Here is a 57671-nt window from a genome sequence, read left to right on the forward strand (position 1 = left end):
GATCATCCCGCCACCGAAGCGGAGTACCGCCCAGATCGCGGCACCGAGCGCGACCAGCATCGCGAGAAGCCCGAGCCCCCGGCGGCGGCGCTCGCCGCGGGACTGCACGTAGGGCACGGCGACGACCGGCTGCATGCCGAGCATCCGCTCCATCTGGTCGGCGCTGCGGATCACCGGGTTCAGCATCTCGACGATGAAGGCAAGCGCGAAGCCGGCGATGATGCTCGCCACGCCACCCATGATCGCCAGCTTGCGGCGCGATTGGGAGGCGGGAACCTCGGGAACCAGCGCGGTTTCGAGCACTTCGAAGCGGTCGCTCTGCTGGCGGTCTTCCAGCGCCTGCCCCATCTCGGCCTCTGCCTTGCGACGGGTGATGACGCTGTACTGGTCCTGAAGCTGGGTCAGCTCGCGCTCGAGCCCGGACAGCGCACGTTCGATTTCGGGCGACTGGCGGATGGTTTCCTCGAGGCTGGCGATACGCTCTTCGACCAGCGACTTCTGCTCGGACAGCAGGGCGATCTGGCGTTCGAGAACCCCCTCGCGCTGACGGGCGGAGTTGGTCTGGAGCGCCACGATCTCGCGGTCGAGCTCAAGCACCGTATCCTCGAGCGTGGCCTGCTGGTCGCGCAGGGAGGAGACACCGGCGGGCAGGCCGTCGGCATTGGCGGTCTTGAACTCGGCGATGCGCAGGGCCATCGCCTCGATATCTGCGGCAACGCGGGCCTCTTCCTCTTCGAAGAAACCGAGCGCCTCGCGGGCGCGGTCGGCGCCGCGGGTGCGGGACTGTTCGATGACCGTGTACATCAGCTCGTTCGCGACATCGGCGGCCTTTTGCGGATCGTTCAGCGTGACCGTGATCATCAGGCCCGACGGCGCTTCGGGCGCGGCGCCGAAGTTCTGCGGATTGGCCTTGATCTCCTGAATGCGGGCGGCTTCGCGCATCATGAACACCCGCTGGTTCAGCGTCACGTCCGGCAGATCCATGAAAAGGTTGTGTTTTTCCATGATCTTGGCGAGATTGTCGCGCGACATCATCCGCTGCTCGATCAGCCGAACCCGACGCGAGGCATCCTCGGTCGGGGCGGTGCCACCGGCGGTGCTTTCGCGAACGCGGGCATCCTCGATCTGCACGACGGCGGTCGCTTCGTAGACCTTGACCTGGCGGAGCGCGAAGAACACCGAAACGGCGCACCCTGCCGCGATCACGAACAGGATAAGACCGACCCGGCGACGCAGGGCGGCAAAGATCTCGTCAATCGACTGGAACTGGTTCAACTGTCATGCTCCCGCAAAGTGGCCCCCAATGCGTTCGAAAAGCGGCGCGAGGATCCCGATCGGGTCCGGTTGCGTCGCCTTCATGACACAATTTAGCCAGATTGCCCCATTCTTGCCATTCTTTTCCCGGCGCAAAACGGAAACAGACCGTCCCGATATTCGGGATCGGGAACACATTTTCGACATATTTCCAGATGTTTGACCGAGAGGCGGCAGTCAGGTCGGCAGGGCGCAGAGCGACAGGATGATGCCGTCGACGACCCATTGCGTCAGGGGAAGCCGCGCGCCCCTGCCGAGGCCGATGTCCACGACCATGCGCAGTTCGCCCCCGGCAAGGTCCGCGCGCATGGCATCAAAGCCGAACAGCGTTCGGGTGAGCGGATACTGCGCCTTGTAAGCCGCTTCCTTGGCGCTGAAAATCCGTTTGCCTGCAAGCTCTTGGGGGAGGTCGCAGGTGGCCAGTTCGTCCCGTTCCGCAATTTCGGGGAGAAGGTCGGTCTGAAGCGGCGTGTCGGCTTCGAGATCGATGCCGAGCGCGCGCCACTGCGCCGCGCGTCCCACCACGGCAAGGCACAGGCCCTCGGTATGGGTGATGCTGCCGACCACGCCGTCGGGCCAGCGCGGGGCGCGATCCGGCATCGGCGGAATGGCGGCGGGGGGCAGCCCGATCCGGGCCATGGCCTCGCGCGCCGCAAGCCGTCCGCCGATGAACTCCGCGCGGCGGGCGGGCACGGCACGGGCGACGAGGGCGCGTTCCTCGGGAAACAGGCGCCCCGGCGAGGTGACCGGGCCGGAGACGGCCCAGCCCAGCCCGGCGGGGAGATCCTGCGGCAGAAGGGCCTGCAGTTGCGCCGGGGTCATCCCGTCACGCGCTGCGGCGGGCCCGCATGGCGCGGCGGCGGGACATGGCATCGGTCCGGGCCTGCGCGCGGTCGTTCGCGGCGGGGTCCGGCGCGGTCTCTGCCGGGGCCGCGTTTGCGGCCGGGGCCGGCTCCACCAGCGCAGAGACGCGGGCGGTCAGATCCTCGAGCACCGGGAACCGGAAGATGTCGGTGATGGACAGGCCCTTCGCGCCAAGCTCGTCGCGGATCGAGCGATGCGCCTGCACCGCCAGAAGCGAATGCCCGCCGAGGTCGAAGAAGTTGTCCCGGCCTGAGATATCCGCGACGCCGAGCACGGTCGTCCAGATTCCGGCGATCTGCTTCTGCAGCGCCGCGCCGGCCTGCCCGCTGCGGGCGGGCCCGGCCACGGGGGCCGCGGAGGGCGCAGGCGTCGGAGCGGGTTTCGGCGCCGCGACGCGGCGGGCCGCAGGCGCGGGAAGGGCGTTGCGGTCGACCTTCTTGTTCGGTGTCAGCGGAAAGGCGTCGAGCCGCATCATGTGCGTCGGCACCATGAAGGCGGGCAGATTCGCCCCCATCGCGGCCTTCATCGCCGCCTCGTCCACGGGGGCGTCCGAGGTATAGTAGCCGACAAGCCGGATGTCGCCCGGCTGATCCTCGCGCGCCGAGACGACGGCCTGGGTGATGCCCGGCTGCGCTTCCATCGCGGCCTCGATCTCGCCCAGTTCGATGCGGAAACCGCGCAACTTGACCTGATGGTCGACGCGGCCGATGAAGTCGATCCGGCCGTCGATGCGGCGGCGCACGAGGTCGCCGGTACGGTACATGCGCCCGCCGTGGAACGGGTTCGGCACGAAACGCTCGGCGGTCAGCTCCTCGCGGCCCCAATAGCCGCGGGTCACGCCTTCGCCGCCGATCCAGAGCTCGCCCGGGTCGCCGATGCCGACCGGCTGCTGCGCCTCGTCCAGAACGTAGAGCTGCTGGTTGACCAGCGGCAAGCCGATGTTGACCACGCCGTCGGTCCCCTTGGCCGGTTCGACCGAAGACCAGATCGTCGTTTCGGTGGGCCCGTACATGTTGGTGATCGTGGCGTCGGTGATGCGGCCGAATTCCTGCACCAGCGCGCCGGGCAGCGGTTCGCCCCCGAGGAACAGGTGCCGTACCCGCGACAGGGCAAAGCGCGCCTCGTCGTTCATCGCGATCATGCGGGCCATGGAGGGCGTGCATTGCAGATGCGTCACGTCATGGCGCAGGATCTGCGCGGCGATCGAGAAATCGTCCGCCTCCGGCTCCGGCGCGACATTGCTCCGCCTGACGACCTGCGCCAACGGTTTAAGCCCGTCGAGCACCTGTTCGCGCGGAATGCCGTAGTCGATCAGGCAGGCGATTTCCCCCACGCCGATGCGCTTCAGTTCCTCGGTGCGGGCAAGGGCATCCTCGACGTTGCCGAACAGGCCGCTGTCGTTGAAATACCGCTCGAAGGCGAAATCCAGGATCGCTTCGAGATCCTCCGGCGTGAGGATGTCGAGGTCGAGCTGGAAGGGGTTGTTCACCCCCTGCGGGCGTTTGAACGCGGGGAAGGCCCAGGCGTATTGCTTGATGAGACCGGCGGCCGAGCGCAGGTAATCCTTCATCGGTTCGCGGGCCACTTCGCGGGCGTGATCGCGGGTGTCCGCGAGGAAGGTGTGCAGCATCAGCGTGACGGTGAACGCCTTCGGATCGTGCCCGGCCTCGCGCAGCGCCTCGTGATAGAGGCGGATCTTGTCCGCGACCTCGTCGATGGACTGACCGAGCAGGTGCGTCAGCACGTTGCAGCCGAGCTTGCCCGCTTCCTTCCAGGTCTCCGGGTTGCCGGCGGTCGTGACCCAGACCGGCAGTTCGGTCGACACCGGGCGCGGCTGTGTCACCACCTCGTGCATCGTGCCGTCGGCCTTCGGGAAGGCGACGGGGGTGCCGCGCCACATGTCCCGGATCAGAGAAATATTCTCGATCATTGCCACCTTGTTCTGCGGCGGCGTGTTTTCCGGGCGCAGGACGAAATCGTCGGGCTGCCAGCCGGAGGCTATGGCAAGCCCGGTGCGCCCGTTGGTGAGGTTGTCGATGACGGCCCATTCCTCGGCGATGCGTGCCGGATGGTGCAGCGGCGCCACCACGGACCCGGCGCGCACGGCGATGTTGCGGGTCACCGCCGCGACGGCGGCGCCGGTCACCGAGGGGTTCGGATAGGGGCCGCCGAAGGCGTGGAAGTGCCGCTCCGGCGTCCAGACCGCGACAAAGCCGTTGTCGTCGGCGAACCGCGCACCGTCGAGCAGCAGCCCGTACTTGTCGCGCCCGACACCGTCGTCATTGCCCCAGTAATACAGCGAAAAGTCCATGCCGTGATCCGACAGCGGCATCGCCCCCCCGGAGATCATCCCGCGATCCTCGTCCGAGGTCAGCACCACGGTGAAGCCGCGCGCGGTGGTCCAGAACAGCTCGAGAACCGAAATGTCGAAGCTGAGCGAGGTGACGGCCAGCCAGGTGCCCGCCGGATCGTGCGGCACGTGGCGGTCCATGCCCTCGTAGAAATTCAGCACATTGCGGTGTTCGATCATCACCCCCTTGGGCGTGCCGGTCGAACCGCTGGTGTAGATCAGGTAGGCGAGATCGTCAGGCGCGCTCGTCTCTTGCAGGCGCGTCGCCGGCGCCTGCGAAAGGCGCGGGTCCGCGTCGATCACCAGAAGCTGCGCGGCGTGCGGCGGGAGCGTGTCCTTCAGCCCGGACTGGGTGACGATCACCGGCGCGCCGCTGTCGGCGATGTAGTGTCGCAGACGGTCCGCCGGATAGGCGGGATCGAGCGGCAGATAGGCCCCGCCCGCCTTGAGGATTCCCAGCGCGCCGACCATCAGGTCGACCGACCGCCGCGTGCAGAGACCGACGACCGTGCCGGGTGCCACGCCCATGCCGCGCAGCACCTGCGCGGTCCGGTTGGCGCGCGCATCGAGGTCGGCATAGCTGAGGCTCTGCCCCTCGAACACCAGCGCGACGGCTTCGGGCGTGCGGGCCACCTGCGCCTCGAACGCGGCGTGCATGGTCAGGCTCCGGTCGTGATCCCGGGTGGTGTCGTTCCACTGGTCGAGCACCATCGCGCGCTCGGCCCCGCTGATGCGGGGCAGGGTCGCGACGGCACTGTCCGCCTGCGCCGTCGCCGCCAGCAGTTCCAGCCGCGCGGCGAGCAGTTCGGCCTGCTCCGGCGCGATGCGGCCGCTGTCGTGATAGAGCGTCGCGCCCTGGTCGAGATCGACGGTCAGCACGGTGCCGGGAATGAATCCCGCGCCATGGGACAGGCCGATATGCGGCACCTGCGGCGCCCCTGACAGCGCGGGTTCGCGGGCGGGCAGATCCGTCGCGAAGCCCTTGCGCCTCTGCACCTCCTCCAGCGCCTCGGCGGTGGTCCGCGCGGTCTCGGCCATCGTGGCGCCGGGCGTGACGCGCAGCGGCGCCCAAGGGGCGATCAGCCCGCCCCCGGCACGCGCGGCCATCCCGGCGTCGGCATAGGCGAGATCGGCATGTTCCGGGTCGAGCCGCGCCGCCCAGATCGCGACGAGGGTGGCGGCATCGACGGTATCGCCGAGCGTCAGCGGACGCGCGGCGATCTCGCCCGGTGTCTTGCCGAGGCCCCCGAGCTCGAGCGGGGACAGCCCGGCCAGCCGCTTGCGCCAGAAGTTTTCGTGCGGGGCAACGGCACGGATCGCGCTGTCGATGGCGGCGCGCTCTTCGGCGGTCGGCAGGTCCAGCGACTGCCCCGCCTTGCCGATCAGGGCCACCGGCGCCGGCGCGCCGCAGGGCTGTGCGAAATGGCCCAGCCGCACCGCGCCCGTGCCGCAGGCGACGGTCAGGTGATCGTCTGTCGCGTCGAGGATCTGCCCCGGCGTGCCCTGCCCGTCGACCGCGCGGGCCGAGCCGACCAGCCGGATCCGCCCGTCCGAGCGCACTTTCGCGGCAGAGAGCGGGTTGGCATAGCCGCCGTGATCCAGCGCGCGGCAAAGGCGTTCGACCTCGGACGCGGGCCGGGTGAAATCTAGCAGACCGTGCCCGGAGGGACGATCCGCCAGCGCGTGATAACTGCGCAGGGACAGGTCCTGCGGCACCCGGACGAGCCCGGATTCGAGCTGGCCGAGAAGCTCTCCGAAGCTGTCCATCGCGGCCTCGTAGGCCTTGGTATTGAGGGTCAGCGCAGTATCGGCAGAGGAGACGTCGAACCCGCGCGAGACGAGGATGTCGCCCTCGTCCACGCCGCCTTCGATCATGTGCCAGGTGATGCCGTGGCGGGTTTCCCCCTCGATCAGCGCCCAGACCGGCGCGTTGAGGCCCGCGTGACGCGGCAGCGGGCCGTCATGGAAATTGACCGCGCCCCCGGTGGGCAGGGCCAGCACGTCGGCGGGAATCATGTCGAGATTGGCGATGGACAGCAGCCAGTCGAAGCCGCCGGGCAGACGCGCGGCAAGATCCCGGCCCGGCGCGACGACGCTCAGGCCGCGCCCTTCGGCCCAGCCCGCGATGTCGGGGTTTCGGGTCACGACCGCGCGGATCGCGTGCCCCGCATCCAGCAGCTTTTCGCTGCACTGGACGAGGAGGGATTCGTTGCCGATGACGACGCTGGAAAACCTGGCCATGTGCCTTACTCCGCTTTTGCCCCGATGACGGCGGGCGTCGGACGGGCGCCCCCCGCGTGGCTTTGTCCCGGCACGGGCCGGGTCATCGCCCTGAGGTCATGTGTCAGAAGATCGCGCAGAAAATGTGGCGGATCGGCGGGCGGTTTGCCCTGAAGCAGGCGCCGCACCCTCCAGAGCACACCGCCCGCCCCATGCGCGAGGGTGGCCAGGACCGCATAGCCCCGGCCGTGATTCTTGGTGAAGTAGTGCCACCGGCTGTCGAGCCAGAAACCGGGCACGCGGGCCCAGGTCTTCATCCCCGTCGAGACCGACCCGATGTGGGTCACTTCGCTTTCGCGGATGTAGTGGGTCTGGTGCCCGGCGCGGGCGGCGCGCAGGCAGAGGTCGGTTTCCTCGAAGTAGAGAAAGAAGGTCTCGTCGAAGAGGCCGATTTCGTCCAGGACCGACTGCCGCATCATGATCGAGGCCCCGGCCAGCCAGTCGACCCGTCCCGTGGGCGGCGTGCCGATCGGCACCGCGCGGTGCTTCAGCAGGCGCGATACCGGGCCGAAACGCACGGCGCCTTCGAATTCCGACGCGATGGAGGGAAAGCGGAATGCGGTCACGTGTGGTTCGCCATCCTCGCCGTGGATGTAGCTGCCGGCGAACCCGGCCTCGGGATGGGTGTCGAGATGGCGCTTCAGAAAGCCGATGCTGCCGGGGTCCGGAAAGGCGTCGGAGTTCAGCAGGTAGACGTAGTCCGGCCGCGATCCGTCCGACCATCCGGCGCGGATGCCGACATTGTTCCCCGCACCGAAGCCGCCGTTGCGCCCGGACTGGATCAGCCGGACCGGCGCGCCCCGCGCCCAGTCGGCCGCGGCGAGTTCGGCCTGCATCAGCTCGAACGAACCGTCGCCGCTGTCGTTGTCCACCACCACGATTTCGGCGTTCAGCCCCGCCATCTCCCGGAGCGCCGAGCGGACCGAGCGCAGCGTCATCTCCGGCGTCCGGTAGTTCAGCGAAACGATCAGAAGCCGCGCGTCCATGCCCTACTCCGCCGCCCGCGATCCGGGAAAGGTGACCACTTCGCCGCCGCTGGCGGGCGTGTCGGCGCCGGTGATCGCCTCGCGCATCAGCGCGGCCAGTACCCTGACGTTGGGTTCCAGCACCATGCTGTCATGGTCGCCCGGCACCTCGTGCACCTCCACGTGCGGCACGAAGCGGCGCCAGTCGTTGTCGGGCAGCACGTAGGCGCGTTCCGAGTTCACCATGCGGTCCGGCGCGACCTGCCACTTGCCGACCAGCGGCGGGCGGTAGAGCACCAGCCGGCCCTCCCACGGACGGACCGTGTAGCGGCCCACGGCGGTGAGAAAGGCCGCCTCGATCTCGGCATTGTGGAAGCTGTGCTCGGCCCCGGTCTCGTCCTTCGCGCGGCGTTTGGCGATTTCCCAGCGGATGCGGTTGCGGGCCCAGACGAGGGGGTAGAACAGTCCCTTGGCCCGCGCCTCCTGCCACTGGATCACCGCGCGGTCGCGGCGGGACAGGGGACGGCGCACCGGCAGCGGCGTGTCGAGCAGGACGCAGAGCGCGACCTCCTCGCCCGCCACTTCGAGCTGGCGCGCGATCTCGTAGGCGGTGATGCCGCCGCCGGAGAAGCCGCCGACCATGTAGGGGCCTTCGGGCTGCACCTGCCGCATCTCGGCAATGTAGTCGCGGGCCGCGTCCTCGATGCTGTCGTGGGGCGCTTCGCCGCCGTAGAGGCCGCGCGCCTGGAGGCCGTAGAACGGCCGGTCCGCGCCCAGAAGATGCGCGAGGTGGCGCAGGTTCAGCACGTTCCCGAACATCCCCGCGACAAGGAAGAACGGGCGCCGCGCGCCGCCCTCGCCGTCATGCATCGGCACGAGGTGGGTGAACCGCCGCTCCGGCGCCTTGGGCGCGACGTCGGAGGTGGCGGTGCCGTCCGGGCCGAGGCCGGTCCGCTCCGCGATCATCGCGGCGCATTTGCGGATCGTCGGCGCCTCGAACAGGACGGAGATCGGGAATTCGATGCGCCAGGCCTTCTTGACCATGGCAAAGAGGCGCACCGCGATCAGGCTGTGCCCGCCGAGATCGAAGAAACTGTCCTCGACCCCCACGTTCTGCACGCCCAGCAGATCCTCCCAGAAACCGACGAGCGTGCGCTCGATATCGTTGTCCGGCGCGACGTAATCGCCATCGAGCTGCGGGCGGTCGAATTTCTGGCCGTCGGCCTTCACCTCGGACGAGGCGGCGGTCTGCCGGGTGAGCTGGTCGAGGTCCATGGAGGACACGACCACCTGCGGCAGGCCCAGCGCCAGCGCCCGCGCAAAGGCGGTCACGCCCTCCTGCGGAAGGATGCCCTGCGAGAGATTGTGCGCGAGGCGTTCCTCGGCGGCGGACAGCGGTTGCGAGGCATCGCCTGGCGCCTCGGCCTCCAGTTCCGCGGCGCTGAGCCGGGGCGCGGCATGCAGGACGTCGGCACTGGCAAGCTTGTGGATGGTAAAGCCCGACACCTCGACAAGCACCATGCCGTCGGGGGCACACAACGTAATGTCGAAGCTGGCCGTTTCGGCATCGGCGCGGTTCTCGGCGGCGTTGCGGACCCAACTGACGATGCTCCCGCCCAGCGGGGCATGCACCCGGACGCGGGAATAGGACACCGGCACCCAGAGATGGGTGGGCTGGTAGCCATCGATCAGTTCCATCGCCCAGCCGGTCGCGATGTCCAGCAGCGCCGGATGCAGCACGCAGCCGTCGTTCTGCGCCTGCGGCGGCAGGGACAGGTCGGCGATCCCCTCGGCCCGGCCCAGCGCGCGGCCGTCGAGCACCTTCCAGCGCGGTCCGAAGGCCAGCTGCACCTCCTGCGCGGTGGCAAGCTTGGCGCCCGGCGCGGCGCTCACCGGCTTGCCGCAACGATTGCGGATGGCGGCAAGGTCCAGCGCATCGGGGCGGCGCAGGGGCATCAGGGACAGGGTCGCCTGCGCGGTCAGGGCGTGGCCGCGTCTGCCGCCGAGGGTCGCATCGGCGAGAACCTCGAAGCCGTATCCCTCGTCGCGCCGGCTCAGGCGCACCCGCACGTCGCGGGAGGCCCCGTCGGCCACGCGGAGCGGGCGCAGGAAGGTCAGATCGCGGATCTCGAAGGCGCCGGTTTCGCCCTGCGCCCTCAGCGCATGGGCGGCGAGCGTCAGGTAGCCTGTACCGGGCAGCAGCGCATCCCCGGACTTCGTGCGATGTTCGTCGATGATCCAGTCGGCCGCCGAATAGCTGGCGGTGAACAGGCGGTTGCCCTTGGCATCGAAGGTCTTGCTGTCGAGCAGCGGCACCGCGACCGGTTCGACCGGCGCTTCGGGCGTGTCGCCCCGGCGGGCGGCGACGGCCTCGGCGGCCATGCCGACCTCGTTCCAGATGCCCCAGTTGATCGCGGTGACACGGGTCCGCCCCCCGGCGCGGCTGCGGGCGAAGGCGTTGAGGTACTCGTTGGCGGCAACGTAATCCACCTGCCCGGCCGGGGCGGTCACGGTCGAAGAGGATGCAAAGAGCACGATCCAGTCGCATTCCCCATCCGGGAAAATTTCCCCCAGTACTTCGGTGCCATGCAGCTTGGGCGTGAACACATCCTCGACCGCGGAGGGCGACTTGGTCATCAGCGGACCGTCGTCGATCACCCCCGCGCCGTGGATGACGCCGGTCACGCGGCCGAAGCGGCTCTCGGCCTCTGCCTTGACGGCGCGCATCCGGGTCAGGTTGCAGACGTCGGCGGCGGCGACCATGACCTCCGCCCCGGCCTCTTCGAGCGCCTGCACCGCGCGGATGCGGCGGGCGAGCGGATCGCGGGGCGCGTGCCGGGCTAGGTATTCGGGCCAATCCGCCCGCTTGGGCAGGTCCCGGCGGGCGATCAGCACGAGGTTGGCCCCCCGCGAGGCCAGGTCCCGTGCCAGCGTCAGCCCGATGCCCCCGAACCCGCCGGTGACGAGATAGGTGCCGCCTTCTGCCCGGAGGGGATCGGCCTCCGGCATCGGAACCGGCTTCATGGCGCATTCGAACCGCCGCGCGCCGCGCAGGGCGGCGATGGCGTTGGCAGGCTCGGACAGGAGGTCCTCGAGCAGCGCGTCGGTCAGGGCCTCGAACGCGGCGGTCCGGGCCGCTCCGGCACGGGCGGCTGCGAAAAGGGATTGCTTCCCGATATCGGGAAGGCACAGATCGAGGGTCGATACCGTCACGCCCGGCAACTCGCGCGGAATCACCCGGGCGGGGCCTGCAACGGTGGATTTCGACGGGTAGGGCAGCGCTTCGTCCCGCACCTGCGCGGCACCGTTCGTCACCACGGTCATGTGCAGCGGGCGGGGCAGATTTTCCTCGGCCACGGCCTGCGCGAGAAACAGCAGCGAATAGAAGCCCTGTTCCTGCACCCGGTGGAAGAAGCTGGAGCCGGGGCGGTGGTGTTCCCCCTCGGTCACCATCCAGAAATGCGCGATCCGCGTCGGCACATGGCCGCGCAGGGCAAGATCCCGGATCAGCAGGTCGTAGCCTTCGCGACCGCGCTCCGGCGCGACGATGTAGCGCGTGTCCGAAACCCGGGTGAAGCTGTCGCCGGGGCGCACCTCGACCACGGTATGCCCGGCTGCGGTCAGACGGGCGGCGGCCCGTGCGGCAAGGCCGGCCTCGTCCATGAACATCAGCCAGGTCTGCGGGTCGGCGTCGGAGATGGCATGGGCCACGTCGACCTCGACCTGCGCGGCGCGGGGGCGCCAGACCGGCTTCCAGCCCCATTGCGCCACGTCGTCGGTGCGCATCAGGTATTGCGGCGCCGTGTCTGTCTGCGCCTTGCCGGGCGCGATGAAATAGGGCGCGCGCTGGAAGGCGTAGGTGGGCAGTACCACGCGGTTGCGCCGCGCCTCGCCCCAGATCTGCGACCAGTCCACCGTCGCGCCCAGCGCCCAGAGCCGCCCCAGCACCTCGAACATGTGCTTGTCGTCGGGGATCGCATCCTCGGGATGACGCAGCGAGGACAGCACCTGCTGCCCCGGCACCGTCCCGTGCTGGCGCGCGAGGGCCGACATCGCCCTGCCCGGTCCGACCTCGAGGAAGATGCGGTCGGCACGATCCGACAGCGCGCCGATGCAATCGGCGAAATGGACGGTGCCGCGCAGGTGCTCGACCCAGTAATCGGGCGAGGTTGCCTGTGCGTCGGTCATCAGCTGACCCGTGCGGTTCGAGGTCAGCGGGATCTGCGGCGGGAACAGGTCGATGCTGCGCAGGTAGGCGCGGAAATCGTTCAGGATCGGGTCGAGCATCCGGCTGTGGGCCGCAATGTCGATGGCGATGCGCTGGCAGTCGACGCCATCCGACTTCAGGGTCTTTTCCAGAGCGTCGAGCGCGGCTTTCGGTCCGGAGGCGACGGACAGTTCGGGCGCATTGACGGCGCCGAGGTCCAGGTCCCGACCCAGGTAGGGCTGCAACCTCTCCGCAGGCAGGTTGACGGACAGCATCCCCCCCGCGGGCACGGTATCGAACAACCGCCCGCGCAGGTGAACGAGGCCGATGCAATCCTCGAAGCTCATCACGCCCGCCACGCAGGCGGCGGTGTTCTCGCCCATGGAATGCCCGGCCAGCGCCGCCGGCGTCACGCCCCAGCTCATCCAGAGCTGCGCCAGCGCGTATTCCACGATCATGATGAGCGGCAGTTGCAGCGAGGGCTGTTTCAGCGCCGCGTCCGCCTCGGCGCGCGCGCCGTCTTCGGGCAGCCAGAGGGCGCGGATGTCGTGATCCGACAGATCGGCCAGCACGTCGAGCCCGCGGTCCATCCATTCGGCAAAGACCGGCTCGGTCTCGTAGAGGTCCTGCGCCATACCCGCATATTGCGCGCCGCCGCCGGGGAACATGAAGACCACGTCGGGCCGGTCCAGCGCGGAATGGCCGTGCACGCGGCGGGGGTTGTCCTCCTCCAGAAGGCGGGCGGCCTCCTCGTGGCTCTCGGCCACCACGACGCGGCGCTTTTCAAAGGCGCGGCGGCCCTCCTTGAGGGTGAAGGCCACATCGGCCAGCGGCTGTTCGGGATGCGCGCGCAGATGGGCGGCAAGGCGCCTGGACTGCTCGTCGAGCGCCGCCTTGCTGCGGGCGGACAGGGTGAGGATCTGGAACGGCCAGTCGCTGTCTTCGGAGGCGGCACGCTCGGGCGCTTCCTGCAGCACGGCATGCGCATTGGTGCCGCCGACACCCAGCGAATTGACCCCGGCCCGGCGGGGATGCGCGCCACGCGCCCACGGGGTGAGCGCGGCGTTCACCATGAAGGGCGAGCCATCGAAGTCGATCGACGGATTCGGGGCCTCGTATCCGAGGGAGGCGGGAATTTCCCGGTGATGCAGCGCCAGCGAGGTCTTGATCAGTGCAGCCACGCCCGCCGCCGTGTCGAGGTGCCCGATGTTCGTCTTGACCGAGCCGATGCGGCAATGCTGCACCGCGTCCGAGCTTTCGCGGAAGGCCTGGGTCATGGCGGCCACCTCGATCGGGTCGCCGAGATAGGTGCCGGTGCCGTGGCATTCCACATAATCGATGGTGTCCGAGGTCACGCCCGCGATCGCCTGCGCCTCGGCGATCGCCGCCGCCTGGCCGTCGACGGAGGGCGCGAGATACCCGGCCTTCTGCGCGCCGTCGTTGTTGACGGCGGTGCCCTTGATGACGGCCCAGATGTGATCGCCGTCGGCAACGGCATCCTTCAGGCGGCGCAGCACCACCACGCCGGAGCCGGAACCGAAGACCGTCCCCTGCGCGCGATGGTCGAAGGCGTGGCATTCGCCGTCCGGCGACAGGATCTCGTTTTCCTTGTAGAGATAGCCCCGCCCCTGCGGCAGTTCGATGGTCACGCCGCCCGCAAGCGCCATGTCGCATTCGCCGTTCAGCAGCGCCTGACAGGCGTAATGCGTCGCCACGAGCGAGGTGGAGCAGGCGGTCTGCAGGTTGATGGACGGCCCGTGCAGGTCGAAGACATGGCTCAGCCGGGTGGTCATGAAGTCCTTGTCGTTGCCGGTATGGCGCAACAGGAACATGCCGGTGTTTTCCACCAGATCCGGATTCGAGCAGACGTTGAAATAGAAATAGCTGCCCATGCCGCAGCCCGCAAAGACGCCCACCTGGCCGTCGAAGGTCTCGGGGACATGGCCTGCGGTCTCGAACGCCTCCCAGGCGGTTTCGAGGAACTGGCGGTGCTGGGGGTCCATGATCGCCGCTTCCTTGGGAGAGAACCCGAAGAATTCCGCATCGAAATTCTCGAACCCGTCGAGCGGGGCGGCAAAGGGCACGTAGTCCTTGTGACGCAGCAGGCCGGGCGCTTCTCCCGCCTCCAGCAATGCCTCGTCCGAAAGGCGGCGGATCGAACTGCGGCCGGCGCGCAGGTTGTCCCAATAGCGTGCGATATCCTCCGCACCCGGAAGATGGGCGGCCATCCCGACGATCGCGATGTCGTTGTCGTCCGAATCGTATTGCATATCGACTGCCATGACCCCTTGACCCCGCCACGCTTGACCGCCCCTCTGGTAGACAGGAAATGGGGAGGAATTGCGGCGCTTTTTAGGTATCCACCCCACGAGCGCCGCAATTGCGAAGGGTTTGCCCCGCATTTGTTGCGCCGAGGGCGACAATAACAATTTCAGGAGAAATTGTCGCGTTTTTCGGAATTTACCCGGGTCAGAAAGAGGAATCCGCAAGCGTGGCGATGGCCGGCCAGTTGACCATCGCGGCCACCAGCGCCAGCCCCGCGCCCATCAACGCGAACAGCGCATCGTGCATCGGATCCCAGGCCCCCATGCGCCGGGCCAGCCAGACCACGACCGGATAGGCCAGCAGGAAGGCGACCCCCTGCGCTATCAGCGCGCCGAAAAGCCCCGCCATCTGGACGCCGATCAGCAGGCACCCCACCATCAACACCGCGCGGGTGAGCGCCAGAACGAAGAAACTGCGGCTGTCTCCGGCGGCCAGCGCCGCCTGATCGTAGGTCTGCACGATGATCTGGGGCATCTGCATCACCGCGATGATGACGGTGACGGCCCCGGCCATGAGATAGCGGTCGTCGTACATCAGATCGACCAGCCAGTGGCCGAGCAGGGCGAACACCCCCACCATGAGCATCAGCAGCGCGGTCACCACGCAGCGCATCTTGCGCAGCCTGAGGAAATTCTCGCGGCTCTGCTTCGGAGGGTTCTCGCGGTAGATCGGGATGAGGATCTTGCGCGTCACCATCCCGCCCAGCAGCATCGGGAAGGAGGCGAGGAAGAAGCCGATGTTGTAGACGCCGAACTGGTCGAGCGGGACGAACTTGCCGATCAGCAGCTTGTCGGCCTGGGAAAAGAAGAAACCGCAGACCGTGGAAAGAAAGATCCACTTGCCGAAGGTCACCAGTTCTTCGACGGCGGCGCGTTCCCAGCGGAAGCGGTTCCTGCCGCCTGCGAGAAAGCGGGAGTTCAGGTAGAGTTCGGCGAGGGTGCTGACGATGCCGCTGGCGACCAGCGCCCAGACCGAGCCGGTCGCCCAGGCCAGCGTCACGGCGGCAATCAGCCCGATGGTCTGGGTGCCGAGGTCGATCACCGTCACCCGCCCGAGCATGAGATGCCGGTTCGCCGTATCCATTCGGGTCGGTCTGAAGCCGAGAATGACGAGGGTGAAGCTGGCCACCGGAAGCAGGTGCAGAAGCTGCGGCTCTCCGTAGAATGCGGCGGTGGGCCAGGCCAGCCCGCAGGCCACCAGCCACAGGGAGATGCCGCGCATGACCTGGATGGTCCAGGCGGTGTCGAGGAAATCCTGCTCGTCGCCGCGCTTGCTCTGCAGGATCGCGGGGGTCACGCCGACGTCGGAAAACTGCGTCAGCCCGACCATGAAGACCGTCACGAGGGCCATCATGCCGAAGGCTTCGGGGAAGAGCAGCCGCGTCAGGATGAGGTTCGACGTCAATCGCAGCACCTGGCTGAAGCCGAAGCCCCCCACCATGAGCAGCGACGACCGGATCGCCCGCGCCGCCAGCGAGCTTCCCCGCACCTGATCCATGAAGGCAAAGGTCATCGGCCGCGGCTCCAGTCCGTGGGGGGCGCGGGCCGCATCCGCACGGCAAGCGCGACACCCGTGTAGACCGCGAACCCGACGGGGTCCCCCGCGGCAAGCGCGAGCTTTCCCGACAGCGGCACGGCCGGGGTGTCGTCGTTGGCGGCCAGCTCCGGGAAGCGGTCGGCGATCTCGGTCACGCCGGTGTCCTGCCGGCGCCGCACGCGGATCAGGTTGCACATGCCTTCGGCGATGGGCCAGTCGTAGCTGGCGGGCACGCCGATCCGCTCGTCCGGCGCAAAGCTGAGACGCACGAAGGTGTCGTCCGAGATGATGTCGGGAAAGGCCCCCCACCGCGCCCGGCCCGCCGCGTTCACCGCGAAGACCCCGCAGCCGGGCACGCCCTGTGCCATGAACGGCACCCGTCGCCAGATCCGGGCATAGGCGCGCGAGACCGCCCCGCGCGCGGTGATCCTGACGCGGCCGCTGGCATAGCGCGGCCGGTCGGTGTCGAGCGCATGGTGCAACTGGCCGAGCAGACCGTTGCTGACCGTGACATCGGCATCGAGATAGACCCGGATCGCGCCGCGCGCGGCAGCGTCACCGGCGTTGAGCGCGCCGAGCTTTCCGCCCTCGTCGCGTTCGATCACCACCAGTTCCCACCCCCGCGCGGCAAAGACCGGGGCCATGGCGCGGGCCCGGTCGGCGGTGTCGTCCCGGCAGCCGTTGGCGATCACCAGGACTTCGACAAAAGAGGGATTCGTCCATTTCGATCCGCAGAGCGCACGCAGGCACGGGCCGATCCATTCGGCCTCGTTGCTGGCAGGAAGCACGACCGACAGGGCCGGAACCGCCCGCACGGCCGGGTCATCCGCCATGATTCGTACCAATGCAGCCACACATGTTCAAAATCCAGCCTCACTTGACGATCCGGGTTGCCATCAAACTGTGGCCAAACAATGAAATCGCATAAAACAAATATCGAATGCCGGACCATACCGGCTCGGCGGTAAGACAGCGGGGGATGCGTGTCGCAATCATTGCGGATCGGTTACCTTGTGCCCCAATTCCCGGGGCAGACTCATATATTTTTCTGGCGCGAAGTTCAGGCGCTGGAGGAGATGGGCCACAAGGTGCATCTGCTGTCCACCCGCATGCCGCCTCCGGGGCTGATTTCGCACGACTGGTCGCAGGATGCCATCGCGAAGACGACCTATCTCGGGCAGCTGCGCCCGGTGCCCGCGCTCAAGGCGCTGGCGGACCTGACGCCGCGGGGCCTGCCGGGCTGGTTGCTGCGCGAGGGCAAGGGCTTTGCCCGCGACGTGATCGTGACACTATCGGCCGCGCGGGCGCTGGTCGACCATGCCGCCCGGCACCGGCTCGACCATGTTCATGTGCATTCCTGCGGCCGCGCGGCGCTGATCGCGGCGCTGGCGGCGCAGATGGGGGGGCCGACCTATTCGCTGACCCTGCACGGCCCGCTATCCGATTACGGGCCCGGCCAGAAGTTCAAGTGGCGCGGCGCCAGCTTTGCCACGATCATCACCCGCAAGCTGCTGGCCGAGGCGGTCGAGGCCCTGGGCGACGCGCTTCCCGACCGCGTGGTGGTTCGCCCGATGGGGGTCGATACCGCGCGGCTGCGGCGCCCGGCGCCGTATGTTCCGCCGGAACATGGCCGCCCGATGAAGCTGTTCTCCTGCGGGCGCCTAAACGTGGTGAAGGGACACCAGGACCTGATGTCCGCGGTGCGCCAGCTTCTCGACCAGGGCGTCGACGTGCGGCTCGAGATCGCCGGAGAGGATGACGCGGGCGGCGCCGGCTACCGGACAGAGCTAGAGGCGCATCTGCGCAAGCTTCGGCTTCAGGACCACGTGAAACTGCTCGGCGCGATCGACGCCGACGCGGTGCGCGCCAAGCTGCTGGAGGCGCATGTCTTCGTGCTGGCCTCCTGGCACGAGCCGCTGGGCGTCGCCTACATGGAGGCGATGTCCTGCGGGGTGCCGACCATCGGGACCGACGCGGGCGGCGTGCGCGAACTGATCGAGGACGGTATCTCGGGCAAGCTGGTGCCGCCCAAGGACCCGACCGCCCTGGCCCGCGCGATCCGCGACCTCGCCCAGAACCCCGAAGCGGCGACGCGCCTGAGCGCGGGCGGTCGCGCCAGGGTCGAGAACGACTTCCGCGCCAGCCTCGGGGCGGAAACCCTCGCGGATGAGATCCTGCGCACCAAGGGCATCGACGAAGCGCCCTAGAGGCCCGCCGTCGCCAGCCGTTCGCCGGGCGTTTCGGTGAATTCCAGCCGCTCCACATCGGTGAGCGTCACCCGGCCAGCGGGTCCGGTGGCGATCAGGTGGTTCCCCTCGCGCGCAAAGGCATAGTCCGCCCGGCGCCCGTCGAGGATCGCCAGATCGTCGCCCGGCCCGCCGGAAAGGTAGTCGCCCCCGCCGCCGCCGATCAGCGTATCATCCCCGCCGAGACCGAGGAGGATGTCCTCTTCGGGGGTGCCCGGCAGCCGGTTCGCGGAGGCATCGCCGCGCCGGGTGACGCCGTCGGCAAAAGCGCCGGGGTCACGGTCCTCCCAATCGGTGGGGGCGGTGGCGTTGTAGGCCATCAGCATGTCCCAGCGCGGGTTGGTGTCGTCGAGGTGGCGCAGCGCGCCCCAGCTTCCCCATTTCGACGCCGGGGCGACATCCACGAAGGCGTTGAACAGGGTTCCCCCCGCCGCCGTCCAGCCGGTGAGCAGCTGTTCGTAGAGCTTGGCCATCTCGGGGCTGTAGTTGAAGACCTCGAAGAACGCGGTGAGGCGTTCGTCGTTCACCCGCTCCATCTGCGCCGAGGCATGGGTGCCGCCCTCGTACATCAGCAGGCGCAGGCCCGCGGCTTCGGCGGCCCCGGCATGGTAGGGAAAGATCTCGTCGGTCAGTTCCCTGAGCGAGCCGTCCTGCAGCGCCATCGCCACGGGAAGGATCGCCGCGTCGAACCTGTGTTCGCGCACCTCCTCCCGCAGCGCCACGCGCCGGAGGCCCTTTGCCTCGCCCTCTCGTTCTGCCTGCGCTTCGGAGCGGGCCAGCCAGTCGTCGATCCGGGGCGCCATGTCTTCGCCGCCCAGTTCATAGCCGAAATACCCCGCCACCGCGTAGGCATCGAAACTTTCCGCAGGCGGGTGACCCAGCCGCAGATAGGCCAGCGGCGCCGTCAGGATGCTGTCTTCCAGCCCCGGCCAGCCGGTGTGCGTCGCGACGATGCGGACCAGACGGCTGTCTGCCTCGTCTCCGAAGACCTCGGTCCAGATGTCCATGACCTGCGCCGCGCGCAGCCCGTAGAACTGCATCCAGCCGGTTTCGGAGGGGCCCCAGAGCTCTTCGGAGCGGCTTGCCGCCCAACCCGCCTGCGGAAAGACGAAATTCCAGACCTCGTTGGAATATTCGACATGCGCCTTCAGCCGGGGATCGAGATCCGCCTTCACCGCCTCGGCAAAGCGCCGGACATAATCGTCATCGGCCATGTGCGGCAGGGTGAACCAGGGGTCCGCGCCGACGAGGTTGGCCAGCGCGATCATCGCTTCGAGCGGCACGCCCCAGGCGGACCAGGTGTAATCGGTCAGCCGGGGCCGGTCGGCCCAGCCCTGCACGGGCGAGCCGTTGGTCATCATCCAGTCCATGAACCGGACCTGCCGCAGATCGTGGATGCGGTCGATCCAGTCGGGGTTGAAGATCGCACCCGCCTCGTGAAGCGGCAGAAGATCCTCGCGGATCACCCGGATGTTGCGGATCGGATCGTCGGCATCGGTCGCGCTGATCGAGATACCGACCGACCCCTCGCCCGGTTCGTAGTGGAATTCAGCCCTGTTGCTCTCGCGGTAGACCCGCCGCGCGCGGCCGGTGATGTCGAGATCGCCCTTGCCCTCCCAGAACACCAGGTACTTGCCGCGCAGGAACAGCGCATCCTCGGGCTGATCGGTGAGCATCAGCGCCTCCAGCCGTTCGGTGCGCTCGGGAATGCGGCGCGGCCAGCCGTTGTCGTCGAGAACCCCTTCGGCGCGCAGCTCTTCGGCGGTAACGCCGCCCCACTGGCCGGGCAGGTGGCCGACCCATTCCCGCGCGGTCTTCATCACGTCGATGAAGGGCTGCTGGGTCGACCAGTCGGAAATGCCGTTCAACCCCATCCCCAGGGCGGGAATACTTTCCGGCCTCGCGCCGCGCGGGGGAAGCTCGACCGCCGCCCGACGCGGCAACGGCGCCGGATCGGCGGCGGGACCGCCCGGCGCCCCGGCATCGGCGGCGGCCCGGCGGTAGGGCGCGACCGCCTCGACGATCCGCGCAGCGATCTCGGGGTAGCGGTCGACGATCTCGGGCAGCAGCGTGTCCGGGGGTCGGTAGCCGGCAGGCGGCGGCGCGTCGTAAAGCACCACGTAGGAAATCATCGCCGCAAGGAAATAGAGCGAGGGCGTCCCGTGCGGATCGGCATCGACGAACAGCGCATCCGCAGGCAGGTCGCCGAGGATGCCGTCGCGGGCCAGCAACTGCCCGAGCACGCGCGACACCGGAAGCAGGCGGGCATCGACCTCGGGCCGGGCCTCCTTCACCTGCTCCACGAGGGTGTCGTACCACGCGGCATACTCGCCGCCGAGATGGTCGTAATAGCGCCGCAGCGCCCTGTCCGACGGCGGGAACCCGCGCGAGATCGCGTTCATCTCGGCCCAGCCTTCGTAGATCCAGATCGGGGTCCCCGGCACCCGTCCCTGCAGCCAGTCGACGATGCGCAGCGTGGCCCCCAGCGGGCTTTCCCCGGTGGGATTGTCGCCGTCATAGGGCCGGTCGGGCGCCTGGTATTGCAGGAAATTCGCAGGGGTGATCAGCACGCCGACAAAGCCCGCATCGCCGAAGGCACCGCGCCCAGCATCCCAATGGCCGGTCACGCCCGGAATGGTCCAGTTCGGCCGCGGCGGCATGTCGTCGGCAAAGTTGCGCAGGAACCCCCATTGCCCGTCGAGCGCAAGGTTTCCCCCGTCCGCCCGCGCCAGTTCGGCCAGCCAATGGGGCATGTTGGCGTGCTCCTGCTCGCCCAGATGATGCACGAGGGAATTTCCGAAGACGTAAAACGCGCGGGACTGCGACCGCTCCTGCGCCCCGGCCGCCAGCGGCAACAGCAGCGCCAGCGCCGCGGCGCACACCCATCGAACCATCATCGTCTCACCTGCCATGCTGCACCTGCCGCCGACTATGCCAAGCCGCCGCCCCGTCCGAAACCCCCGCCGGGACACGTGCCGCGGCGCAGCGGAAATTTCCGGGGATCTTCGCACGTTTTGGAGTTTTCATTTGCCGCGTTGGGGTTATAGTCCGCCCCATGTTGACCCTTGGCCATACCGCGATCCAGACCCGTGCCCCCGGCGCGGCTGTTGCGCTGGGCCTGCGTCTTCTCCTAATCCGCCTCTGAGCGCGCATCCCGGCGCGGCTGCTCAGAGGGGACCCGTTTCGCGCCGGCGAAACCCGCAGGACGAAGACCAGACAGAGATCAGGACAATGACAGACCAACCCAAAGACCGCGTGTTCATCTTCGACACGACTCTCCGCGACGGCGAACAATCCCCCGGCGCCACCATGACCCATTCCGAAAAGCTCGAAATCGCGGAGCTGCTCGAAGACATGGGCGTCGACATCATCGAGGCCGGCTTTCCCATCGCCTCCGAAGGGGACTTCAAGGCGGTGTCCGAGATCGCGCAGCGGTCGAAGGAGGCGGTGATCTGCGGCCTCGCCCGCGCCCAGATCCCCGACATCGACCGGTGCTGGGAGGCGGTGAAACATGCCGCGCGCCCGCGCATCCATACCTTCATCGGCACCTCGCCGCTGCACCGCGCCATTCCGAACCTCACCATGGACGAGATGGCCGACCGCATCCACGAGACAGTGACCCATGCCCGCAACCTCTGCGACAACGTGCAGTGGTCGCCGATGGACGCCACCCGGACCGAGTTCGACTATCTCTGCCGCACCATCGAGATCGCGATCAAGGCGGGTGCCACCACGATCAACATCCCCGATACCGTCGGCTATACCGCCCCGCGCGAGAGCGCCGAGCTGATCCGCCGCCTGATCGAGACGATCCCCGGCGCGGACGAGGTGATCTTTGCCACCCATTGCCACAACGACCTCGGCATGGCGACGGCGAACTCGCTCGCTGCGGTCGAGGCGGGCGCGCGGCAGATCGAATGCACGATCAACGGGCTCGGCGAGCGTGCGGGCAACACCGCGCTCGAAGAGGTCGTGATGGCGCTGAAGACGCGCGGCGACATCATGCCCTTCGACACCGGCGTGGACACCCGCAAGATCATGCACATCTCGCGCCGGGTCGCGACGGTCTCGGGCTTTGCGGTGCAGTTCAACAAGGCCATCGTCGGCAAGAACGCCTTTGCGCACGAGAGCGGCATCCATCAGGACGGCATGCTCAAGAACGCCGAGACGTTCGAGATCATGCGCCCCGAGGATGTGGGCCTTTCCGGCACCTCGCTTCCGCTCGGCAAGCATTCGGGCCGCGCGGCATTGCGCGCCAAGCTCAAGGATCTCGGCGTCGACGTCGGGGACAACCAGCTCAAGGACATCTTCGTCCGCTTCAAGGAGCTGGCCGACCGCAAGAAGGAGGTCTTTGACGAAGATATCCTCGCGCTGGTGACGGCGACCATGGCAGGCGATGCCGATCATCTCGAGATCGTATCGCTCAAGGTGGTCTGCGGCACCGGCGGCCCGGCCGAGGCGATCCTCGAAATGGAGGTCGGCGGCCAGGAGACGAGCGCGGACGAATACGGCGACGGCCCGGTGGATGCGACCTTCAAGGCGATCCGCAAGGTCTATCCCAACAAGGCGCGGCTGCAGCTCTACCAGGTGAACGCCGTGACCGAGGGCACGGATGCACAGGCAACCGTGTCCGTGCGTCTGGAGGAGGACGGCAATATCGCGACGGGGCAATCCGCCGATACCGACACCGTCGTCGCCTCGGCCCGCGCCTATGTGAACGCGCTCAACCGGCTTCACGTGCGCCGCAGCAAGACCGGAACGGACCGCAAGGAAATCAGCTACAAGGATGTGAGCTGATCCCGAAACGGGCCCCGGCTCTGCCGGGGTCCGCCGCCGATCTCAGAACAGGAAATCGTCGAACAGCGCGCTGCTGACCGGCATATCCGCGCCCTCCTCACCGCCAAATCCGACCGACGCGATATGATCGAGAAGTCCGACCGCATCGGCAAGTGCCTTTTCCGGGGCGTGATGCGGAATGTCCGCATAGGCCACTTCCGGCGGCGGACCGGGGGCGATGTGCGTCAACTCGCCGTAGGCGACCAGCGACACGGGGTCCGGCAGTTGGTGCGCAATGTCCTGAAACGCGACCAGCGGTCCGGGTCCGGGGGCCGTATGCGCGATGTCGACAAAGGTTTCGCCGGTGCCGGGTTCCGGGGCGTGATGCTCCTGCGTCTTGAACTCGAACGAGTCGGTCATTTCGAAGGGAAGCAAAAGCATAGACATGGCACCAGGTCCGATCGTTCAAAGTCAGAAGATGTCCGGAAAATTCCTTGTTCCGGCCACATTCAACATAGGCATCGGGCCGGGGGAACTCAAAGACTCCCTGAACGACAGGTTAATTTGCCCGGATTTCAGGAACGATCCGCTGCATCGGGCGTGATTGTGGCGGTCGGGGCGGCTCCGGCGCCGGACGGGAGCGTCGAAATGTGGCCGAATCGCGGCAGACCCGCCCCGAAGCCGGGGGCGGGTCTGCCGAGGGCTCAGATCAGGAAATCGTCCGCGGTGAGGTCCATGACCCCGGTCAGTTCGATCTCGAAATCCGCGAGGCCGTCGCCGTCCACGTCGGCCTGCACGATGGTGTTGCCGCCCTCGTGCACATAGGCCAGCTCGCCCGCCGTGCCGGACAGGCCCGCATCCCCGACGAAGTCGAAATACTGCTTGTTGCCCTGCGTGGTGTCGGCGTCGAAGCGGCGGATCTCGATCCGGTCCTCGCCGCTGACGAAATCGGTGATGACATCGCGATTGCCCGCCCCGACACCCGATTCCGCGATGTTGAAGTAGATGTAGCGGTCGCGGCGATCCTCGTCCGGGCCGCCGGTCATCGTGTCCGCCCCGAGCCCGCCGTAGAAGGCATCCGCCCCGGTCTGACCGAAGAGGAAGTCGTTGCCCGCGCGGCCATAAAGGCGGTCCGACAGGCCGCCGGTGTAGAACACGTTGGACCCGGAATCGCCGCGCAGCTGGTCCACCGTGTCGCCGGTCTGGAAGACCTCGACATTGGCAAAGGTGTCGCCAACGGCATCGCCATACATGAACTGGGTGTTCTGGAGATCGACCCGGACCGAGCGCGTGGCGCTGGTGTAACTGACCACGTCCCGGCCCGCTCCGCCGTCGATGAAATCGCCCCCGGCGCCTCCGTCGATCGTGTCGTTGCCGTCGCCGCCCGTCAGGCTGTCATCCCCCGCCCCGCCGAGGATCGAGTCATTGCCCCCGAGCCCGTCGTAGGTGTCGTTCCCGCCCAGCAGGTCGATGCTGTCCGCGCCGGAGGTCCCCGTAAGAGAATCCGCCGCCTCGGTCGGACCGGGTTCGGGCGGGGCTTCGCCGCCCTGGATCCGGACGCCGTGAATGGCCTGCTGGCTGGAGAATTGCACGTTGGTGTCATCGGTGAAGGTCAGAAACACCGTTCCGTCGTCGAGCCGGGTCAGTTCCACCGAATCCTGAGTGTCGGGAAGGTTCTCGTTCGCGATGGCGGCCTGCACGACCGGCGTGCCGTCGGCATCGAAGATCGCGTAATAGACATCGGTGTCGCTCGCGCCCTGCGCCTGCGCGACAAAGGCCAGAACGATCTGCCCGTCGCCGGTGATCTCGACGTCCCAGACCTGGGAATGCGACGATGAGACGTTGAGGTTCTCGCCCGGGTTCACCGGCCCCACGGTATCGAGCACGAAGGACGCGCCGACCGGCTGGCCGTTGTTGTTGACGATCTGGGCATGGAAGACGTTGTTCTGGTCCGGATAGACGACCAGGAACCGCCCGGCGTCGAGCGCGGCGACACGCGGCGGCAGGTAGGGGCTGATCGGCGCGTCGAGCAACACGGGAGCGCCCAGCGCCGGGGTGCCGTCGGCATTGTAGACCATCATCCGCGCGGAATTGACGAAATTCGCCGGGTTGTCGCTGCTCCAGACCACGGCGAGGCGGCCGTTGGACAGCAGCGCCGCGTCGACATCGGATTCCTGCTTGAGACCGTCGTCGAATTCCACCGCGGCACCCAGGGCGACGCCCTGCGCGTTGAAGAACTGCAGCATCCCGTCGTCGTCGAAGGCGTCGTCATCGTTGATGTAGGCCAGCATGAAGCCCGACTGCGTGGCGTGAAGCTGGATGTATTCGGCCTCGCCGTCGAAGACCACCGTGTCGGCGGTGCGGATCGAGCCGTCGGCATTGTAGACCTGTACGTGCACCTGCTCGATGGAGGGCGAATTGCCGGACAACCAGGCCACGGCCCAGCCACCGTCGCCGAGCGCGGCGACCGAGATTTCCTTGGCCCCCGCGATCTGCCCGATGGTCACGACACTGTCGTCGGAGGGGTCGAACACCCGCACGAAGCTGTAGAGATTGGTGTAATCGTAGACCACGACCACCCGGCCATCCGCCAGCGTCGCGGTTTCCGCATCCTCGGCCAGTTCGCCGAGCGTTGCCTGCGACAGGATGATCTCGTTCCCGGTGACGCCGGGGGCATCCGGGTCCGGCAGGGTGTATTCCAGATGCGGGTCCTCCTGGTCGAGATACCAGACCGAGCCGTCGGGAGAGACGTAGATGTATTCGGACCCCGACGACACCGGAGTGCCGTAGTCCCCGATCTCGACGCCGTCCGCATCGTAGAACCGCGTGTTGCGGCTGTCGTTCGGGGTGTAGCCCGTGGTCGTGCCGTAGGTCACCGCAAAGCCGCCGTTCGCCAGCGGCCAGAGGTTGACGCCGCCCTGGTTGCCCGCCGTATCTCCGGTATTCACCAGCTGCTCGGGGACGGAGACGGTGCCGTTGCGGTTGATGACCGTCACGAAGACCGAACTCTGCTGATCGTCCTCGTCGCCGTTCCGCGCGCCGACATAGCTGACGGCGATGCGGCCATCGGCAAGCTCCACCGCCTCGACGTCGAACTGGCCGAAGGCATAGAGAAGGCCCGGCGTGGTGATCGCGAATTCGTCGCCCGACAGCGTGCCGTCCATGTTGTAGTACTGGCCGTTGATGACGATTTCGTCCGAGGTGCCGGGCCGGTCGGAATGGCTGATCCGCAGGATGCGGTTCCCGACGACCAGCAACTCGGATTCGTTGTCGTAGTCGGTTCCGGCGGGTCGGGGAGTCTGGCTTTGATAGATCCCGGCATTGTTCGACAGGTACAGCGTGCCGTAGCTGGCCGTCGCGATCGCGCCGCCGGGAAGCTGGATCGAATTCGCGTAGACCGTGATGAAGGGCACCGTGGCATCGTTGGCGCTGGTGTCGAAGCTGTCCGAGCCGGCGACGCTGCCCGCCGCGTCGATGTGGAAGACATGGCCGGTGGTGGTCGAGTTCGAGCGGGCGACGATCCGGACCCCGCCGCCGCTGTCCGGCAGCACGTTGAATTCGTATGCGCCGGCATAGGGTTCGCCGACCGGGGTGCCCGCGCCGAAGGCGACCGCCTCCGAGGTGATCTCGGCGCCGCCCGGTGCGTAGACCCGCACGGTCCAGACCGGACCCGAGCCGATGTAGAGAGTCGAAATCACGACGATCCTGCCGTCAGGCAGCAGTGTCAAAGGTTCCATCAAATATCCTCCGCGAAAATAGGGCGCCTCCCGAACGCCGTGGCGGCGATGTTAGCTGAAGTCCCCCCCGGATAAAGTCCGAAATTCCACCGCTCTGCGGAAAATCCGGCGCCCCGGAACGACACCGGGGGCCGGAAGGTGCTGCGCCCCCGGCCCCCGGTCGATCCCGCTGCCGCGCGGATCAGATGAGGAAATCGTCCGCCGTCAGGACGACCGTGCCCGTCAGCTCGATTTCGAAATCCGCAACTCCGTCACCGTCGCGATCCGCCTCGACGATGGTGTTGCCACCCTCGAAACGGTAGCCGAGCTGCCCAGCGGTTCCATCCAGACCGTCTTCTCCGACAAAGTCGAAGGCCTGCTTGAAGCCCTGAGTGATGTCGGCGTCGATGCGGCCGAGCTCGATCCGGTCCTCGCCCGCGACGAAGTCGGTGATGATGTCGCGATTGCCCGCGCCCACGCCGGATTCCTCGGCCTGGAAGTAGATGAAGCGGTCGCGCCGTCCGGCATCGTCGCCGCCGGTCATCACGTCGGCCCCGAGGTTGCCGTAGATCGCATCGGCTCCGGCGCCACCGTTCAGGGTGTCGTTGCCGCCCCGTCCGTAGACGCGGTCGGACACGCCGCCGCCGTCGATCTCGTTCGCGCCGGCATCGCCGCGCAGGTTGTCCGCGGCGGCTCCGCCGAGGATGTTCTCGATCCCGAAGTAGATATCGCCCGATGCCGCGCCCTCGGTGAAGAAGCGGGCAAAGGCCGCGCCGCTCACGTCGTTCTGCAGATCGACAAGCACGCGGCCTTCCGACATCTCGTAGGACGCGAGATCGGTGCCGTTGCCGCCGTCGACGGTGTCGGAGCCGGAGCCGTCGGCCATCAGCACGTCGTCGCCGTCATCGCCCTGCAGGCGGTCGTTGCCTTCGCCACCGCGCAGGGTGTCGTCGCCGCCGTTGCCGCGCAGGCGGTTGTCGTTGCCGTCACCGGTCAGCATGTCGTCCCCGTTCCGGGAGCCGCGCACCTCTTCGATGTTGATCAGCGTGTCGGTGAAGAGATTGCCGTTCCAGCGTCCGGTGCCGGTACCCGCTTCGAGGTCGACCACCACGGAATCGATCTGGGAGCGGTCGTAGCGGATCACGTCCCAGCCCCCGGCGCCGTCGACCGTGTCGGCGCCGTTGCGCGTGATGAAGCGTTCGTTGCGGTCGCTGCCGGTGAGGCTGTCATCAAGGAAGGAGCCTTCGATTTCGAGCCAGCCGTTGCCGTTCACGGTGATCGTGTCGGTGCCGCCGAAGCCGTCGTTCGACACGGTGTTGGTGGACAGATCGACCACGACACCCTGGGTCGGATCGAAATCGCCGCCCCAGGAGTAGGAGACGCGCACGATCGAATCCACCGCGACGGTGACGTTGACCGTGTCATTGCCGCCGCCGGGATTGATCTGGATGTAGTCGTCGACATCCGCACGCACGTTGAACGTATCGCCGGAAGCCGTGCCGATCACCATGATCCCGTCGGCCGATGCCGCGGCTGCGAAATCGACGATGGTGTCGGTCCCCGCTCCGGTGATCTGCCCCGTATTGGCAAAGGCGTTGAGGTTGGCGGTAATGCCCTGGCCGATGTTGGAATAGTCGAGGATATTGAAGCTGGCGGAGCTGACATCGCTGTAGATGATGCGGTCATTGCCGCCGCCGGGGCGGATCATGTCCTCGGAGGAGTCGTTGCTGAGCGGATTGATCGTGTCGTCACCGGCCCCGCCGTCGAGCGCGTCTTCGCCCGTCGTCCCGAGGATGGAATCGTTTTCCGACACAGTGGCGCCGGTCAGCGCCGCCACCGCGATCTGCTGGTCCGGAGCGAATGCGCCCCCCGCGGTGCCGATGAAGGTGACCGTGTTCAGCCAGGCGTCGACGGCCGAGGGGGAGGAAAACGCCGGGGGCTCCACGCCCGCGATCCGGAAGATATGTTCGAAATCAGCGGGATCGTCCGAAGCGGAGATCGAAAGGATGTAGGTCGTTCCGCCGGACCAGACCACCTGCCCGAGGTAGAGCTGAAGCTCTGCCAGCATGTCGGAGGTGTAGCGCACACCGTCGAGCACGACATTGGTGATCTGGAGATCGGTGCCGATGTCCGGGAACGCATCGGGTTCGGAATCGTCGATGACGTTGTAGGAAAAGGACGTCGAGCCGTCCAGAATCACGAACTCCAGCGTCTCCGGCGATACGGATATGGTCGGGCCGTCATCCTCCGGAAATTGAATTCCGTAGCCCTCGAAAGAATATGTCGTCATGGTAACGAACCCTCAGCCTGCTTGAATTTACTGCCGGGCCGTTTTTCCAAGGTTCTACAAAATGGCGCCGGGCCCGGAATATACCGGGCCCGGACGACACTAACCTTTGTCAGCAATCCTGCAAGTCTTGCGGACACCCGATCGTATCAAACCTTACAGAAGGAAGTCGCTGGCGGAGAGGTCCATGATCCCGATCAGCTCGATCTCGAAATCCGCCACGCGGTCGCCGTCCACATCCCCCATGATGATCGTGGAGGTGCTGGAATGGCCGTAGCGAAGCTCTCCCGCATTGCCCGAGAAGAAGGTGTCGCCGACGAAGGTGAAGCTCTGCTTGAAGCCCTGGGTCAGGTCGGCATCGAAGCGCGAGATCTCGATGCGGTCCTCGCCCGGGGTGAAATCGGTGATGACGTCGCGCTGACCGGCCCCGACGCCGGTTTCGGCCATGTTGAAAAAGATGAACCGGTCCCGTCGCGCGCCGTCTCCGCCGGTCATGGTATCCGCACCCATGCCGCCGTAGAACGCATCGGCGCCGCCCTCGCCGTACAGGAAATCATCCCCGGCGCGGCCATAGAGCCGGTCCGAACTGCCGCCGGTGTAAAAGACGTTGCTGCCGCTGTCGCCGCGCAACTGGTCCGACGCATTGCCGGTCCGGAAGACCTCGACACTGGTGAAGGTGTCGCCGACCGCGTCGTTGTACATGTAGGCGGCGTTCTGAAGATCGACCCGGACAGACCGCGTCGCGCTTTCGTAGCTGACCGTATCGCGCCCCGGACCGCCGTCGATATGATCGCCGCCCCCGCCGCCGTCCAGCGTGTCGTTGCCGGCGCCGCCGCGCAGCGTGTCGTTGCCGCCGAGGCCCCGGATCATGTCGTCGCCACCATATCCGGAAATGTCGTCCGAACGCCCGGTGCCGGTGATGTCGTCCGGACCGTTGCCGGGCCCGGTGGTCGCCGCGTCGGCTTCGGCATCGACCTTGACGTTGGAACTGCCCATGGTCACGGTTTCCACCACGTTGCCATCCAGACCGCCGCCCGAGAAGGTCACGGTATAGCGCCCCGCCGGCAGCACCATCTGGTAGCCGCCCGAGGCCCAGGTCGTCGTGGTGTAGGTCCCGGCGTTGCTGACCGCCGTCACCGTGACGCCGCCCATCCCCTCTCCGACGTCATAGAAATCGTCATCGTCGAGATCGTCGATCACCACCCCGAGCAGTTGCGCCTGCGCGCCCCAGGTCGTGCCGAAATGCTGCGTGACGACCAGCGGCCCGACGGCGGTACGGGAGTTGTTCTCGTGGATGATGGAGATTCCGACCTCGGTATAGGTCGGGTTCAGGATGGTGATGCGGTGCCCGGCAGGGTCCTGGATGCCGCCGGTCGCGGCAGAGCCGCCCCAGTCGATGTAGAACCCCGCGTGGGCGTAAAGCACGTTGTAGGCATAGGAAAAGACGTTTTCGGCCACCTGGCGGATCGGCTGGTATCCGGCATTGCTGATCCGGGTCAGAAGGTCGGGCTCGCCGCTGACGTTGTGGGATTGGGTGTCGTGGTCGATCATCAGCTGACCGTGCGTGTCGGCGGATTCCGCCAGTTGCACGTGCCATGCCACCGGCGCGACCGCCGCGAGGCCCTGCAACTGGCTGTAGAGCAGATCCATGTCGGTGTTGAAGAAATTCAGGGCCGAGGTGATCTCCGGATTGGCCCCCGTGGCCCGTGCGGCATTGACAATCAGCTCGTCGAATTCCCCTGAGGGATTGGCTCGGGCACGGTTGACCAGTTCGAGGAGCAACTGCTCCTCTGCGGTGGGTTCCTGATACATAACAAACGACTCCTGCTCGCGGTCTGCTGTCCGCACACGTTCTCCGGTAAGGTGCCGCCCCTGGCAGAGGCCGGCACCAAGCTGTTGGTTGCAAAGGATTTGGATGTCTCGCGACAGAGTCAGGTCGTCGACGGACTCCCCGACGGGGTTATCCCCCGCTCGACAAGTCCGGTCCGGTTCTGAATGTCACCCCCACGGCGTTCAGGTTTCCCCTTCCAGAGCATGGACAGGAGTACCGTTCGAAGGTGTTCAAATTCGGGCTGGATGCGGACCAAATCGGTCCAATGGCGCGGCAATTCGCAAGATTTGACGCCATTTCGGCAACAAATCCGCCGGGCGGAGATGTTGCCGAAGTGCGCGGCCGGAGCAGTCTCCGGCCGTGGCGATCAGATGAGGAAGTCGTTTTCCGTCAGGGTCATGATGCCCGTCAACTGGATTTCGAAATCGGCCACGCCATCGCCGTCGACATCCGCCTGGACGATCGTGTTGCCTCCCAGGTGACGGTACCCGAGCTCGCCGGCGGTGCCGCTGAGCCCGGTCGACCCGACGAAGGTGAAGGCCTGCTTGAAGCCCTGCGTGGTGTCGGCGTCGAACCGCGAAATCTCGATCCGGTCCTCTCCCGCGACGAAATCGGTGATGATGTCCCGGTTGCCCGCCCCGACACCGCTTTCCGCGATGTTGAAGTAGATGTAGCGGTCACGCCGCCCGGCACCGGAACCGCCGGTCATCGTGTCGGCGCCGAGCCCGCCGTAAAAGGCATCCGCCCCGCCTTCGCCGAACAGGGTGTCGTTGCCCGCGCGACCATAGAGGCGATCGCTCAGACCGCCGGTGTAGAACACGTTGGACCCGGCATCGCCGCGCAGCTGGTCTACCGTGTCGCCGGTCCGGAAGACCTCGATGCTGATGAAGGTGTCGCCCACCGCGTCGCCGTACATGAACTGCGTGTTCTGCAGGTCGACCCGGACCGAGCGCGTCGCGCTTTCATAGCTGACGGTATCGCGCCCGGCACCGCCGTCGATCACGTCGCCACCGCCGCCGCCGTCCAGCACGTCGTCCCCGCCGCCGCCACGCAGGGAATCGTTGCCGCCACCTCCGCGCAGCGTGTCGTTCGCCCCGCCGCCCGAGAGGGAATCGTTGCCGAGCCCGCCGAGCAGCGTGTTGCGCGCGTCGTTGCCGGTGATCGTATCGTCGCCGGACCCGCCGAAGGCGTTCTCGATCTCGACCCCGTTGGCGATGGTGAAGCCGCCGACCACGGACCCGGTATAGGAGACATAGCCCCCCGCGTGGGCCCCGGTCAGCTCTGCCGGACGCAGGTCGATGGTGTAGTCGAGATCGCTGCCCGTCGCGGTGATCGTGTCGTCGCCGCCGGTGTCCCAGATGCAGGCCCAGAGCGTGCCCGACCCGTTGGCCGAGGGCAGCGCATAGCTGTCGTTGCCGTTTGCGTAGGTGGTGTTGGCGCCGTAGAGCGCCTGGATCGCGGCGATGTCCAGCGCCATCGGCGTGGCGGAATAGCCGTAGGTTTCATCCCCGAGCAACGGCGAGTGGTTCGGAAATTCCGTCAGCCAGCCGTCGTTGTAGGTCATGACGGTGAAGACACCCTGATTCAGGTCGTAATCTCCGAAATCGTCATAGGCCGAGGTCACGCCGGGAAAGATGCCGCTGGTGCCGCCGTTGTCCTGCGGATGCGCCAGGCCGAGGCCGTGCCCGACCTCGTGCAGGATGGTCAGAAAGGCGTAGCCGCCGGGAAGGAGGCCCGCCGGATACCAGCCCTGCCCCTGTTCGCTGAACACCCCGTAGAGCGGTTCGATGGCCGAGGTGTCCGGCACTTCGTGCCAGCCCAGTGCGCCGACCTCGGCATCGGAGCCGAGCCAGTACCAGATGTCGGCAAGATCCGCGATCGTGGTCTGGCGGAAGTCGATGTTGGCGACCGCCTCCCAGGCGTCCGTCACCGCGTCGAGCGCGGCGCGTTCCGCCGCGGTCCAGGGAGAGGCGGAGGCAATGCCGTTGAAGCCGTAGGGATCTGCGCCGCTCTGGTAGAAATAATCGATGCGCACCGGGAAGGAGGAGGTGTTGGAGGTCCACCGGCCTCCCCAGATCAGGGCGTCGATCCAGGGGTTGTCGCCGCGATAGACAAAATTGCCGGTGGTGGTCAGCGTACTCATTCCGATGCTCCTCGATCAACGGCGTGGTCAGGCGCCATCTCCTGCGCGCCGTCATAGCCGTCCTCAAGGCATTTTGCACCTGTCCGTATCTGGTCTCAGAGCAGAAAATCGCTGGCGTGAAGGGTGTGCCGCCCGGTCAGTTCGATCTCGAAATCGGCCACGCCGTCGCCGTCCAGATCCGCCTGCACCAGGGTGATGCCCTGCCCCGCCACGATGCCCGCGCGCAGCTCTCCCGCGTGGCCCGAAAAGGCATTGCTGCCGATGAAGGTGAAAGCCTGCTTGCCGCCGAGCGACAGGTCGGCGTCGAGGCGACCGAGTTCGATCCGGTCCTCGCCCGGGACGAAATCCGTGATGACATCGCGATGGCCCGCGCCGACCCCGGATTCCGCCGCGTTGAAATAGATGAAGCGGTCGCGCCGCCCGGCATCGTCGCCGCCGGTCATCACGTCGGCCCCGAGGTTGCCGTACAGCGCATCGGCCCCTGTGCCGCCGTTCAGCGTGTCGTTCCCGCCGCGACCGTACAGCCGGTCCGAAACGCCGCCGCCGTGCAGGACGTCTCCGCCATGTCCGCCGCGCAGGTTGTCGGCGAACCCCCCGCCGAAGAAGCGTTCCACGTTGGTGTAGCTGTCGCCCAGCGCGCTGCCGTACCCGAAAAACCGCGCGAAGCCCGACGATTGCACATCGTTGAGAAGATCCACCAGCACCCGCCCGTCGACCCCCCGGAAATCCAGCGTGTCGATCCCGTCGCCGCCGTCCACGGTATCCGCGCCCGGTCCCGCGAGAATGCGGTCGTTGCCGCCGAGGCCGCGGATCTCGTCTCCGCGGGAACTGCCGTCCAGAACGTCGTTGCCCCCGGTCCCCGTCACGAAATCCCCCGTCGTGCTCTCCCGCATCGCGACGGTGCCGGTCTGAAGATGCGCCACCCCGAACGTGATGCGAAGCTGGTCTGCATCCAGCGGCCGACCGTCTGCGGAACGGATCTCGATCTCCAGGTCGCGGAACATCACGAGCGCCCCGTTCGCGGTGGCGGAAATCGTCAGCTGGTCGATCGAGTAGAGCATCGGGATCAGCGACAGGTCGAGCGTGTCGGCCGCCGGGTCGTAATCGGTGACGATGTCGCGCCCCGTGCTGTTGTCGAAGACGAAGATGTCCGCGCCTCCTCCGCCGATCAGCCAGTCCTGCCCGGCGCCGCCGATCAGGATGTCGTCCTGCGCGTTGCCCCGGAGCGTGTCGTCGCCGGAGGTCCCCTGAAGGATATCGCCGAAGCCGCGCAGATCGACGTCGAACTGGCCGATGCCGGTTTCGCCCTCGCCCGAAACGTAGATGTGCAGACCGTCTGCCGTCGGGGTCGCGGTCAGCGCGCTGACGTTCCGAAGCGGGGTACCCGCGGTATCGGCAACGGAATCGAGGTAGAGCAGCCTGCCGCCTTCGAGAACGAGAAACAGGCTCATCCCGTCATCGCCCCCCGCGGCCACGACAAAGCTGTTGCCCTCCCACTCGGCCGAGGCCAGTTCGGACGCACCGCCGAAACGGCTGTCGAGATCGTCGATCACGTGGTCCGTCGCGTGCAGCGCGCCGTCCCCGCCGATCCGAAGCACGCTGAGCGAGGAACTGTCCGACCCCGCCACCACGACATAGGGCACGCCGTTCACCGTGACCGAGGTCAACGCGCTCGGCGAGTCGATCCCCAGCCCGTCCTCCATCCCGATGCGCCCGATTTCGATGAGGGAGCCGTCGGCCAGGATACTCCAGGACACGACGGCATCGCCGGTCGCGGAGGCGCCGACAAGGTAGTCCTCCTCGAACTCCTCGATGATTTCGAGCGCCACGAAGTAGCCGAGATTCACCGCGGCGTTGCGAAGATTGCGGACGCTGCCGTCGCGCTCCATCTTGAAGACAGAAATGCCGGTCTCGCGCTTGCCGACGATCAGCAGACTGCCGAAGGTCGCCACCGACAGCGCATCGACGACGGACGCGCCCGTCACGCCGGCCCATTGCGCGGCCCCGTCGAAGGTGCCGTTGCCGTTGATGTCCACCGACTCAAGCCCGCCGTCCCCGTGCAGGACGGTCATCACCCGCTGTTGCCCCGCCGTGCTCGTCACCACGATATCCGCCGTGCCGAAGGCCATGGTTCCGGAGGCGTGCGTCGACTGGCCGACCAGCGTGGTCTGCCCGTTCGCCGCGACGGCATAGGAACTCAGCCCGCCGGTATAGCCGGACGCGGCGAAAAGATACGTCGTACCGCCCACCTCGGCGATTTCGAGATCCGTGATTCCGGCCCCGAACCCGGCGCGACCCGTTGCCAGGGAGCGCGCATAGGTCATTTCCACCATGGTCCTGTTCCGATCATGAGCGCACCCACCGGGGGTTACCCTCGCCCGGGGGCATGGCCCGCGCCGGATACAATGGCGGCGAAACCGGGGCGATTAATTCATGTTTTTCGCGAAATACTCGGGCATGGCGACTCAGCGGCAGAATTTGCCTTTCCGAACCGTTTCTGACAAAGACGCTTGAGGCCAAGGAGAAGTGCATGACGCAGGGTCGGGTATTGGTAACGGGTGGCGCGGGATTTATCGGCTCGCGCCTGGCGGTCAGGCTGGCATCCCAGGGTCACAGGGTCACCGTCTTCGACAATTTCCTGGCCCAGGTGCATGACGGAAATCCGGAAAATCGCGAACGGCTGAAGGCCACCGGGATCACCGTGATCGAGGCGGACATCCGCGACCGCGCCGCGCTGGTCGAGGCGGTGCGCGTCTCCGATCCGGAGATCATCTACCATTTCGCCGCCGAAACCGGCACCGGCCAGAGCTTCGATCTGCCGACCCGCTACTCCGAGGTGAACGTGCTCGGCACCGCGCACCTGATCGAGGCGGTGCGCGCGCATGGCGGTTCCGTGCGCCGGATCGTGCTGTCGGCAACCCGCGCGGTCTACGGAGAGGGCGCCTATGTCGATGCGGAGGGCCGCGTCGCCACCGCCTCGGCGCGGGATGACGATGCCATGGCCGCCGGGGATTTCGCCGTGCGCGATGCCGCGGGCCGTCCGCTGACTCCGGTCGCCACCTCTGCCGCCTGCCCCGTGGCGCCCGCGTCGATCTATGCGTCGACCAAGCTCATGCAGGAATACCTGCTGCAACAGGCGTTCTGGGGCAGCGACGTGGCAGTCGGCATCCTGCGCCTTCAGAACGTCTACGGGCCCGGCCAGTCGCAGAACAATCCCTATACCGGGGTGCTGTCGATCTTCTGCCGGCAGATCCAGGAGGGCGGCGCCCTTGCCATCTACGAGGACGGCGAGATCACGCGGGATTTCGTACTGGTGGACGATGTGGTCAACGCCTTCGCGCTCATGGGCTCCGTCACCGACATGCCGACCGACATCCTCGACATCGGCTCCGGCGAAACGGTCACCATCCTGGAGATCGCGCGCCGGTTGCTGGACCGCTTCGGCATGCCCCGCGACCACCTCACGGTGACCGGCGCCTTCCGGCCCGGCGACATCCGGCACGCGCTGGCCGATATCACGCTGGCGCGGGAAAAGCTGGGCTGGATGCCGCGCTTTTCGCTCGACGAGGGGCTCGACCGGCTGGTCGACTGGTCTCGGGACGACATGACGGCGAATGTCACCCGGATCCGCGCGGTCGGCACCTGACATCCCCGACAACAGGAAATTCTTGCCGAAACGCCTCCGGAAGAGGATGATCGGCAGATGCGCGACACGGCGCAGGAACGAGGGACCGACATGACCGCGGCCGGGGAAACGCCTTTGGTCACCATTTTGATGGGCACCCGCAACGGTGCGCCTCATCTGCGCGAGCAGCTGGATTCGCTGGCGCGCCAGACGCAATCGCGCTGGCGGCTCTGGGTGGGGGATGATGGCTCGACCGACACCACGCGCCAGATCCTGACCGATTTCGCCGCCTCCGTTCCGCAGGAGGTGCGCCTGCTCGACGGACCGGGCAAAGGCGTCGCGGGAAATTTTCTCGCGCTTCTCTGCCACCCGGACCTGCCTCCCGGTCCGGTCGCCTTCAGCGATCAGGACGACATCTGGTATCCCCATCGCCTTGCCCGTGCGCTGGATCGTCTGTCGGAGGCGGGGGAGGGCGTTGCGCTCTATTGCTCGCGGACCGAACTCGGGACCGATCCCGACCGGCCGCGTGCGACCTCGCCACTGTGGCAGCGCCCGCCGTCCTTTCGCAACGCGCTGATCCAGACCGTTGCCGGGGGAAACACGATGGTGCTGTCCGAAGGCGGTGTCACGCTGGCGCGCTCTGCCGGGCTCGACCCCCTGCCCGCCTTTCACGACTGGTGGTTCTACCAGTTGGTCAGCGGCTCCGGGGGCAAGATCCTCTACGATGCGCAGCCGACGCTGTTCTACCGCCAGCACCATCACAACCAGCTCGGGCGGAATCGCGGTTTCGCGGCGCGCTATGCCCGGTTCGGAACGATCTGGCAGGGCCGCTACCACCACTGGATCACCCGCAACGTACGGGCATTGCAGCGCAATTCCCATCTTCTGACCGCAGAGAACCAGGCGATCCTTGCCGAATTCGCCGCCCTTCGCCGATGCAAGGGTCCGCAGGTCATCGCGGGTTGGCAGCGGCTCGGCCTGCACCGGCAGGGACGGCTGGAAACCGCGCTGATGGCCGGGGCCGCGATGCTGGGACGGATCTGACCGCTCAGTTCCCTCGGGTCAGCAGGTAGACGGCGGCATTCTTGAACGGCCGCAGGAAGGCGCGCGAGGCGGGGAACCGCTGCAACGTGCGTCCATAGGCATCGCGCAAGGTCCGGAAGATGGTCCGGCGGATCACCATGCCGCGGCTTTCCAGTTCGAGCTGCTGGTCGATCACGTTGTTCGAGGCGCAATAGGCCGAGAACATCTGCGCCTTGTACTCAAGCTTGGCATAGTTGCGCCCGGCCATACGGGGCGACATCACCTGCACGATGCGATAGCCGCGATCCTGCACCGCGTAGCCGATCAGCCGCTCCTGCACATGCGCGACGCCACCGTCCACGTGATGCGGTTCCGCGTTGTAATCGCTCCACTTCCAGCGCCAGTCGAACATCTTCTGAAGCGCATCCGTGCGGAACCAGTACATCGTCCCGTAGGGCGCGACCGGGGTGAAATCGTCCAGTGGCACGTCGATGTACATTTCCCGCGTCAGGTCGGCGAGCGTGCGCTTGTTGCTGAACCACGAATGTCCGAGCGTCCCGAAACCTATGTGCACCACCGGCGGAACGATCATCCCGATATCCGGCTGCGCCTCGAAGAGGTCGAGCACGTTGCGCACGTAACCCTCGGTATGCACGAGGTTTTCGAAGAGGTGATCCTTGAACCCCTCGCCCACCTGCCGCGACACCTGCGGCGTGCGCTTGGAGTGCAGGCGCAGCGCGACCTCGTATTCGCCGGAGAGGGCCACGTCGCGCCAGGTGATGAACAGCGAGGACATGTCGCGGCCGCGGTTCTCTTCGACGACGCGGACGTCGTGGCCGTCGCCGGGCCAGCCCTTGTCGTCCAGAAAGGCCCGGATGCTGGCTGCGTCGGCTTCGCTCGCCGTGGTGATGAAGAGATGGGAATCCTGCGGCAGGCGTTGGATCAGGGCCCAGAATTCCGGCATCATCTCGGCATAGTAGGCGTGGATGAAGACGGCGATGGTGCCGAAGGCCCAGCGCTGTTTGGTCGGGTTGACCGCGTGAGGCGACAGCACCTCGTATTGATCCGCGATGGTGCAGAAATTGCGCAGCTTCACATGGCGCGTGGCGAACCGGATGAGCGCGCGATAGACGGCCGGGTCTTCGGCGCGCAGCCAGTCGATGGCACCGCGCAGGTCGATGGCGCTGACATCATGGATCAGCGGATCGAGCAGCAGGACCGACACGGGGATGCAGGGGGCGCCGGCCCTGACCAGCCGGTCGATCTCGAAATAGCGCGGTTCGGCAGAGCCGGCGACGCCCGCCTCCATCGGATAGGCGACGGTATGCCCGTCATCCTCCAGCAGACGGCCAAGCCCCACGACGCCGTCGAGCAGATCGCGCCACGGGTCATTGAGCGGCACCAGATCCCGCCAGAAGGCCTGGAACCGGGTATCCTGCACCAGATCCGCCGAGAACAGGGTGAAATCGAGCTGCGGCACCCGCGCCGGCGGCTTGAACGGGTCGAGCCGCAGGTCCAGCGCGCAATCGTGCCAGTAGGGCGCCAGCACCTGCGCGCCCGGAGGCAGCGCGAAACCGCCGGGCCCGAGCACGCCGATCGGGCCGAAGACGTGGCTGCCGGTGATCAGTACCGGGCCGTCGGTCCGCCCCTCGTCGAACAGTGCCAGAAGACCCTGCCGCGCCCCCGCGAGGGGCGTGAAGACCTTGCCGTCGAAGGGGGTGATCCGGATATTGGGCAGACCGCCCAGCAGGGTTTCGAAGCGCTCGCGGAAATCGCCTTCGATCACCACGTCCACGCGGTCGAAGGCTTCGGACAGGCGGGCGACACCCAGCCGGATGACGCCGTCCTCGTTCAGTCCCTTGCCGACCACGTAGATGGCAACCTGTCCAGCCGTCACACCCGGTCCCTCTCAAGTCGCATGCCCGGCACGATGCTCACGCCATCTCGTAACCAAGCAGCGACATGTCTTCGCCCCAGCGGGACACGAAGCGGTCGACCTGATCGTCTGTCAGGTAGTTTCGGAAATTCTCGCGCTGGCGCTTCCAGAAGAACTTGCCGTTCTGCTGCGTCCGCTTGTCCGCCGCCTTGTAGACATTCGCCAGATCGACGTTTTCGAGCCCGAGGAAACCGCACATCGCGGCGATCTGACCTTCGAAATCGTCGAACAGGTCCTCGTAGCGCAGGATATGCACCTGGCCCCAGGTTTCCTTGAGCTTGCGGAAGTTCGCCACGTGTTCGAAGACGCCGCCGAAGGCCTTGTTGCGCGGCATCAGCGTGCCGTGTTCGAGGAAGATGGAAAACAGGTGCTCCATCTGTTCTGGGGTCAGATCCTCGACCGTGTCGAAGCTGATGTTGAGCTGCTTGCCGGCCTGCGGAGAGACGTTGTTCGACACGAAATTCAGGTAGGACACGAAGACATCCAGCGGATGCCGGTAGATGTAGAGCACCTTGTCCGTGTGAAGCGGATCGCCTTCGTCATCTTCCAGCAGATGCTTGCGATGGGACTTGTAGAAGAACCAGTCCGTCCCCTGGAAGGACCAGGGGTTCTGCATGATCCGCCCGTAGTGCGTATCGGTCACGTATTTCTGGAGCGCCCCGGCGGACATCGGCATGGACGTCGCGCCCGCGATGATCGCCCTGAGCCAGGTGTTTCCGCTTTTGGGGAACGAGTAGAGCCCCACCACCTTCTTCGGCAATTCCTGGTCGTTCATCGAACCGCTTTTTCTATCATCTCTTCGTCACAGATCAGATCCAGGGCGGCGCCAATCTGGTCCTCGAACCTGCTCTCGTTGCCGGTCTCGGGCACGGCCTGAACCGTCCCGTCCGTATAGTGGCGCATGAATAACCGCATTACATGGTCTACACCAGCCTGTTCCACGTCCCTCAGGTCCTGCGCGAAATAGGCACCCTGCGCGTGGTTGCCCGTGATGACTTCGTACGACGGAAAGTAGAAGCAATCGTCAAGAAGACCACTCAATTGTTCGACGGCGACGCGCAGCACGGCCTTGGAATAGGCGGTGGCCGCGATCACGCTCTGATCCTGCCGCGCGGTGGCGATCAGCGGCACGGGAGAGACGGTCATCAGCACCTTCACACCGGGGTTGACCGCGCGCATCTGCTGCACGAAATCGGCGAAATCGGCGACGATCTCGTCCACGGTGAAATTGTGGAAGGTGTGGCGTTCCGGATCGAAGGCGCCGCCCGCGACACCGGGCGCGAGGGGAAAGACCACGCCGTCCTCCCTGGACACCCAAGCCTCGGTCAGACCGAAGGTGAAGACGAAGACATCCGCCGTCTCGATCATCTCGCGCACCGCGGCGAAGTGGCGGTCGCGCATGACCGCCAGTTCCTCGGCGTCGCAGAACGGACGCGGCTGCACGTTGGGGCGGAAGGGATCGACGCAGCCGCCCTCGACCTCCCAGAGATCCTCGACCGGGGTGAATGCGCCATAGGCGCGCCGCGCAAGCTGGTTGAGCTGACGCGCAGTGTAGATGTTGCCGTAACGGGCTGTGAAGACACCGTAATTGTAGCTTTGCGCCACCGTGTCCGAGATCACCGGATGCGCCTTTTCGGTCACGAGGTAATTGTACCCCTCGGCCTTCAGGTGGCGGGCGATGTGCTGGGCAAAGCAACTGCCCGCCGTGGCGATCTTCATCTCGGGCGTCAGGGTGAATCCGCCCTTCACCACGGGGTCGATCTCGGCCGCGGTCAGGCCGCGATGGCTGCGCGACCAGAAGCAATGGTCGGGAAGGTCGGAATAGGGGTTGTTCGGACGGTTCATGCCTCAGACCTCCGCCGGTTGTTCGAAGGCCAGGTCGAGCACGTGATCCAGTACGACCAGCCCGTAATCCAGGTTGCCGTGCGTCGGGTCCTTCTGCCAGAACTGGCGCGACAGGCAGCCGTCGGTAAAGACCACGGGCGGCAGATCGACAAAGGTCGTGCCGGTGCCCGCGATGCCGTCGCGAAGCACCTCGCAATAGAGCAGCCACAGCTTGCGGCGCAGCGAGACCGGCGAGATGCCGTATTCCCCGGCGCGGTCGGCAAAGGCCCCGGGAAAGGACAGGATGTGCTCTTCGCTCGCGATCGGAGGCGGCGGCGGCACCATGTAGATCGGCACGTCCCCGGCGACGTCGTTGAAGAAGCGCCAGAACAGCAGGGCGTTGTTGTCGACGGTTTCGCGCAGGTGGTCCTTCATCATGCCGTGCGGAATGACCTCGGCGCCCTCGATCAACGGCAGGTCGCTGCCGGGAAGGGTGAAATCGAAGGGGCGCGGATGACGCAGCATCCCGAGGCTGTTGTATTCATTGCCCATGCAGATCAGCAGGATCGCGTCCGGCTTCTGCTCGGCCAGCGACCCGCGCAGGAAGGTTTCCAGCTTTTCCGACAGGGCGCGGACCTTTTCGCCCTTTGACACCGCTTCGGCTCCGGGACCGCGCAGGCGGTCGGCCATCGACCGGTAGATCTCTTCGCCCTCCTTGCGGGCCGATTTGAGCTTGCCGAAACCGATCAGCTCGAAATTCGGCTGCAGGGGCTTGCGCCCGAGCCATTCGAACTGCGCCTCGATGGTCGGATCGGGTTCTTCGGCCTCGCGCTCCTTGTAGGCGCGCATCATCGCGGCAAGGTGCGAATGCCCGTATGCCACCAGTTTTCTAGGCGCCATGGCCCGGTCCTTCCGTTCTTGCCGGCGCGGGACTTCCTGACGTGGTCACAGAAGTCCCTTGAGGTAGGCGCCATATTTGTTCTTGCGATATCGCTCGGCCTGCTCCGCAAGTTCATCGCGTCCGATCCAACCCTGCTGGAAGGCGATCTCTTCCGGACAGCCGGTCTGCAGCCCCTGACGGTTTTCGAGGGTGCGGACGAAATTCCCGGCATCGAGAAGGCTTCCGTGCGTCCCGGTGTCGAGCCAGGCATAGCCCCGCCCCATGCGCTGTACGTGCAGGGTGCCGTCGGCAAGGTAGCTTTCGAGCAGGGTGGTGATCTCGAGCTCTCCGCGATGGGACGGCTTCACGTCCCTGGCACGCCGGGGCGCGGTGCCGTCGACGAAGTAAAGCCCCGTGACCGCGTGGTTCGAGGGCGGCACGTCGGGCTTTTCGATGATCGCCTTGACCGTACCGTCGGCATTGTAGGCCACGACACCGTAGCGTTCCGGGTCCGCGACCTGGTAACCAAAGACCGTGGCCCCGCTTTTCTGTGTATCCGCCGCCTTGAGAAGCTCGGGCAGGCCGTGGCCGAAGAAGATGTTGTCGCCGAGAACCAGGCTCGACGGCGCGCCGTCGAGAAAGTCTTCGGCCAGGATGAAGGCCTGGGCAAGGCCGTCCGGCGACGGCTGCTCGATATAGGTAAAGCTGAGGCCCCATTGCGATCCGTCGCCCAGAAGGCGGATGAACTGGTCCTTGTCCTCGGGCGTGGTGATGACCGCGATCTCTCGCATTCCGCCCAACATCAGCACCGAAATCGGGTAGTAGATCATCGGCTTGTCGTAGATCGGAAGAAGCTGCTTCGATACGCCCATGGTGATCGGGTAAAGCCGAGTGCCGGATCCGCCGGCGAGAATGATGCCCTTGCGTTCGGTCATGCTCTTGCTGCCTTCAGTTCGCTCAGAATGTCCCGCAGTCCGACGCGCCAGTCCGGCCGGTCCGTGCCGAAGGCCGCCTTGGTCGCGCTGTTGTCCATCCGCGAATTCTGCGGGCGGCGGGCCGGGGTGGGGTAGTCGGAGGACGGGATATCCGCGACCTCGCATGTGATTCCGGACTGCGAGAAAATTTCCCGCGCGAAATCCGCCCAGCTGACGTCGGGCCCGCCGGAAATGTGGTAGGTGCCGGACTTCGCCGGATCATCGGCAAGCGCCCGCGCCGCGACGAGGCAGAGATCGGCGATATCGGCGGCCGGAGTCGGGCCGCCGATCTGATCCGCGACGATGGTCAGGCGGTCGCGCTCGGCCCCGAGGCGCAGCATGGTCTTGACGAAATTGTTGCCATGGGCCGACACCACCCAACTGGTGCGGAAGATGGCATGGGTGCCCCCAGCCGCGCGCACGGCCTCTTCGCCGGCCAGCTTGGTCCGCCCGTAGGCGCCGAGCGGGGCGGTGGGGTGATCGGCGGCAAAGGGTTGGTCGCCGCTGCCGTCGAACACGTAGTCGGTCGAGATATGGACGAAGGGAATGCCGAGCCGGGCGCAAGCCGCGGCCATCTCGCCCGGCGCGGTTCCGTTCACGGCCAGCGCGGTTTCCTCGTCGCTCTCGGCCTTGTCCACGGCGGTATAGGCGGCGGCATTGATGACGGCACCCGGAGCGTGATCGACGATCGCCCGCGCACAGGCGGCCGCGTCGGTCAGATCGGCCTCGTCCCTGCCGAGAGCGATGACATCGGCCTTTCGACGCAGCTCGGTCGCAACCTGGCCGGATTTCCCGAATACGAGAATCTTCATGCCTTGACCCCCAGCCGTTCGCCGACTCCGGCGCGGTCCTGCAGGGCGCGCCACCAGTCTTCGTTGTCCAGATACCATTGCACGGTCTTTTCGAGACCTTCCTCGACCGTGACCGAGGGGCGCCAGCCCAGTTCGTCCCGGATGCGCGACGGGTCGATGGCATACCGCAGGTCGTGGCCGGGTCGGTCGGTCACGTAGGAAATCTGTTCGGCATAGGCCTGATTGCCGGGGCGCTTTTCGTCGAGAATGGTGCAGATTGTCTGCACGATGTCGATGTTGCGCATCTCGTTCTCGCCGCCGATGTTGTAGCTGCGGCCGAGCTTGCCCTTTTCCACCACCAGCAGCAGCGCGTCGGCGTGATCCTCGACATAGAGCCAGTCGCGTACGTTCAGCCCCTGCCCGTAGACCGGGATCGGCGCCCCGGCGAGCGCCTTGAGAATGACCACGGGGATCAGCTTTTCCGGGAAGTGGAAGGGCCCGTAATTGTTGGAACAATTGGTCATCACGACCGGCAGGCCGTAGGTCTCGTGCCAGGCGCGGACGAGGTGGTCCGAGGCAGCTTTGGACGCGGAATAGGGCGAATTGGGGGCATAGGGCGTGTCTTCGGTGAACTGCCCGGTGTCGCCGAGGGTGCCGAACACCTCGTCGGTCGAGATATGATGGAAACGGAAGCCCGCAGGCTTGCCCTCGGCCACCCAATAGGCGCGGGCCGCCTCCAGCATGTTGTAGGTGCCGTTGATGTTGGTTTCGATGAAATCGCCGGGTCCGTCGATGGAGCGGTCCACGTGGCTTTCGGCGGCGAGGTGCATCACCACGTCGGGCCGGTGCGCGGCAAAGACCCTGTCGAGCACGGCCCGGTCGCGGATGTCGGCCTGTTCGAAGGCATAGAGCGGGCTGTCCGCGACGCTCGCCACGTTGTCGAGGCAGGCCGCGTAGGTCAGCGCGTCGACGTTCACCACCGCGTGGCCGCGCGTGACGGCAAGCCGCACCACGGCCGAACCGATGAACCCCGCACCGCCGGTCACCAGGATCTTCATGGGCTTATCCTTCGAAAACGAACGGGCTGTCGAACCCGGCCAGCACCGGCGCCTTGGCGTCCTTTTCGGACAGCACGGGTTCGACCCCGTCCAGCGCCCATTCGATGCCGATGTCGGGGCAGTCGAACCGCACCGCACCGTCGCATTCGGGGGCATAGTAGTCCGAGCACTTGTAGATGATCTCGGTATCCGGTTCGCGCGTCACGAAGCCGTGCAGGAACCCGGCGGGGATCAGAAGCTGGCGGCCGTTCTCGAAGCTCAGCTCTTCACCGATCCACTGACCGAAGGTGGGCGAACCCTTGCGGATGTCCACGGCGACATCGAAAAGACGTCCCTTGCCGCAGCGCACCAGCTTGTCCTGCGCATGGGGCGGCGCCTGGAAATGCAGGCCGCGCACCGTGCCGACCCGGGCGCTCAGCGAATGGTTGTCCTGAACCCAGTCGAACTGCAGCCCGGCCGCCTCCATCGCCTTCCGGCTCCAGCTTTCCGAGAAAAACCCGCGGTCGTCGCCAAATCGTTTGGGGGTGATGATCTTCACCCCGGCGAGCTTGGTATCTTCAATCAGCAAATCTTCGGTTCCTCGCATACGGCTCGCGCCTGCTTAGCAACAGCGGGACCGGGTGTCATCCGGCCCCGGCAGGAAAAGCGGACAATCGCGCCCGCCGCGTCACAGCATCGAGGGAACGACCTGGTCCGGCGGGCGGTGCCCGTCCGCGAAGGTCTTGACGTTGATGATGACCTTTTCGCCCATCTCGACCCGCCCCTCCATGGTGGCGGATCCCATGTGCGGCAGCATCACGACGTTCGCCATGTTCACGAGCTCCGGGTTGCCCTTGATGCCGTGCTGGTAGACGTCCAGCCCGGCGCCCGCGATCTCGCCCGCCTTGAGCATCCGGGTGAGGGCATTCTCGTCGATGACCTCGCCGCGGGAGGTGTTGATCAGCACCGCGCTCGGCTTCAGCAGCTTGAGACGGCGGGCGTTCAGCAGGTGGAAGGTCGACGGCGTATGCGGGCAATTGACCGAGATCACGTCCATCCGCGCGACCATCTGATCGAGGCTTTCCCACCAGGTCGATTCCAGCGCGCCCTCGACCTCGGGACGCAGGCGGCGGCGATTGTGGTAGTGGATCTGCATGCCGAAGGCGCGGGCCCTCCGCGCGACGGCCTGTCCGATCCGCCCCATACCGAGAATGCCGAGCCGCTTCCCGCCGAGTCGGGAACCGAGGAACGCGGTGGGCGCCCAGCCCTGCCATTCGCCGGACTGCATCACCGACAGGCCTTCCTGCATCCGGCGGGTGACCGCCAGCATCAGCCCCATGACCATGTCGGCGGTGTCGTCGGTCATCGCGCCGGGCGTGTTGGACACCAGAATGCCCCGCCTGCGCGCGGTTTCCACGTCGATGTGATCGACGCCAGCGCCGAAATTGGCGATCAGCTTCAGACGATTGCCGGCCTGCCCGATCAGCCCGGCGTCGATCTGGTCGGTGATGGTGGGCACGAGGACATCGGCATCCGCCATCGCCGCGGCAAGCTCCGGTCGCGACATCGGCGTGTCGTCGTCGCGCAGCCTGACATCGAACAATTCCGTCAGACGGGTTTCGACCACGTCCGGCAGGCGTCGCGTAACGACAACACTCAGGCGATTATTCGGCATCGCGACCTCCCCTCGCTTCCTTTCGGCTCTCGGCCCGGGCACAGTGGATCATGTGCGGACGGGGCACAAGAACCCCGCCGGAAAATCACGGGCAGGATGCGGGCAATGATCTGGAAAGCACTGTGTGCGGGGCTGATGGTGATCCTCACGACGGGATCCGTGGCATCGGCATCCGACGAGGAACGAGGCGCGGTCACGAACCTGCCGCTGCCGCGGTTCGTTTCGATGAAGGCCAACGAAGGCAACGTGCGGCGCGGACCGTCGCTGACCCACAGGATCGACTGGATCTATACCCGGCGCGACATGCCGCTGGAGATCACGGCAGAGCACGGCCACTGGCGCCGGGTGCGCGACCGCGACGGTGCCGGCGGCTGGGTGCATTATTCGCTGTTGTCCGGTGTGCGGACGGTTCTGGTGGAACGGGACATGCTGGAACTGCACGACAGGTCCGATGCCAACTCCCCGGTGTCCGCCAAGCTGGCGCTCGGGGTGATCGCCCGGCTCGGGGATTGCACGAAGGACTGGTGCGAATTGTCGGCGGGCGGCTACGAGGGCTGGGCGCCCAAGACAACCGTCTGGGGCGTCGAGCCGGACGAACTTCGCGACTGAGGGTAATCGGGTTCGGGAAGCGGCCGGTCAGGCCGCTTCGTGGCGCAGGATGGCCGCCTCGGAGGACGACAGGTTGCGTCGCGCGTGGCCGCCGTAGCTGTCCGGATTGACCCCGACCTGCGGCAGCAGCGCGAACAGCCGATCGCGGTCGGTTTCCCCGATGGTGCTGAGTTCGGTGTTCTTCGGGTGAAAGCTTTCGGTTCCGATCCCGTTCGCGAACAGCACCTCGTGGCGCGGAAGCAGCAGGTGGACATAGGTCACTTCGCGCACCGAGACATCCCGCGTGACGGTGGTGCCGTTCACCAGATCCTTGGCCGCGACCAGCACCTCTCCGGTATTGAACAGGGCGCGCGCCACCGGTCCGGTGATCAGCATCCGGTGCTCCGGAGACACGAGGAATTCCTCGTCCGGGCGCTTCAGCCCGAAGGCGTCCGAGCATATGCGGATCGGGCGCAGCTTCGGCATCGCGAAAAGCCGCGCTCCCGTCATGCGGCGGCTGCCGATCCAGCGGATTTCCTGGGCGCCGTTGTCCTTGGTCTGGACCATGTCGCCTTCGCGCAGATCCTGCACGCGGACCTGCGTGCCGTCCGGCGTCAGGATGCGCGTGCCCGGCGTGAAGCAGATCACGCCGCCGGCCTGTTCGGCGGTGACACGGTCGATCTCGGGCTTGATGGAGTGATGCACGACCCAGAGATCGACATTCCGCGGAGGCATCTCGTTCAGGAACATCAACAGGGGATGCGCCCCGCCCTGCACCTCGATGAGGGTCACGGTGTAGCTGACCCGGCCGTCGGTGACGACAAAGTTCTCGTCCGTCATCGGATGCGCGACCTCGACCTCGTCAAGCCGGGTCGTATTGCGGATTGCCGCTCCTGCCAACCGGCGGACCATCTTTGCCGCGCGGCGTCGAATGTTCGCGTCGCCATCAGCCTGGTGCAGTTCAAGAAGCCCGCCGGGCCCGTCCACCCTGACCGTCTCGCCGCACCATGACCATGCGGTCCCCACCTGCAGGGACGAAGGCGGTGCTGCCTCGAGACCGTCGATGCTTGTCTGCGACCAGGATATGACGAACGTGCCCCGAAAGCCCGTTCCCATCTGCCTGTCTGCCTGCTCGTTAGAAATCTTTTTATTAGGAACTGGTTAACAAAACTCACGTTAAGTTCATAGGTTTACTTTGAGGAAAACCTTGCGCCGGCAGATGTAGCGCCAAGACCCGTGGCACAATGGCAACATCTGTGGTCCCTCGGCGCATCTGGCGGTCATACACGCTAGACATACAATATAATAACAAGTTTCGCGTCATGCGTGTGTCCGGCAACAACGGCGCTCATCGATTCGAGTCGGCCGAAGACCCACCGCCACACGAACCCCCGGGATCAGGCGAGTGAAAGCCAGCAGGCCAGCGCGGCAGCGCCCAGCACCGCTCCGGCGCCGGCCCAGGCTGCGCGGGACAGCCATGTCGGCCCCGGACGCGGCGCGGGATCTCTCGATTGGTCGATCAGCGCGGCTTCGACGAGGCCGGGAAGGCGGGGGCCGAAGCGGCCGAGGATCATCGCGGTCTTGGAAAGGTCGCGCAGCATGGCGCGGGGCCCGATGGAGGTCTTGATGTAATCCTCCACGACGGGATGCGCGACGTGCCAGATGTTCATGTGGGGATTGAGCGACCGCGCCACGCCTTCGACCACGACCATGGTCCGTTGCAGCAGGATCAGCTCTGTCCGCGTTCTCATGCCGAACCGCTCGGTGACTTCGAACAGGTAGGACAGGAGACGGGCCATCGAGATGCGGGTCGCATCCATGCCGAAGATCGGCTCGCCCACGGCCCGCAGCGCGCGCGCGAATTCGGCGACGTCGCGGTCGGCTGGCACGTATCCCGCTTCGAAATGCACCTCGGCGACGCGGCGGTAATCCCGGCGGATGAACCCGTAGAGGATCTCGGCGTAGACGCGGCGCGTGTATTCGTCGATCTGCCCCATGATCCCGAAATCATAGGCGATGATGTCGCCGTTGGCAGCGACCTTGAGGTTGCCCTGATGCATGTCGGCATGGAAGAAACCGTCGCGCAAGGCGTGGTTCAGGAACAGCTGCAGGACACGTTCGCTCAGCGCGACGCGGTCGTGACCGGCGGCATCCAGCGCCTCGTTGTCCCCAAGCGGAAGACCCTCCGCCCAGCTCATCGTCATCACCCGCCGACCGGAGAGGCCCCAGACGACCTCCGGCAGTTGAAAGCCGGAATCGCCGACCGTGTTCGCGGAAAATTCGCTGGCCGAGGCGCTTTCGAGGCGCAGGTCCAATTCGCCCATCACCACGCCTTCGAAATGCGCGATGACGTCGCGCGGGCGCAGGCGCCGCGAGGCGGGAGAGAGAATTTCGATCACCCCGGCAGAGAAGTAGAAGGCGTCGATATCCTTGCGGAAGGCGCGTTCGATCCCGGGCCTCAGCACCTTGACCGCGACGATCCTGTCGGTGTCGCGCAGCACCGCCTTGTGGACCTGCGCGATGGACGCGGCCGCGACGGGTTCGCTGAACTCGGAAAACAGCGCATCGACCGGCATGCCGAGCTCGGATTCCACCTGTTCCTTGGCGGCTTCGACCGAGAACGGCGGAAGCCGATCCTGAAGAACGCGCAGTTGCTGGGCCAGTTCGTCACCCACCACGTCAGGACGTGTCGAGAGCACCTGTCCGAACTTGATGTAGGCCGGACCGAGGGCCGTCAGCGCACGGGTGGCGGGCGGCATGGTCGGATCGCCCTCGTATCCCAACCACTTGAACGGCCAGGCCAGGGTGCGGGCGGCGATCCGCAGGGAACGGGGCGCATCGAAAGCGTCGAGAACGACCCCCATCGCGCCGGTCCGTTCCAGCGTCGCGCCGGTCCGGATCAGGCGCCAGATATTGTGCGGACCCTTCATGTCAGAGCTTCCAGCCGGAGTGCAGGCAGGCAATCCCCATGCTCAGGTTCCGGTACTTGGCATTGCCGAACCCCGCCGCGCGGACCATCCCGAGAAAGGTTTCCTGATCCGGGAATTTGCGGATCGATTCCACAAGGTACTGGTAGCTGTCGCGGTCCTGCGCGATCACCTGCCCCATGCGCGGAATGATATTGAAGGAATAAAGATCGTAGACCTTCTGCATGAGCTCGTTCGGGATCTGGCTGAACTCCAGAACCATCAGGCGACCGCCGGGGCGCAGCACGCGGAAGGCTTCGTTCAGCGCCTCCTGCGGGCGGGTCACGTTCCTGATGCCGAAGGAGATCGTGTAGACGTCGAAACTGTTGTCGGGAAAGGGCAGTGCCATCGCGTCGCCCACCACCCAGTCGAGGCTGTCCGCCATGGCGTCCGCCTCGGCGCGCTTGCGGCCTTCGATGAGCATGGGTTCGGTCAGGTCGAGGACGGTCGCATGGCCCGCGCCCGCGCGCTTCAGGAAGCGGAACGAGATGTCGCCGGTGCCGCCCGCAACGTCGAGCAGCCGCTGGCCGCGGCGCGGGGCGAGCCAGTCCATCATCGCATCCTTCCAGATGCGGTGGATCCCGAAGGACATGGCGTCGTTCATCACATCGTATTTCGACGCCACGGACCCGAAGACGCCGCGCACGCGCCCGGCCTTTTCGCTCTCCGGGATGTCGGTGAAGCCGAAATGCGTGGTCTTGTCCGTATGGTCCGCCATTGAGCCTTTGCCCCTGTCGTGGTCGATGCACCTTATAGAGCGTCAGGCCCGGGCTGCAATGTGGCGCGATGCGCCAGGCGGCGGCAAGGCCCGAAGGCCGGGACTGTTTACCCCGGCCCCGGAATGACTACATAACCCTGCCGTCCGCCGGAGAGCCGCCATGCCAGAATTGCCCGAAGTCGAAACCGTCCTTGCGGGCCTGCACCCGGTGATGGAGGGCGTCCGCATCGCGCGCGCCGCGATCAACCGCCCCGATCTGCGCTGGCCCTTCCCCGAACGGATGGCGGAACGCCTGACGGGAAAGACGGTTCTGCGGTTGCGGCGGCGCTCCAAGTACATCCTGGCGGATCTCGACAGCGCCGAGACCCTGCTGATCCATCTGGGCATGTCGGGGCGGATGCTGGTCTCCGGCGATGCGCTGGGACGGTTCGTGCATGACCACCCCGCGCCGGAGAAACACGACCACGTCGTGTTCGACATGGAGGGCGGGGCACGCATCACCTTCAACGACCCGCGCCGGTTCGGGGCGATGGACCTGATGGCGACGGATGCGGCAGGGACGCACCCGCTTCTTGCCGCGCTCGGACCCGAACCCCTCGGGAACGATTTTCACGAAGCGCACCTGGTCGACGCCCTGCGCGGGCGGTCGATGCCGGTGAAATCGGCGCTTCTCGATCAGAAAATCGTCGCGGGGCTGGGCAATATCTACGTCTGCGAGGCGCTGTTCCGTTGCGGCATTCACCCGGGACGCCGCGTCAACCGGATCTCGGAAGCGCGCATCGCGGCGCTGGTTCCGGTGATCCGCGAGGTCCTGCGGGAGGCCATCGCAGCGGGTGGATCGTCGCTGCGGGATTTCCGGCAAGCCGATGGCGAGCTTGGATATTTCCAGCACAGTTTCGACGTATACGGGCGTGAAGGCCAGCCCTGCCGCACCCCGGATTGCACGAACACCGTGCACCGGATCGTCCAGTCCGGGCGCTCTTCGTTCTACTGTCCGGGCTGTCAAAGATAACTTGATCGCCGTGCCCAAGCTGGTATGGCTGCACGTTGACGCAAACGACTGGAGCCAGAAGTCATGGCCTTTGAGACGATCATCGTCGAAGTAGAGGACCACGTCGCCACCATCACCCTGAACCGCCCGGATGCGCTCAATGCGCTCAACAGCCGCCTGCTGAGCGAGCTGGCGCAGGCGTTCGGCGAGGTTGATGCGAACGACAAGGTGCGCTGCATCATCCTGACCGGATCGGCCAAGGCCTTTGCCGCCGGGGCCGACATCAAGGAGATGTCGGAAAAGAGCTTCGTGGACATGTTCCTCGGAGATTTCTTCGAACCCGCGACAGAGGCGGTGTCGAAGGTGCGCAAGCCCGTCATCGCGGCCGTGTCCGGCTACGCGCTGGGCGGCGGTTGCGAGCTTGCGATGATGTGCGATTTCATCATCTGCGCCGACAATGCCAAATTCGGTCAGCCCGAAATCAATCTCGGCGTGATCGCCGGGATCGGCGGAACACAGCGCCTGACCCGTTTCGTGGGCAAGTCCAAGTCGATGGACATGCACCTGACCGGGCGCTTCATGGATGCCGAAGAAGCCGAGCGCGCCGGGCTTGTCAGCCGCGTCGTGCCGGCCAAGCAGCTCATGGAAGAGGCGCAGCAGGCCGCCGCCAAGATCGCGGAGAAATCCCTGCTCGCGTCGATTGCCGCGAAACAGGCCGTCAACCGCGCCTACGAGACGACCCTCACCGAGGGTATCCTGTTCGAACGTCGCCTGTTCCATTCGCTGTTCGCGACCGAGGACCAGAAGGAAGGCATGGCAGCCTTCCAGGAAAAGCGCACCGCGCAATTCCGCGACCGCTGACACCTCTCCGGCGGGCCGAAGATCCCTTCTGGTCCGCCGGTGGCACGTCAAGGCTTTTCAAACCTTGCAAAGGCCTGTATAGGCCGCCGCTACATGCGCGTGAAGCCCGCTCAGGCAAGAATCGGTTCCGACCAATGGGTCCGGACTCTGAGTGCCATTGCGCGCCGAGTTTTGAACACAGACCCAAGGACCGATCATCATGGCAAATTCGCCCCAGTCCAAGAAACGCGCTCGTCAGAACGAGAAGCGCTTCGCCCTCAACAAGGCCCGCCGTTCGCGGATCCGCACCTTCCTCCGCAAGGTCGAAGAAGCGATCGCATCCGGCGACAAGGACGCAGCGGCAACCGCTCTGCGCGTCGCACAGCCCGAGCTGATGCGCGGCGTGACCAAGGGCGTCGTCCACAAGAACACCGCCGCTCGCAAGATGTCGCGCCTGTCGTCGCGCGTTAAGGCGCTTGGCTGAAAAGCCACAGTGGCATAGTTGTTAATCGGAAGGCGCCACCATATGTGGCGCCTTTTTCTATTTCTCCAACCATATATTCCCGTCCGAGATTCTTTTCGCGTTTTCCCGGAGTCAAGAATGAAGTTCGGTTGCCGGGGTTCGCGGAAGGTTGGTAATTTCACCGAGCGAGTCACATCGCTTGGGGGGACAGGCAAACGGATCGGCACCACGCATTTTGTGGGCGTCTCTCCGAGGCTTTGACGGTCTGCTGCGGATCGCCGAGTTGGGGTGAAAACCCTGCCAGTCCAAAGACATGTTGCGCTACCGCGCCAGGCATTTTTGATCCTTTCCGGCATCGGAAGGGCACGTATGCCTGTGCGGATAGCCTACTGGAACGGGAAACCGGTCCGGCCCGTGCCGCTGCGGTACGGGAAAGCATGCTCTGTCTCCGGGCACGGGACCCGTCGGGCGCCTCAGGCGGGTGCCTGCTTAAACGGTGATGGTGTGCACTGGTCATAACGGAGCGGGGACAGAATGACACAGGAACAATGGGGCGCGTTGCAGGACAGGCTGAGTGATACGATCGGGGAAAACAACTACAAGGCCTGGATCAAACCACTCGAATACAACGGCGTGGAAGATGATGGCGTTGCCGTCTTTCTCGTGCCGACCAACTTCATCGGCACTTACGTGTCGCAGAATTTCGGCGACCTTCTGCTGTCGCATCTGACGAGCGTGGACGGACAGGTCCGCCGGCTTCAGTTTCGGGTCGCGAACAACCAGCGCCCGGCCACGGCACGGCCGAAACCCGCGCCGCAGCCGCCCGCCGCACAGGGAGACCTGCTGCCGGGCGCGCCGCTGGACGGGCGATTCACCTTCGACAGCTTCGTTGTCGGCAAGCCGAACGAGCTGGCCCATGCCGCCGCGCGTCGTGTCGGCGAGGGCGGCACCGTCACCTTCAACCCGCTGTTCCTCTATGGTGGTGTCGGCCTCGGCAAGACCCACCTCATGCACGCCATCGCCTGGGAACTGCGCACCCGCCGCCCCGATCTGAACGTTCTCTATCTCTCGGCCGAACAGTTCATGTACCGCTTCGTGCAGGCGCTGCGCGAGCGCAAGATGATGGACTTCAAGGAGCTGTTCCGCTCGGTCGACGTGCTGATGGTCGATGACGTCCAGTTCATCGCCGGCAAGGATTCCACCCAGGAGGAGTTCTTTCACACCTTCAACGCGCTGGTGGATCAGAACAAGCAGATCATCATCTCCGCCGACCGCGCGCCGGACGAGATCAAGGATCTCGAAAACCGCATCCGGTCACGGCTGCAATCCGGCCTCGTGGTCGATCTGCACCCGACCGATTACGAACTGCGCCTGGGCATCCTTCAGAGCAAGGTGCAGAACTACCGCACGCAGTACCCGTCGCTGCAGCTCGAGGACAATATCCTCGAATTCCTGGCGCATCGCATCTCTACCAACGTCCGCGTGCTCGAAGGCGCGCTGACCCGCCTCTTTGCCTTCGCCTCGCTGGTCGGCCAGCCGATCACCATGGAGCTGACGCAGGATTGCCTCGCCGATGTGCTGCGCGCCTCGGACCGCAAGATCTCGATCGAGGAGATCCAGCGCAAGGTGGCCGAGCACTACAACATCCGCCTCTCCGACCTGATCGGTCCGAAGCGGGTGCGCAATTTCGCCCGGCCCCGCCAGGTTGCCATGTATTTGTGCAAGCAACTCACGTCGCGCTCCCTGCCCGAGATCGGTCGCCGGTTCGGCGGGCGCGACCACACCACGGTGATGCACGGGGTCAAGCGGATCGAGGAGCTGCGCGGGCAGGACAGCCAGATTGCCGACGACGTGGAATTGCTGCGCCGGGCGCTCGAAGCCTGAGTCCTCGGGACAACAAATGCCGTCGGGGCCGCATTGCGCGGCCCCCTGCCCTTGACGATGCGGGAAAAGTCCCGGATCAATCGCGGAAACAGGGTTGGAGAGGTCGCGGCATGACGCTAGTCTGCGCCTCCGGCCAGCGGAGGGTGTGGGGATGAAATTCAGTATTGAACGCGCGGCATTGCTCAAGGCCGTCAGCCAGGCGCAATCGGTGGTCGAGCGCCGGAACACGATACCGATCCTCGCCAATGTCCTGATCGAGGCCGAAGGCGAGACCGCCAGTTTCCGCGCAACGGATCTGGATATCGAGGTGCTCGACAAGACGCTTGCCCAGGTCGAACGCGCAGGCGCCACGACGGTATCGGCGGTGACGCTGCACGAAATCGTCCGAAAGCTGCCGGACGGCGCCTTGGTCCAGTTGTCGGAAGACGGCGCGTCCGGGCGGCTGACCGTCGCCGCGGGCCGGTCGACCTTCAGCCTGGCCACGCTGCCCAAGGAAGACTTTCCGGTCATGGCGAGTTCGGAATATTCCGCGAACTTCACCGCCAAGGCCGAAGTGCTGCGCCGCCTGTTCGACAAGTCCAAGTTCGCGATCTCGACCGAAGAGACGCGCTATTACCTGAACGGCGTCTACATGCACGTGTCCGACAGCGAAGACGGCCGGGTCCTGCGCTGCGTGGCGACCGACGGTCACCGTCTGGCCCGGATCGACGCGCCGCTTCCGCCGAGCGCCGAGGCGATGCCCGGCGTGATCGTGCCGCGCAAGACCGTGGGCGAACTGCGCAAGCTTCTGGACGAGGACGAGATGGATATCGCGGTGTCGGTGTCCGAAACCAAGGTGCGCTTTGCGACGCCGGACATCACCCTCACGTCCAAGGTGATCGACGGCACTTTCCCGGATTATTCCCGCGTCATTCCCACCGGGAACACCCGTCGGCTCGAGGTGGACGCCAGCGAATTCGCCAAGGCGGTGGATCGCGTGGCGACGGTGTCCTCGGAACGCTCGCGCGCGGTCAAGCTGCAACTGGACGAGGATCGGCTGATCCTGTCGGTGAACGCGCCCGACAGCGGTGCCGCCGAGGAAGAACTGGCCGTCGCCTATGCGGACGAGCCGCTGGAGATCGGGTTCAACGCGAAGTACCTGCTGGAAATCGCCAGCCAGGTCGATCGCGAGAACGCGGTGTTCATGTTCAATTCCTCCGGCGATCCGACCCTGATGCGCGAAGGCACCGACACCAGCGCGGTCTACGTCGTGATGCCGATGCGCGTGTGACCCGCGGGGCCGCGATTTTTCGTCGAAAAATCGGAGCCCTCCGGTGACGTCGCTCTACCTGTCCTCGCTGACCCTGTCGCACTTCCGCTCGCACAAGCGCGCGGTGGTGGAGCTTGACGCGCGCCCGGTCGCGATTCACGGCCCCAATGGCGCGGGCAAGACCAATCTCATCGAAGCGGTTTCGCTGTTCTCCCCCGGTCGCGGCATGCGCCGCGCCTCGGCGCGCGAGATGACGCGCCGGCCCGAAGCGTTGGGCTGGAAGGTGTCCGGCCTTCTCCTGGGGCCCGACGGGCCGCACGACATCGACTTCCGCTCCGACGAGGGCGCGGCGCGCGACGTTCGGATCGACGGCAAGCCCGCGCCCCAGACGGCGCTGGGCCGCGCAGCGCGGGTGCTGTGGCTCGTCCCGTCGATGGACCGTCTCTGGATCGAGGCGCCGGAGGGGCGGCGGCGCTTTCTCGACCGCATGGCGCTCAGTTTCTTTCCGGATCATGCCGAGGCCACGCTCGGTTACGAAAAGGCGATGCGAGAGCGCAACCGGCTGCTGAAGGACCAGATCCGCGACGCACACTGGTATGCGGCGCTGGAGGGCCAGATGGCGCAGGCCGGCGCCGCGCTCCAGCAGAACCGCAAGGACACGCTTGCGCGCCTGTCACAAGCGCAGGAGGGGGCGGAAACCGCCTTTCCGGTGGCGGATCTCGAACTGATCTCGACCGAGGCTGACATCCCCGCCTCCGCCGCCGATCTCGCCGAGGCACTGGCCGAGAGCCGGTTCCGCGACATGGCCGCCGGGCGCACGCTTGTCGGCCCCCACCGCGCCGATCTGTTCGGAACCTTCGCAGCCAAGGGCGTGCCCGCCTCCGACTGCTCGACCGGCGAGCAAAAGGCCCTGCTGATCTCGCTCATCCTGGCCAATGCCCGCGCGCTGGCGGAGGACGTCGGCGCACCGCCCATCCTGCTGCTCGACGAAATCGCCGCGCACCTCGATTCCGCCCGCCGCGCGGCGCTCTATGACGAGATCTGCGCGCTGCGGGCACAGGCCTGGATGACCGGCACCGGAGCCGAGTTGTTCGCCGATCTCGGCACGCGCGCGCAGTACCTCGAGGTCACCGAACGGGACGGCCAATCATTCGTTGAAAAGACCTCCTGAAGACACCAAATCTTGTGTCACCGGCGTGACAATCCCCGCGTTTGCCCGTATAAAAACCACAAAAATCAAGAAGGATTTCGGAATGGCCGAAGCTACAGGCGCACCTGAAGAATACGGCGCTGATTCCATCAAGGTTCTCAAAGGCTTGGAGGCGGTTCGCAAGCGCCCCGGCATGTATATCGGCGACACCGATGAC

General features: G+C 66.3%; 38 protein-coding genes (2 of these 38 running past the window's edge). 12 read left to right on the top strand and 26 right to left on the bottom strand.

The genetic code is table 11. The annotated features are described in order from the left end of the window. The 7 genes from ACN0RJ_RS00775 to ACN0RJ_RS00805 form a co-directional block, all read right to left on the bottom strand. A protein-coding gene (locus ACN0RJ_RS00775) for a GumC family protein (protein WP_417723105.1) crosses the window boundary here: on the bottom strand, positions 1 to 1275 show its 5' portion. Its footprint begins 51 nt before the window's first position; only the first 1275 of its 1326 coding nucleotides appear in the window; its start codon is at positions 1273 to 1275; its stop codon lies off the left edge, out of view. Between the two features lie 216 nt (positions 1276 to 1491). Continuing rightward, entirely contained in the window at positions 1492 to 2136 is a 645-nt protein-coding gene (locus ACN0RJ_RS00780) for a 4'-phosphopantetheinyl transferase family protein (protein WP_417723106.1), read from the bottom strand. 4 nt (positions 2137 to 2140) lie between these two features. Beyond that, positions 2141 to 6769 carry a MupA/Atu3671 family FMN-dependent luciferase-like monooxygenase gene (locus ACN0RJ_RS00785; RefSeq protein WP_417723107.1) on the bottom strand — a complete coding sequence of 1543 codons (4629 nt, stop codon included), beginning with the start codon at positions 6767 to 6769 and terminating at the stop codon, positions 2141 to 2143. Between the two features lie 5 nt (positions 6770 to 6774). Beyond that, the gene (locus tag ACN0RJ_RS00790; RefSeq protein WP_417723108.1) at positions 6775 to 7794 is read right to left on the bottom strand and encodes a glycosyltransferase family 2 protein; all 1020 of its coding nucleotides are present in this window, start codon (positions 7792 to 7794) and stop codon (positions 6775 to 6777) included. Between the two features lie 3 nt (positions 7795 to 7797). Further along, positions 7798 to 14262, bottom strand: coding sequence for a type I polyketide synthase (locus ACN0RJ_RS00795; RefSeq protein ID WP_417723109.1), 6465 nt, complete (start codon positions 14260 to 14262; stop codon positions 7798 to 7800). Positions 14263 to 14449: 187 nt separating this feature from the next. Beyond that, positions 14450 to 15817 carry an oligosaccharide flippase family protein gene (locus ACN0RJ_RS00800; RefSeq protein ID WP_417723110.1) on the bottom strand — a complete coding sequence of 456 codons (1368 nt, stop codon included), beginning with the start codon at positions 15815 to 15817 and terminating at the stop codon, positions 14450 to 14452. Further along, positions 15814 to 16674: a glycosyltransferase family 2 protein gene (locus ACN0RJ_RS00805; RefSeq protein ID WP_417723111.1), complete on the bottom strand. Its 861-nt coding sequence runs from the start codon at positions 16672 to 16674 to the stop codon at positions 15814 to 15816. Before ACN0RJ_RS00805 ends, ACN0RJ_RS00800 begins: the two co-directional genes overlap by 4 nt. A gap of 162 nt (positions 16675 to 16836) precedes the next feature. Here ACN0RJ_RS00805 and epsE point away from each other — a divergent pair, with 162 nt between their 5' ends. Next, complete coding sequence (gene epsE, locus ACN0RJ_RS00810; RefSeq protein ID WP_417723401.1) at positions 16837 to 18048, top strand: exopolysaccharide biosynthesis GT4 family glycosyltransferase EpsE; 1212 nt, start codon at positions 16837 to 16839, stop codon at positions 18046 to 18048. Here epsE and ACN0RJ_RS00815 read toward each other — a convergent pair. Further along, positions 18045 to 20981, bottom strand: a complete 2937-nt coding sequence (locus ACN0RJ_RS00815; protein WP_417723112.1) for a calcium-binding protein — start codon at positions 20979 to 20981, stop codon at positions 18045 to 18047. The two genes, epsE and ACN0RJ_RS00815, sit on opposite strands and share 4 nt — an antisense overlap. A gap of 337 nt (positions 20982 to 21318) precedes the next feature. Here ACN0RJ_RS00815 and ACN0RJ_RS00820 point away from each other — a divergent pair, with 337 nt between their 5' ends. Further along, complete coding sequence (locus ACN0RJ_RS00820) at positions 21319 to 22884, top strand: 2-isopropylmalate synthase (protein WP_417723113.1); 1566 nt, start codon at positions 21319 to 21321, stop codon at positions 22882 to 22884. Positions 22885 to 22926: 42 nt separating this feature from the next. On the opposite strand, the gene ACN0RJ_RS00825 is transcribed toward ACN0RJ_RS00820, so the two are convergent. From ACN0RJ_RS00825 to ACN0RJ_RS00850, 6 genes are all read right to left on the bottom strand, one after another. Then, positions 22927 to 23310: a hypothetical protein gene (locus tag ACN0RJ_RS00825; protein WP_417723114.1), complete on the bottom strand. Its 384-nt coding sequence runs from the start codon at positions 23308 to 23310 to the stop codon at positions 22927 to 22929. A 257-nt stretch (positions 23311 to 23567) separates the two neighbouring features. Further along, positions 23568 to 26600 carry a calcium-binding protein gene (locus tag ACN0RJ_RS00830; RefSeq protein WP_417723115.1) on the bottom strand — a complete coding sequence of 1011 codons (3033 nt, stop codon included), beginning with the start codon at positions 26598 to 26600 and terminating at the stop codon, positions 23568 to 23570. Between the two features lie 181 nt (positions 26601 to 26781). Then, the gene (locus tag ACN0RJ_RS00835) at positions 26782 to 28869 is read right to left on the bottom strand and encodes a calcium-binding protein (RefSeq protein WP_417723116.1); all 2088 of its coding nucleotides are present in this window, start codon (positions 28867 to 28869) and stop codon (positions 26782 to 26784) included. 153 nt (positions 28870 to 29022) lie between these two features. Continuing rightward, entirely contained in the window at positions 29023 to 30678 is a 1656-nt protein-coding gene (locus ACN0RJ_RS00840) for a M10 family metallopeptidase C-terminal domain-containing protein (protein WP_417723117.1), read from the bottom strand. Positions 30679 to 31064: 386 nt separating this feature from the next. Then, positions 31065 to 32840 (bottom strand): M10 family metallopeptidase, encoded by a 1776-nt coding sequence (locus tag ACN0RJ_RS00845; RefSeq protein ID WP_417723118.1) that lies wholly within the window; start codon positions 32838 to 32840, stop codon positions 31065 to 31067. Positions 32841 to 32935: 95 nt separating this feature from the next. Then, positions 32936 to 35173, bottom strand: coding sequence for a calcium-binding protein (locus tag ACN0RJ_RS00850; RefSeq protein ID WP_417723119.1), 2238 nt, complete (start codon positions 35171 to 35173; stop codon positions 32936 to 32938). Between the two features lie 197 nt (positions 35174 to 35370). On the opposite strand from ACN0RJ_RS00850, the gene ACN0RJ_RS00855 reads away from it, so the two are divergent. Next, positions 35371 to 36486: an NAD-dependent epimerase/dehydratase family protein gene (locus ACN0RJ_RS00855; protein WP_417723120.1), complete on the top strand. Its 1116-nt coding sequence runs from the start codon at positions 35371 to 35373 to the stop codon at positions 36484 to 36486. A 57-nt stretch (positions 36487 to 36543) separates the two neighbouring features. Next, positions 36544 to 37509, top strand: coding sequence for a glycosyltransferase (locus ACN0RJ_RS00860; RefSeq protein ID WP_417723121.1), 966 nt, complete (start codon positions 36544 to 36546; stop codon positions 37507 to 37509). 4 nt (positions 37510 to 37513) lie between these two features. On the opposite strand, the gene ACN0RJ_RS00865 is transcribed toward ACN0RJ_RS00860, so the two are convergent. From ACN0RJ_RS00865 to ACN0RJ_RS00905, 9 genes are all read right to left on the bottom strand, one after another. After that, positions 37514 to 39385 carry a rhamnan synthesis F family protein gene (locus ACN0RJ_RS00865; RefSeq protein ID WP_417723122.1) on the bottom strand — a complete coding sequence of 624 codons (1872 nt, stop codon included), beginning with the start codon at positions 39383 to 39385 and terminating at the stop codon, positions 37514 to 37516. Between the two features lie 37 nt (positions 39386 to 39422). Next, on the bottom strand, positions 39423 to 40199 hold the full coding sequence (locus ACN0RJ_RS00870) for a sulfotransferase domain-containing protein (RefSeq protein ID WP_417723123.1): 777 nt from the start codon (positions 40197 to 40199) through the stop codon (positions 39423 to 39425). Next, a complete protein-coding gene (locus tag ACN0RJ_RS00875; RefSeq protein WP_417723124.1) occupies positions 40196 to 41269 on the bottom strand; it encodes a GSCFA domain-containing protein in 1074 nt (357 codons plus the stop codon). Before ACN0RJ_RS00875 ends, ACN0RJ_RS00870 begins: the two co-directional genes overlap by 4 nt. A gap of 3 nt (positions 41270 to 41272) precedes the next feature. Next, positions 41273 to 42148, bottom strand: a complete 876-nt coding sequence (locus tag ACN0RJ_RS00880; protein ID WP_417723125.1) for a hypothetical protein — start codon at positions 42146 to 42148, stop codon at positions 41273 to 41275. A 45-nt stretch (positions 42149 to 42193) separates the two neighbouring features. Further along, positions 42194 to 43063, bottom strand: a complete 870-nt coding sequence (gene rfbA / locus ACN0RJ_RS00885; RefSeq protein WP_417723126.1) for a glucose-1-phosphate thymidylyltransferase RfbA — start codon at positions 43061 to 43063, stop codon at positions 42194 to 42196. Next, positions 43060 to 43914 carry a dTDP-4-dehydrorhamnose reductase gene (rfbD, locus tag ACN0RJ_RS00890; protein WP_417723127.1) on the bottom strand — a complete coding sequence of 285 codons (855 nt, stop codon included), beginning with the start codon at positions 43912 to 43914 and terminating at the stop codon, positions 43060 to 43062. Before rfbD ends, rfbA begins: the two co-directional genes overlap by 4 nt. After that, positions 43911 to 44951, bottom strand: a complete 1041-nt coding sequence (rfbB, locus tag ACN0RJ_RS00895; protein ID WP_417723128.1) for a dTDP-glucose 4,6-dehydratase — start codon at positions 44949 to 44951, stop codon at positions 43911 to 43913. The genes rfbD and rfbB overlap by 4 nt, the downstream gene beginning before the upstream one ends. Before the next feature lie 4 nt (positions 44952 to 44955). Further along, positions 44956 to 45519, bottom strand: coding sequence for a dTDP-4-dehydrorhamnose 3,5-epimerase (rfbC, locus tag ACN0RJ_RS00900; protein WP_417723129.1), 564 nt, complete (start codon positions 45517 to 45519; stop codon positions 44956 to 44958). A 99-nt stretch (positions 45520 to 45618) separates the two neighbouring features. Beyond that, positions 45619 to 46605 carry a 2-hydroxyacid dehydrogenase gene (locus ACN0RJ_RS00905; protein WP_417723130.1) on the bottom strand — a complete coding sequence of 329 codons (987 nt, stop codon included), beginning with the start codon at positions 46603 to 46605 and terminating at the stop codon, positions 45619 to 45621. A gap of 105 nt (positions 46606 to 46710) precedes the next feature. On the opposite strand from ACN0RJ_RS00905, the gene ACN0RJ_RS00910 reads away from it, so the two are divergent. After that, positions 46711 to 47214 (top strand): SH3 domain-containing protein, encoded by a 504-nt coding sequence (locus ACN0RJ_RS00910; RefSeq protein WP_417723131.1) that lies wholly within the window; start codon positions 46711 to 46713, stop codon positions 47212 to 47214. A gap of 27 nt (positions 47215 to 47241) precedes the next feature. Here the strand turns inward: ACN0RJ_RS00910 and ACN0RJ_RS00915 are convergent, their stop codons facing one another. The 3 genes from ACN0RJ_RS00915 to ubiE all read right to left on the bottom strand — a co-directional run bounded on the left by ACN0RJ_RS00915 (position 47242) and on the right by ubiE (position 50877). Beyond that, positions 47242 to 48309, bottom strand: coding sequence for a Hint domain-containing protein (locus ACN0RJ_RS00915; RefSeq protein WP_417723132.1), 1068 nt, complete (start codon positions 48307 to 48309; stop codon positions 47242 to 47244). Positions 48310 to 48590: 281 nt separating this feature from the next. Continuing rightward, positions 48591 to 50123, bottom strand: a complete 1533-nt coding sequence (ubiB, locus tag ACN0RJ_RS00920; protein WP_417723133.1) for a 2-polyprenylphenol 6-hydroxylase — start codon at positions 50121 to 50123, stop codon at positions 48591 to 48593. A gap of 1 nt (position 50124) precedes the next feature. Beyond that, complete coding sequence (gene ubiE, locus ACN0RJ_RS00925) at positions 50125 to 50877, bottom strand: bifunctional demethylmenaquinone methyltransferase/2-methoxy-6-polyprenyl-1,4-benzoquinol methylase UbiE (RefSeq protein WP_417723134.1); 753 nt, start codon at positions 50875 to 50877, stop codon at positions 50125 to 50127. Positions 50878 to 51037: 160 nt separating this feature from the next. Between ubiE and mutM the strand changes: the two genes are divergently transcribed. The 7 genes from mutM to gyrB form a co-directional block, all read left to right on the top strand. Continuing rightward, on the top strand, positions 51038 to 51889 hold the full coding sequence (gene mutM / locus ACN0RJ_RS00930) for a bifunctional DNA-formamidopyrimidine glycosylase/DNA-(apurinic or apyrimidinic site) lyase (RefSeq protein WP_417723135.1): 852 nt from the start codon (positions 51038 to 51040) through the stop codon (positions 51887 to 51889). 63 nt (positions 51890 to 51952) lie between these two features. After that, positions 51953 to 52729, top strand: a complete 777-nt coding sequence (locus tag ACN0RJ_RS00935; protein ID WP_417723136.1) for an enoyl-CoA hydratase — start codon at positions 51953 to 51955, stop codon at positions 52727 to 52729. A gap of 199 nt (positions 52730 to 52928) precedes the next feature. Beyond that, positions 52929 to 53192: a 30S ribosomal protein S20 gene (gene rpsT / locus ACN0RJ_RS00940; RefSeq protein ID WP_417723137.1), complete on the top strand. Its 264-nt coding sequence runs from the start codon at positions 52929 to 52931 to the stop codon at positions 53190 to 53192. A 513-nt stretch (positions 53193 to 53705) separates the two neighbouring features. Next, on the top strand, positions 53706 to 55055 hold the full coding sequence (dnaA, locus tag ACN0RJ_RS00945) for a chromosomal replication initiator protein DnaA (RefSeq protein WP_417723138.1): 1350 nt from the start codon (positions 53706 to 53708) through the stop codon (positions 55053 to 55055). 151 nt (positions 55056 to 55206) lie between these two features. Beyond that, positions 55207 to 56325 carry a DNA polymerase III subunit beta gene (dnaN, locus tag ACN0RJ_RS00950; protein WP_417723139.1) on the top strand — a complete coding sequence of 373 codons (1119 nt, stop codon included), beginning with the start codon at positions 55207 to 55209 and terminating at the stop codon, positions 56323 to 56325. Positions 56326 to 56368: 43 nt separating this feature from the next. Further along, entirely contained in the window at positions 56369 to 57475 is a 1107-nt protein-coding gene (gene recF / locus ACN0RJ_RS00955) for a DNA replication/repair protein RecF (protein WP_417723140.1), read from the top strand. Positions 57476 to 57557: 82 nt separating this feature from the next. Next, positions 57558 to 57671 carry the 5' portion of a DNA topoisomerase (ATP-hydrolyzing) subunit B gene (gyrB, locus tag ACN0RJ_RS00960; protein ID WP_417723141.1) on the top strand. It continues 2304 nt past the right edge of the window, so the window shows 114 of its 2418 coding nt (coding positions 1-114); it begins with the start codon at positions 57558 to 57560; the stop codon falls past the right edge of the window.

It is taken from the genome of Salipiger sp. (assembly GCF_048261495.1).
Taxonomy (GTDB): Bacteria; Pseudomonadota; Alphaproteobacteria; order Rhodobacterales; family Rhodobacteraceae; genus Salipiger.

Coding starts and splice junctions, on each gene's coding strand:
- rfbD (WP_417723127.1), bottom strand. CDS start 43,914: ATGAAGATTCTCGTATTCGGGAAATCCGGCCAGGTTGCGACCGAGCTG.
- ACN0RJ_RS00785 (WP_417723107.1), bottom strand. CDS start 6,769: ATGGCCAGGTTTTCCAGCGTCGTCATCGGCAACGAATCCCTCCTCGTC.
- ACN0RJ_RS00805 (WP_417723111.1), bottom strand. CDS start 16,674: ATGGCGGATGACCCGGCCGTGCGGGCGGTTCCGGCCCTGTCGGTCGTG.
- ACN0RJ_RS00905 (WP_417723130.1), bottom strand. CDS start 46,605: ATGCCGAATAATCGCCTGAGTGTTGTCGTTACGCGACGCCTGCCGGAC.
- ACN0RJ_RS00880 (WP_417723125.1), bottom strand. CDS start 42,148: ATGGCGCCTAGAAAACTGGTGGCATACGGGCATTCGCACCTTGCCGCG.
- ACN0RJ_RS00815 (WP_417723112.1), bottom strand. CDS start 20,981: ATGGTTCGATGGGTGTGCGCCGCGGCGCTGGCGCTGCTGTTGCCGCTG.
- ACN0RJ_RS00855 (WP_417723120.1), top strand. CDS start 35,371: ATGACGCAGGGTCGGGTATTGGTAACGGGTGGCGCGGGATTTATCGGC.
- ubiE (WP_417723134.1), bottom strand. CDS start 50,877: ATGGCGGACCATACGGACAAGACCACGCATTTCGGCTTCACCGACATC.
- ACN0RJ_RS00780 (WP_417723106.1), bottom strand. CDS start 2,136: ATGACCCCGGCGCAACTGCAGGCCCTTCTGCCGCAGGATCTCCCCGCC.
- ACN0RJ_RS00860 (WP_417723121.1), top strand. CDS start 36,544: ATGCGCGACACGGCGCAGGAACGAGGGACCGACATGACCGCGGCCGGG.
- ubiB (WP_417723133.1), bottom strand. CDS start 50,123: ATGAAGGGTCCGCACAATATCTGGCGCCTGATCCGGACCGGCGCGACG.
- ACN0RJ_RS00835 (WP_417723116.1), bottom strand. CDS start 28,869: ATGACGACATATTCTTTCGAGGGCTACGGAATTCAATTTCCGGAGGAT.
- ACN0RJ_RS00820 (WP_417723113.1), top strand. CDS start 21,319: ATGACAGACCAACCCAAAGACCGCGTGTTCATCTTCGACACGACTCTC.
- ACN0RJ_RS00845 (WP_417723118.1), bottom strand. CDS start 32,840: ATGAGTACGCTGACCACCACCGGCAATTTTGTCTATCGCGGCGACAAC.
- dnaA (WP_417723138.1), top strand. CDS start 53,706: ATGACACAGGAACAATGGGGCGCGTTGCAGGACAGGCTGAGTGATACG.
- ACN0RJ_RS00870 (WP_417723123.1), bottom strand. CDS start 40,199: ATGAACGACCAGGAATTGCCGAAGAAGGTGGTGGGGCTCTACTCGTTC.
- ACN0RJ_RS00790 (WP_417723108.1), bottom strand. CDS start 7,794: ATGGACGCGCGGCTTCTGATCGTTTCGCTGAACTACCGGACGCCGGAG.
- ACN0RJ_RS00840 (WP_417723117.1), bottom strand. CDS start 30,678: ATGTATCAGGAACCCACCGCAGAGGAGCAGTTGCTCCTCGAACTGGTC.
- dnaN (WP_417723139.1), top strand. CDS start 55,207: ATGAAATTCAGTATTGAACGCGCGGCATTGCTCAAGGCCGTCAGCCAG.
- ACN0RJ_RS00910 (WP_417723131.1), top strand. CDS start 46,711: ATGATCTGGAAAGCACTGTGTGCGGGGCTGATGGTGATCCTCACGACG.
- ACN0RJ_RS00915 (WP_417723132.1), bottom strand. CDS start 48,309: ATGGGAACGGGCTTTCGGGGCACGTTCGTCATATCCTGGTCGCAGACA.
- rpsT (WP_417723137.1), top strand. CDS start 52,929: ATGGCAAATTCGCCCCAGTCCAAGAAACGCGCTCGTCAGAACGAGAAG.
- ACN0RJ_RS00795 (WP_417723109.1), bottom strand. CDS start 14,262: ATGGCAGTCGATATGCAATACGATTCGGACGACAACGACATCGCGATC.
- rfbA (WP_417723126.1), bottom strand. CDS start 43,063: ATGACCGAACGCAAGGGCATCATTCTCGCCGGCGGATCCGGCACTCGG.
- rfbB (WP_417723128.1), bottom strand. CDS start 44,951: ATGAAGATCCTGGTGACCGGCGGTGCGGGGTTCATCGGTTCGGCCGTG.
- ACN0RJ_RS00800 (WP_417723110.1), bottom strand. CDS start 15,817: ATGACCTTTGCCTTCATGGATCAGGTGCGGGGAAGCTCGCTGGCGGCG.
- ACN0RJ_RS00875 (WP_417723124.1), bottom strand. CDS start 41,269: ATGAACCGTCCGAACAACCCCTATTCCGACCTTCCCGACCATTGCTTC.
- mutM (WP_417723135.1), top strand. CDS start 51,038: ATGCCAGAATTGCCCGAAGTCGAAACCGTCCTTGCGGGCCTGCACCCG.
- ACN0RJ_RS00830 (WP_417723115.1), bottom strand. CDS start 26,600: ATGGAACCTTTGACACTGCTGCCTGACGGCAGGATCGTCGTGATTTCG.
- ACN0RJ_RS00935 (WP_417723136.1), top strand. CDS start 51,953: ATGGCCTTTGAGACGATCATCGTCGAAGTAGAGGACCACGTCGCCACC.
- ACN0RJ_RS00825 (WP_417723114.1), bottom strand. CDS start 23,310: ATGTCTATGCTTTTGCTTCCCTTCGAAATGACCGACTCGTTCGAGTTC.
- ACN0RJ_RS00850 (WP_417723119.1), bottom strand. CDS start 35,173: ATGGTGGAAATGACCTATGCGCGCTCCCTGGCAACGGGTCGCGCCGGG.